Source organism: Dolichospermum sp. FACHB-1091 (assembly GCF_014697585.1).
In the GTDB taxonomy this organism is placed as follows: domain Bacteria; phylum Cyanobacteriota; class Cyanobacteriia; order Cyanobacteriales; family Nostocaceae; genus Dolichospermum.
Genome location: NZ_JACJSB010000007.1, coordinates 115343 through 169147 on the forward strand (window position 1 = coordinate 115343; position 53805 = coordinate 169147).

52 protein-coding genes and 2 tRNA genes (1 of these 54 running past the window's edge) are annotated in these 53805 nt (G+C 38.4%); 32 read left to right on the top strand and 22 right to left on the bottom strand.

Features of this window, described 5'->3' with window-relative positions; all coding sequences use genetic code 11:
• Positions 1-100, bottom strand: partial view of a Uma2 family endonuclease gene (locus H6G25_RS06535; RefSeq protein WP_242034897.1) — the start only. 518 nt of this gene lie to the left of the window's left edge; only the first 100 of its 618 coding nucleotides appear in the window; the start codon lies at positions 98-100; the stop codon falls past the left edge of the window.
• A gap of 154 nt (positions 101-254) precedes the next feature.
• Between H6G25_RS06535 and H6G25_RS06540 the strand changes: the two genes are divergently transcribed.
• The 5 genes from H6G25_RS06540 (at position 255) to H6G25_RS06560 (ending at position 5294) form a co-directional block, all read left to right on the top strand.
• On the top strand, positions 255-1172 hold the full coding sequence (locus tag H6G25_RS06540; protein WP_242034898.1) for a WYL domain-containing transcriptional regulator: 918 nt from the start codon (positions 255-257) through the stop codon (positions 1170-1172).
• A gap of 339 nt (positions 1173-1511) precedes the next feature.
• Entirely contained in the window at positions 1512-2888 is a 1377-nt protein-coding gene (gene gor, locus H6G25_RS06545) for a glutathione-disulfide reductase (RefSeq protein ID WP_190391783.1), read from the top strand.
• A gap of 282 nt (positions 2889-3170) precedes the next feature.
• A complete protein-coding gene (locus H6G25_RS06550) occupies positions 3171-3401 on the top strand; it encodes a DNA cytosine methyltransferase (RefSeq protein ID WP_190391784.1) in 231 nt (76 codons plus the stop codon).
• An 80-nt stretch (positions 3402-3481) separates the two neighbouring features.
• Complete coding sequence (locus tag H6G25_RS06555; protein WP_190391785.1) at positions 3482-4114, top strand: YqiA/YcfP family alpha/beta fold hydrolase; 633 nt, start codon at positions 3482-3484, stop codon at positions 4112-4114.
• A 37-nt stretch (positions 4115-4151) separates the two neighbouring features.
• Positions 4152-5294, top strand: a complete 1143-nt coding sequence (locus H6G25_RS06560) for a histidinol-phosphate transaminase (protein WP_190391786.1) — start codon at positions 4152-4154, stop codon at positions 5292-5294.
• Here the strand turns inward: H6G25_RS06560 and H6G25_RS06565 are convergent.
• Positions 5286-5891, bottom strand: coding sequence for a GNAT family N-acetyltransferase (locus tag H6G25_RS06565; protein ID WP_190391787.1), 606 nt, complete (start codon positions 5889-5891; stop codon positions 5286-5288). The genes H6G25_RS06560 and H6G25_RS06565 overlap by 9 nt on opposite strands.
• Positions 5892-6274: 383 nt before the next feature.
• Here H6G25_RS06565 and H6G25_RS06570 point away from each other — a divergent pair.
• Both H6G25_RS06570 and H6G25_RS06575 read left to right on the top strand, forming a co-directional pair.
• Positions 6275-6345: transfer RNA gene (locus H6G25_RS06570), tRNA-Gly, on the top strand.
• 1180 nt (positions 6346-7525) lie between these two features.
• Entirely contained in the window at positions 7526-7903 is a 378-nt protein-coding gene (locus H6G25_RS06575; RefSeq protein WP_190391788.1) for a Mo-dependent nitrogenase C-terminal domain-containing protein, read from the top strand.
• An 82-nt stretch (positions 7904-7985) separates the two neighbouring features.
• Here H6G25_RS06575 and H6G25_RS06580 read toward each other — a convergent pair whose 3' ends face one another.
• Positions 7986-9821, bottom strand: a complete 1836-nt coding sequence (locus H6G25_RS06580; protein ID WP_190391826.1) for a caspase family protein — start codon at positions 9819-9821, stop codon at positions 7986-7988.
• A 290-nt stretch (positions 9822-10111) separates the two neighbouring features.
• Between H6G25_RS06580 and rpmF the strand changes: the two genes are divergently transcribed.
• Entirely contained in the window at positions 10112-10288 is a 177-nt protein-coding gene (rpmF, locus tag H6G25_RS06585) for a 50S ribosomal protein L32 (protein ID WP_190391827.1), read from the top strand.
• A gap of 278 nt (positions 10289-10566) precedes the next feature.
• On the opposite strand, the gene H6G25_RS06590 is transcribed toward rpmF, so the two are convergent.
• The 7 genes from H6G25_RS06590 to H6G25_RS06620 all read right to left on the bottom strand — a co-directional run bounded on the left by H6G25_RS06590 (position 10567) and on the right by H6G25_RS06620 (position 17639).
• Complete coding sequence (locus H6G25_RS06590) at positions 10567-11952, bottom strand: aldehyde dehydrogenase (protein WP_190391789.1); 1386 nt, start codon at positions 11950-11952, stop codon at positions 10567-10569.
• A gap of 95 nt (positions 11953-12047) precedes the next feature.
• Entirely contained in the window at positions 12048-13019 is a 972-nt protein-coding gene (locus tag H6G25_RS06595; protein ID WP_190391790.1) for a transposase, read from the bottom strand.
• A gap of 3 nt (positions 13020-13022) precedes the next feature.
• On the bottom strand, positions 13023-14729 hold the full coding sequence (gene ureC, locus H6G25_RS06600) for an urease subunit alpha (RefSeq protein ID WP_190391791.1): 1707 nt from the start codon (positions 14727-14729) through the stop codon (positions 13023-13025).
• Positions 14730-14771: 42 nt separating this feature from the next.
• Entirely contained in the window at positions 14772-15077 is a 306-nt protein-coding gene (locus tag H6G25_RS06605) for an urease subunit beta (protein ID WP_190391792.1), read from the bottom strand.
• Positions 15078-15095: 18 nt separating this feature from the next.
• The gene (locus tag H6G25_RS06610; protein ID WP_190391793.1) at positions 15096-16421 is read right to left on the bottom strand and encodes an AAA family ATPase; all 1326 of its coding nucleotides are present in this window, start codon (positions 16419-16421) and stop codon (positions 15096-15098) included.
• Positions 16422-16465: 44 nt separating this feature from the next.
• On the bottom strand, positions 16466-16768 hold the full coding sequence (ureA, locus tag H6G25_RS06615; protein WP_028090420.1) for an urease subunit gamma: 303 nt from the start codon (positions 16766-16768) through the stop codon (positions 16466-16468).
• Between the two features lie 31 nt (positions 16769-16799).
• Entirely contained in the window at positions 16800-17639 is an 840-nt protein-coding gene (locus H6G25_RS06620) for an urease accessory protein UreD (protein WP_190391794.1), read from the bottom strand.
• A 316-nt stretch (positions 17640-17955) separates the two neighbouring features.
• Between H6G25_RS06620 and H6G25_RS06625 the strand changes: the two genes are divergently transcribed.
• The gene (locus H6G25_RS06625) at positions 17956-18828 is read left to right on the top strand and encodes a ParA family protein (RefSeq protein ID WP_190391795.1); all 873 of its coding nucleotides are present in this window, start codon (positions 17956-17958) and stop codon (positions 18826-18828) included.
• A 179-nt stretch (positions 18829-19007) separates the two neighbouring features.
• On the opposite strand, the gene H6G25_RS06630 is transcribed toward H6G25_RS06625, so the two are convergent.
• Positions 19008-19685 carry a response regulator transcription factor gene (locus tag H6G25_RS06630; protein WP_190391796.1) on the bottom strand — a complete coding sequence of 226 codons (678 nt, stop codon included), beginning with the start codon at positions 19683-19685 and terminating at the stop codon, positions 19008-19010.
• Positions 19686-20756: 1071 nt separating this feature from the next.
• Between H6G25_RS06630 and groES the strand changes: the two genes are divergently transcribed.
• Positions 20757-21068 (top strand): co-chaperone GroES, encoded by a 312-nt coding sequence (groES, locus tag H6G25_RS06635; RefSeq protein WP_028082734.1) that lies wholly within the window; start codon positions 20757-20759, stop codon positions 21066-21068.
• A 98-nt stretch (positions 21069-21166) separates the two neighbouring features.
• Positions 21167-22804, top strand: coding sequence for a chaperonin GroEL (gene groL, locus H6G25_RS06640; RefSeq protein WP_028088633.1), 1638 nt, complete (start codon positions 21167-21169; stop codon positions 22802-22804).
• 242 nt (positions 22805-23046) lie between these two features.
• On the opposite strand, the gene H6G25_RS06645 is transcribed toward groL, so the two are convergent.
• Entirely contained in the window at positions 23047-23589 is a 543-nt protein-coding gene (locus H6G25_RS06645; RefSeq protein WP_190388186.1) for a hypothetical protein, read from the bottom strand.
• Between the two features lie 19 nt (positions 23590-23608).
• Positions 23609-24058 carry a hypothetical protein gene (locus H6G25_RS06650; protein ID WP_190388187.1) on the bottom strand — a complete coding sequence of 150 codons (450 nt, stop codon included), beginning with the start codon at positions 24056-24058 and terminating at the stop codon, positions 23609-23611.
• Positions 24059-24236: 178 nt separating this feature from the next.
• Between H6G25_RS06650 and H6G25_RS06655 the strand changes: the two genes are divergently transcribed.
• The 3 genes from H6G25_RS06655 (at position 24237) to H6G25_RS06665 (ending at position 26897) form a co-directional block, all read left to right on the top strand.
• On the top strand, positions 24237-24530 hold the full coding sequence (locus H6G25_RS06655) for a hypothetical protein (protein ID WP_028088634.1): 294 nt from the start codon (positions 24237-24239) through the stop codon (positions 24528-24530).
• Positions 24531-24935, top strand: a complete 405-nt coding sequence (locus H6G25_RS06660) for a type II toxin-antitoxin system VapC family toxin (RefSeq protein ID WP_190391797.1) — start codon at positions 24531-24533, stop codon at positions 24933-24935.
• Positions 24936-25751: 816 nt separating this feature from the next.
• Entirely contained in the window at positions 25752-26897 is a 1146-nt protein-coding gene (locus H6G25_RS06665) for a SpoIID/LytB domain-containing protein (RefSeq protein ID WP_190391798.1), read from the top strand.
• 139 nt (positions 26898-27036) lie between these two features.
• On the opposite strand, the gene H6G25_RS06670 is transcribed toward H6G25_RS06665, so the two are convergent.
• Positions 27037-28293: a hypothetical protein gene (locus H6G25_RS06670; protein ID WP_190391799.1), complete on the bottom strand. Its 1257-nt coding sequence runs from the start codon at positions 28291-28293 to the stop codon at positions 27037-27039.
• A 195-nt stretch (positions 28294-28488) separates the two neighbouring features.
• Between H6G25_RS06670 and H6G25_RS06675 the strand changes: the two genes are divergently transcribed.
• From H6G25_RS06675 to H6G25_RS06685, 3 genes are all read left to right on the top strand, one after another.
• Complete coding sequence (locus H6G25_RS06675) at positions 28489-28965, top strand: hypothetical protein (RefSeq protein WP_190391800.1); 477 nt, start codon at positions 28489-28491, stop codon at positions 28963-28965.
• Between the two features lie 121 nt (positions 28966-29086).
• Positions 29087-29356 carry a 30S ribosomal protein S15 gene (rpsO, locus tag H6G25_RS06680; protein ID WP_028082300.1) on the top strand — a complete coding sequence of 90 codons (270 nt, stop codon included), beginning with the start codon at positions 29087-29089 and terminating at the stop codon, positions 29354-29356.
• A gap of 12 nt (positions 29357-29368) precedes the next feature.
• Positions 29369-29839 carry a PAM68 family protein gene (locus H6G25_RS06685; RefSeq protein WP_190391801.1) on the top strand — a complete coding sequence of 157 codons (471 nt, stop codon included), beginning with the start codon at positions 29369-29371 and terminating at the stop codon, positions 29837-29839.
• Positions 29840-30292: 453 nt separating this feature from the next.
• Here the strand turns inward: H6G25_RS06685 and H6G25_RS06690 are convergent, their stop codons facing one another.
• The 3 genes from H6G25_RS06690 to mtnA form a co-directional block, all read right to left on the bottom strand.
• The gene (locus H6G25_RS06690) at positions 30293-31210 is read right to left on the bottom strand and encodes an NAD(+) kinase (RefSeq protein WP_190391802.1); all 918 of its coding nucleotides are present in this window, start codon (positions 31208-31210) and stop codon (positions 30293-30295) included.
• Between the two features lie 162 nt (positions 31211-31372).
• Positions 31373-32374, bottom strand: a complete 1002-nt coding sequence (locus H6G25_RS06695; RefSeq protein ID WP_190391803.1) for an SDR family oxidoreductase — start codon at positions 32372-32374, stop codon at positions 31373-31375.
• Between the two features lie 342 nt (positions 32375-32716).
• On the bottom strand, positions 32717-33793 hold the full coding sequence (gene mtnA, locus H6G25_RS06700; protein WP_190391828.1) for an S-methyl-5-thioribose-1-phosphate isomerase: 1077 nt from the start codon (positions 33791-33793) through the stop codon (positions 32717-32719).
• 278 nt (positions 33794-34071) lie between these two features.
• On the opposite strand from mtnA, the gene H6G25_RS06705 reads away from it, so the two are divergent.
• The 7 genes from H6G25_RS06705 to H6G25_RS06735 all read left to right on the top strand — a co-directional run bounded on the left by H6G25_RS06705 (position 34072) and on the right by H6G25_RS06735 (position 39824).
• Entirely contained in the window at positions 34072-35256 is a 1185-nt protein-coding gene (locus H6G25_RS06705) for a DUF58 domain-containing protein (protein ID WP_190391804.1), read from the top strand.
• A gap of 41 nt (positions 35257-35297) precedes the next feature.
• Entirely contained in the window at positions 35298-35663 is a 366-nt protein-coding gene (locus H6G25_RS06710; protein ID WP_190391805.1) for a ferredoxin thioredoxin reductase catalytic beta subunit, read from the top strand.
• Positions 35660-36052 (top strand): DUF309 domain-containing protein, encoded by a 393-nt coding sequence (locus tag H6G25_RS06715; RefSeq protein WP_190391806.1) that lies wholly within the window; start codon positions 35660-35662, stop codon positions 36050-36052. The genes H6G25_RS06710 and H6G25_RS06715 overlap by 4 nt, the downstream gene beginning before the upstream one ends.
• 494 nt (positions 36053-36546) lie before the next feature.
• Positions 36547-37041, top strand: a complete 495-nt coding sequence (locus H6G25_RS06720) for an LptA/OstA family protein (RefSeq protein WP_190391807.1) — start codon at positions 36547-36549, stop codon at positions 37039-37041.
• Positions 37042-37068: 27 nt separating this feature from the next.
• Positions 37069-37797: an LPS export ABC transporter ATP-binding protein gene (lptB, locus tag H6G25_RS06725; protein WP_190391808.1), complete on the top strand. Its 729-nt coding sequence runs from the start codon at positions 37069-37071 to the stop codon at positions 37795-37797.
• 295 nt (positions 37798-38092) lie between these two features.
• Positions 38093-39208 carry an LptF/LptG family permease gene (locus tag H6G25_RS06730; protein ID WP_190391809.1) on the top strand — a complete coding sequence of 372 codons (1116 nt, stop codon included), beginning with the start codon at positions 38093-38095 and terminating at the stop codon, positions 39206-39208.
• Between the two features lie 175 nt (positions 39209-39383).
• Complete coding sequence (locus H6G25_RS06735; protein WP_190391810.1) at positions 39384-39824, top strand: hypothetical protein; 441 nt, start codon at positions 39384-39386, stop codon at positions 39822-39824.
• Here the strand turns inward: H6G25_RS06735 and H6G25_RS06740 are convergent.
• Positions 39821-40264 carry a ketosteroid isomerase family protein gene (locus tag H6G25_RS06740; RefSeq protein WP_190391811.1) on the bottom strand — a complete coding sequence of 148 codons (444 nt, stop codon included), beginning with the start codon at positions 40262-40264 and terminating at the stop codon, positions 39821-39823. The two genes, H6G25_RS06735 and H6G25_RS06740, sit on opposite strands and share 4 nt — an antisense overlap.
• 515 nt (positions 40265-40779) lie before the next feature.
• A complete protein-coding gene (locus tag H6G25_RS06745; RefSeq protein ID WP_190391812.1) occupies positions 40780-41295 on the bottom strand; it encodes an orange carotenoid protein N-terminal domain-containing protein in 516 nt (171 codons plus the stop codon).
• A 208-nt stretch (positions 41296-41503) separates the two neighbouring features.
• On the opposite strand from H6G25_RS06745, the gene queG reads away from it, so the two are divergent.
• Together queG and H6G25_RS06755 are read left to right on the top strand one after the other, a co-directional pair.
• Positions 41504-42478 (top strand): tRNA epoxyqueuosine(34) reductase QueG, encoded by a 975-nt coding sequence (gene queG, locus H6G25_RS06750; RefSeq protein ID WP_190391813.1) that lies wholly within the window; start codon positions 41504-41506, stop codon positions 42476-42478.
• Complete coding sequence (locus H6G25_RS06755) at positions 42453-43100, top strand: HAD-IA family hydrolase (protein ID WP_190391814.1); 648 nt, start codon at positions 42453-42455, stop codon at positions 43098-43100. The genes queG and H6G25_RS06755 overlap by 26 nt, the downstream gene beginning before the upstream one ends.
• Positions 43101-43198: 98 nt before the next feature.
• Here H6G25_RS06755 and recA read toward each other — a convergent pair whose 3' ends face one another.
• A complete protein-coding gene (gene recA / locus H6G25_RS06760) occupies positions 43199-44272 on the bottom strand; it encodes a recombinase RecA (protein ID WP_028090272.1) in 1074 nt (357 codons plus the stop codon).
• A gap of 248 nt (positions 44273-44520) precedes the next feature.
• Between recA and H6G25_RS06765 the strand changes: the two genes are divergently transcribed.
• The 3 genes from H6G25_RS06765 to pyrE all read left to right on the top strand — a co-directional run bounded on the left by H6G25_RS06765 (position 44521) and on the right by pyrE (position 45927).
• On the top strand, positions 44521-44886 hold the full coding sequence (locus H6G25_RS06765) for a DUF1818 family protein (RefSeq protein ID WP_190391815.1): 366 nt from the start codon (positions 44521-44523) through the stop codon (positions 44884-44886).
• 122 nt (positions 44887-45008) lie between these two features.
• Positions 45009-45082: transfer RNA gene (locus tag H6G25_RS06770), tRNA-Pro, on the top strand.
• Positions 45083-45300: 218 nt separating this feature from the next.
• Complete coding sequence (gene pyrE, locus H6G25_RS06775) at positions 45301-45927, top strand: orotate phosphoribosyltransferase (protein ID WP_190391816.1); 627 nt, start codon at positions 45301-45303, stop codon at positions 45925-45927.
• A 44-nt stretch (positions 45928-45971) separates the two neighbouring features.
• Here pyrE and H6G25_RS06780 read toward each other — a convergent pair whose 3' ends face one another.
• Both H6G25_RS06780 and H6G25_RS06785 read right to left on the bottom strand, forming a co-directional pair.
• A complete protein-coding gene (locus tag H6G25_RS06780; protein WP_190391817.1) occupies positions 45972-47273 on the bottom strand; it encodes a tetratricopeptide repeat protein in 1302 nt (433 codons plus the stop codon).
• 257 nt (positions 47274-47530) lie between these two features.
• Positions 47531-49216 carry an ABC-F family ATP-binding cassette domain-containing protein gene (locus H6G25_RS06785; protein ID WP_190391818.1) on the bottom strand — a complete coding sequence of 562 codons (1686 nt, stop codon included), beginning with the start codon at positions 49214-49216 and terminating at the stop codon, positions 47531-47533.
• A 685-nt stretch (positions 49217-49901) separates the two neighbouring features.
• On the opposite strand from H6G25_RS06785, the gene H6G25_RS06790 reads away from it, so the two are divergent.
• The 3 genes from H6G25_RS06790 to H6G25_RS06800 are packed head-to-tail and all read left to right on the top strand — an operon-like array spanning position 49902 to position 53654.
• Positions 49902-52097: a cation:proton antiporter gene (locus H6G25_RS06790; RefSeq protein WP_190391819.1), complete on the top strand. Its 2196-nt coding sequence runs from the start codon at positions 49902-49904 to the stop codon at positions 52095-52097.
• A 53-nt stretch (positions 52098-52150) separates the two neighbouring features.
• Positions 52151-52885 (top strand): AMIN domain-containing protein, encoded by a 735-nt coding sequence (locus tag H6G25_RS06795; RefSeq protein WP_190391820.1) that lies wholly within the window; start codon positions 52151-52153, stop codon positions 52883-52885.
• 40 nt (positions 52886-52925) lie between these two features.
• Positions 52926-53654: a Bax inhibitor-1 family protein gene (locus H6G25_RS06800; protein WP_190391821.1), complete on the top strand. Its 729-nt coding sequence runs from the start codon at positions 52926-52928 to the stop codon at positions 53652-53654.
• Positions 53655-53805: the final 151 nt, after the last annotated feature.

The window sequence follows — 53805 nt, forward strand, 5'->3', positions numbered from 1 at the left end:
CCAAAAACTGCTCATGGGAAATTTTCAATTTTATTGTAGTAGGAATATTGAGCATAACTGTTGAATAAATATTAGTTTTTACATTAGTTTGTGCCATCATTCCCTCCTAATTCTTTTTGTATTAGTTACAAATTAACATTGAAAACACAGAATTAATCCTATTAATCCTACAGTTAGGCGATCGCTTGCATATTCTCATTTATAGACATAAAATACCAGTTAAAATCTCATCTCAACCTCATAAATCTAATCAAATGGAGTTCCCACTAGAGATATTAAAACTACTAGCAGAAAAACCCTTAAAAAAATCAGAGTTAATGGTAGCATTAAGCGATCGCGGTTTTGCAGATTGTGACTTATCCCAGAAAATCACTCGCACCATCAAGAAACTAAAAGACTGCGGTTTTCAAATTACATCAGCGCCTAATCGTCCCTATCAATTAATTACCTCAATATTTCCTACAATATTATCAACAGAACAAAGACAAGCATTAGCAATGGCCTCTGAGTTATTAGCGAGTATGGGGTTTTCTTCAGAAGCAGGACACATTTACCAAATTGCTAACTTTCGGGAACAACCCAAATCTCCCACTGTAACCACAGATTTTCACCCCCCCACAGATTATAGTGAAGATAAGATAAATCAAATTGTGCATCAGTTACAGCAAAGATTTCAGCAAAAACGCCGCTTTGTGGTTTGGTATCGCAGCACAAAAGGTAAAGAAACACTCTGGGATTTAGATAAGTCCGAACTGAGATTACATAACGGTGTTCTCTATTTATTTGCTTTAGTTCCCGATTTTCAGAGTTATCACTTAGAAACCAGACCCAATGCTGAACAGAATATCACTTTGAGAGTGGACAGGATTAGTAGAGTTGGTGGAATTTCCCAGATACCCTGGACTTATAGTAAATTTCCTACTCTAGAGATTATCTACCGTCTTAAAGGAGATTTAGCGAGTTATAGACCCCGCAGACCCCATGAAATAGTTATTTCCTCACTAGAAACTACAGAACATGTTGATATTTCAACTCAGGAAGACTGTATATTTTGGTTCCGTCAAAGAATGCTACAGTACGGTGCTAGTGCTAGGATTTTAAATCCTGATTGGTTAGTAAAACAAGTCAAGGATACCTTAAAAGAAGCCCATAATAATTACTGTGCTGAATAACACTCTCCTATCAAACTGGGATTAAAAGCAGCTAACAGGACTTACAGCGATGTTTATGTAATTATAGCCTTTTTCGGGCTGGTGAGGTACAGTAGCAACAATGGATAAACTACTGATAAATATAATTTGCTAAATTTGTACTTCATTAAATTAAAAAACACTATATTCGTCAATAGTCAGTAATTCATGATCATTAATCAGTAGTTATTAATAACATTTAATTGTTAATTGTTTACATTACATTATTAATAAGTTATAATACATTGTCAATTGTTTAGAATACACTGTTAATAAGTTATAATACATTGTTAATTGTTTGGCTAAAAGAGGTAGAGAATTATGAGCTTTAATTATGATCTGTTTGTCATTGGTGCTGGTTCAGGTGGTTTAGCTGCTTCTAAACGCGCAGCTAGTTATGGTGCAAAAGTAGCAATTGCTGAATATGATTTAGTTGGTGGTACTTGTGTAATTCGCGGTTGTGTACCTAAAAAACTTATGGTGTATGGTTCTCATTTTCCTGCTCAATTTCAAGAAGCAGCAGGTTATGGTTGGACAGTAGGAGATGTAAAATTTGATTGGGAACATTTTATTACATCTATAGATAATGAAGTTAACAGACTTTCAAAACTACACATCAGTTTTTTAGAAAAAGCTGGTGTAAAATTAATTTCTGGTCGTGCTACCTTTATAGATCCTCATACAGTTGAAGTTAACGGTAACAAATATACAGCAGATAAAATTTTAATTGCTGTCGGTGGTCGTCCTATAAAACCAGAAATACCAGGTATAGAACACGCTATTACCTCTAATGAGATTTTTCACTTGAAAACTCAACCAAAACATATCGCTATTATTGGCGCTGGTTACATTGGGAGTGAATTTGCTTGTATTATGCGCGGTTTAGGTTCAGAAGTGACGCAAATTATTCGTAAAGAACAGATTTTAAATGGTTTTGACCAAGATATTCGCACCAGTATCCAAGAAGGAATGACAAATCATGGTATTCGCATTATTCAAAATACCGAAGTCACAGCCATAGAAAAAGTGACAGAGGGGTTAAAATTAACCTTATCTGGAGAAAATCAAGAACCAATTATTGCTGATGTATTTTTAGTAGCAACCGGTCGTAGTCCCAATATTGAAGGACTAGGTTTAGAAAATGCTCAACTTGACTGTGTTCCCAGTTCAGAAGCAGGACCTGGATACAGTATTTCCAATGCTATAGCCGTAAATGAGTATAGTCAAACTTGTCAACCTCATATCTTCGCTGTTGGTGATGTTACGGACAGACTAAATTTAACTCCGGTTGCTATTGGTGAAGGACGCGCTTTTGCTGATAGTGAATTTGGTGATAACCGTCGGGAATTTAGTCATGAAACCGTGGCCACAGCGGTATTTACCACTCCAGAAGCCGCTACAGTGGGTTTAACAGAATCTCAAGCTAGGGAAAAGTATGGTGATGATATTAAAATCTATCGTACCAGTTTCCGCCCAATGTATTACACTTTAGCGGGTAAGCAAGAAAAAACCATGATGAAATTAATTGTAGATAATCAAACTGATAAGATTTTAGGCGCTCACATGGTGGGAGACAATGCAGCAGAGATTATTCAAGGTGTAGCTATAGCTGTTAAAATGGGTGCAACTAAGGCTGATTTTGATGCTACCGTGGGTATTCACCCCTCCGCAGCAGAGGAATTTGTCACTATGAGATAGTATTTGTTGTCTATTTTGTAGGGTGCGTTACGCTATCGCTAACGCACCGTTTAATCAAGTACCCAAAGCTTCAACCTAAATCTTCTGTAGCGTTGACAATAGAGAACTAGAGTTATGACTACAATCGCTGAATATTATTTTAATCGGGTAAGTCTGGTTTATTTGAGTTTATTTTATAAATATACTAATCTTTAGTGGGTTGGGAACGGATGTTTATGAACGAACCACAGAGAACACAGAGGACGCGGAGGTGGAGAAAAAGAGGTATTCACACGCTAGATCATGATAAAATTTATAGCTTTATTTAGTGGTACGGGTGCGTTTAGATTAGCAATTGAAAGGATTTGTCCTAATTATAATCTTCCCTGGGAATGTGTTTTTGGTAGTGATATTGATTTAGATACTCAAAAAATCTATTTAGAAAACTTTGGAGAAATACCTACGGGAGATATTACAAAAGTTGATGAAAATGATATTCCTGACCATGATATATTATTAGCTTGTTTTCCTTAATTAACTGGTAATGCGATCGCTATTTCCTGTGTTTATACTGTGATAGATTCTGTAATTAATGCCATAAAAACTACCTAATTATGAATTATCTCTATCTTCACGGTTTCGCTTCTGGTCCTAAATCCAAAAAAGCCCAAGATATTCAACAAAGATTATCACAACTCCAAATATCAATGTCTATTCCTGACTTAAATAGAGGTGGATTTTCTGATTTAACTATAACTCGACAAATTCAACAAGTTACTAATAATTTTCCTCCAGATTCTCAACCTGTCACCCTGATTGGTTCTAGTTTAGGAGGTTTGATATCTGCTCACATAGCACAAGAATATTTACAAGTAAAACGACTAATTTTATTAGCACCAGCTTTCGGTTTTTTATCCCATTGGTTACCAAAATTAGGAACAGGATTAAAATTATGGGAATTAACAAAATATATGATGATTTACCATTATGGCTATCAAGAATTACTCCCTCTACATTATAATTTTGTTAAGGATGCTCACCAATATTCAGAAGATTTATTACAACGTCCCCTCCCGACCTTGATTTTACATGGTAAATATGATAAAGTAATCCCTGTGGAGGTTAGTCGCTCTTTTTCTAATTCCCGTTCTTGGGTAGAATTAAAAGAGTTCAATAGTGATCACGCTTTAGGGAATGTTAGTCAAGAAATCTGGCAAGAAATTTCTCTATTTTGTCAGCTATTATGAACAATAAAAGTTAATTAAGACCTTTTTACTATTACCAATGCAAAATCTCAAATTTATTCGCTCTGATTTATCCCAACTTAATGCTTACAAACCTCACCCCGGAAGTGATAGCACTGAACCAGTTAATATCCAATTTGACAGATTAGATACTAATGAAAGTCCTTTAGATCTACCACCAGAAATCAAAGAAAAATTAGCTTTTATTTATCAACAAATTATCGAAACTAATCGTTATCCAGATGGTGGTCATGAATCTCTGAAAAATGCTATATCTGAATATGTTAATGAATCAGCAAATCTGTCAAATTCAACTTTCACTGCTGCTAATATCTCCGTTGGTAACGGTTCTGATGAATTAATTAGATCCCTATTAATTGCGACTTGTTTAAGAGGAGAAGGTTCTATCTTAGTCGCTAATCCCACTTTCTCAATGTATGCAATTTTAGCCCAAACTTTGGGAATTTCTGTGGTGACAATTGGGAGAAATCAACACAATTTTGAAACTGATTTAGAAGCTGCAAAATCTGCAATTATACAAACCCAAAATCCCCCCATTCGCGTCGTTTTTGTCGTCCACCCCAATTCCCCTACAGCTAATTGCTTAACAGCAGCGGAAATAACATGGTTAAAAAGTTTACCAGAAGAAATTTTAGTAGTCATTGACGAAGCTTACTTTGAATTTAGCCAAACTACTCTAGCAGCAGAATTATTACAACATCCTCACTGGATAATATTACGTACTTTTTCTAAAGCTTTCCGTCTTGCAGCCATGCGTGTAGGGTATTGTATCGCACATCCACAAGCGATCGCTATTTTAGAAAAAGTCCGTCTTCCTTACAATCTTCCTAGTTTTTCCATTGCTTCCGCTCTCATGGCTTTGGAAAATCGGCAACTTTTATTACAGTTAATTCCCCAAACCCTGAATGAAAGAACCAAACTAATTACAGCTTTATCAGCACACTCAATCTTAGAAATTACACCCAGCAGAACTAACTTTATTTACTTGCGTGTTAAACCTGGCTATCAGGACGCAGAAAATCACGTTTTAACGAATCTCAACCAAAAGCTTAGAAGTCAAGGTACATTAATTAGACTTCTACCCAACGGGTTAAGAATCACCATTGGTACACCCGCAGAGAACAATCGCACAATAGAACGGATACAAGCAGCTTTATCGTAGATGTAGATGTTTATGTAGCAAGATCTCCCGCGAGCGATTAAGTAAAAGCGCGTTCCAAAGAGACTCGACTTTATACACCCGATATGCTAACTTACAATAAAGCTGACGAGCTTGATGATTATTTTCCAAGACATGGAGATATAGGTCTTGAAATCCCCATTCTTGGGAAATTTGCTCACAGTGAATTAGCAAGCTAGAAGCCACACCCAATCTCCGGTAATTGGGGTGAACTGCTAAATTAGATAAGTAAGGAAAACATTTGCTGATACCATACCAAGAATTACTGGTTCTCACACCCATTTCTATAGTTCCCATGATTTCAGGATCTTTAGTGGTAGTATCAACAGCAACCAAACAAACATGATGATGTGTGGGAAACTGGAGACGATACCTTAAATCTTCGTAAACGCCCAAACGAAATAAAGGGAAAGCCCAACCCCATAAACCCTTTTGGGAGTGAAAACTTTCAGCGACAATTTGGGCGATACTCATCACATCATCAGGTGTAGCTACACGAATTTGAAGTAGTCCAACAGATAGATTACCAGTTTTTGAGCTTAATTGGGGGTGGGGAGGGTGAAAAAACCAGGATTTCAAAGCTAGTTAGGGATTAATTTGATTTATACTCTAAACTGTTGCCAGTTATACTGAAATGCCATTTTAATTATATCTAACTTTTAAATTAAAATGATACCAAGGGTTATAAGCAAGCAATTAATCAGATATTCGCACCAGAGAGTTTTCTTGCTGATAATAATCAAGATGGATAAAAACCAGATTTAAGCAATTTATTTTAAATACAGCAGATTGTAAATCAATGAGGTACATAGTCTAAGTTCAAAGACAGACACTAAAGTAGTTTTACTCCTGACTCCTCAATTCTGCTGCATTGGCCTCAAACTCAAAATTGATCCAATAAATTCCCAATAAATGCTTGCGGTTTTATAAAATCCATGTTATATTGATAAAGTTAGAAATTTGCGGGTGTAGTTTAGTGGTAAAACTTTAGCCTTCCAAGCTAATAATGCGGGTTCGATTCCCGCCACCCGCTTTGCTTACTTATACAAGAGATTGTCACACAATTAACCCAAATTAATTAAGGGAATAAGAAAGTCAGGTTAGCCAAAATAGCCTTACCTTTACCTTTCTCGTTTATATCTCACGACCTTGAGCCAAACTTCTAACCAAACTTGATCATCTACAAATTCAGTAGATTCAAGATTCCCCTATCGCTGGGATTTAGGTCTAAAGATAGAGTTAGACTTAGGTTAAGGGGTGTAAGAATTAGGGCTATGGTGTCGTCGAGAAAGAAAGCAAAGAGGATACCACAGGGAAGCTCAGAACTATCAATAAGCCTAGAGGACTACAGGTAAACATCAAGAACAATATCACTGCTTTGCGGAAAAATTTAGCATAATATTGGTGTCTATGCCTGAATTTACCTATTTAAGAGTATTTTCCTGCATCGTCATTATTGATAATAATTACTATAGGATTCCCATTTGATTTCTGATAGCTTGCATGGCTAAGTAGGTGAAGGAAAAAAAACGGAAAAAAACCGAAATATGTAACGAAAAGTAAAGTTGCTCGAAACCTCTTTTCTGTTCCCTGTTCTCCGTTCCCTCTTCCCTCGCCATAACGACAATTTTTAACGCCAACCTACTTACGCCATACAAAATTACAGCGATTTCCAATCATATAAGGTACATCCTAGCCCCTTCCTCGCACCCCCCTCAATCTCCCCGCAGCGGGGGGAAGAAAAGGATAAACTTTTGTTATTGGAGGGGGTTGGGGGTGGGGTTCTTGTTCCAGGTTTGATGACAATTTGCTGTAAATAGGTTGTCTATGGCTATGGGATGAAATTCGTAACGCACCATGATCAAGAATTTGGTGCGTTACGCTATCGCTAACACACCCTACCTATCTTTTTAAGAATCAAACCGGATTCCTAGATATTAAGTTGTGTTACAATTAAGATAAGTCACACCCAAAGGCAGATGTGTTAACTAAGATCTTAACTGTGTCGATTTGTCCATAAGATTGAATAAGTGGGATACTCGTTGGGAAATTGCAATTTGGGTGATGTGTTAACAGGTAGATTTAAATAAAGGAAGCAGTATATGGGATTTTTGACAAAATTCCCGTCATAATGCTGTTTTTCGACTCAGTTGCTTGCCATATTCTATATTCATCAGTAAGGTGAATACCCTAATAAGAAGAGAATAATTACCATGAAGGTATCTAAAAATACCAACAAAAATATTTTTTTATCAAGTTGGATTTCTTTGAATCAAACAGACGCGGATGAAACTCATCTGATTCCTTTACATGATGTTGCATCTAAGCCTGTTTGGGGATTTTTACGTCCTTTGCGAAATTGGGTAGATAGCATCCAAGTAAGCGATCGCCAATTAGCTCACCGTTTATGTCAATTAATTCCGGCTCAGTGTCCATTTGAGCGCGATGTTAAGCTATTTGGTAGAACCCTGTTTCATATTCCGCCAATGTGTAAACTCAATCCTTTGTATGAAGAAGTGGTAGGGTTGCGATTTAGAGCGATGTGCTATCTAGCTGATACTTGTGGTGAGGATATTTCAAAGTATTGCTAATAGGTAATAGGTGATTCACGTTTTACAACTGACAACTGACCACTGACAACTGACAACTGACCACTGACCACTGACCACTGAACTAATTCTTTTGAAGTTGCCATTTTTGTATAGCATCCTGAGCATCTTCATAAGGGATTGCACCTATAGGAACTAAAGCAGCGGTGGCGATAGCGCTGTGAAAATCTCCTTGATTAGCCCTGATTTTGGCTAGATCTAAGATTTTTTCACTCCACTGGTTAATTGATGTTTGAGCGATATCAAAACCGGGTTGTCCCCGTTGTATTTTTTTAGCAACTTCAATGGCACGATTATAGGTAGATGCTTGTTCAGGAATAATTAATGCTGTGGCTGCATCTAAGAGAGCTTTATTGCTCACATACTGCTTGGCTTCGGTTTGCCATTTTTTAATGACAGTTTGGGCTTGGGAATAAAGCGGCTCTTTTTTAGTAATTAACTGCGCCGTTGCTATAGCGTTCTCATATTTTCTTTGTTGGGCCTGTGCTTGTGCCAACTCTAAAATCATCTGACACCAAACTTGAATATTTTCCTGTGCTTCTTCGTATAATTGTGTATTTGATTTAACTTTTTTGGCTTGGGCGATCGCCATAATCAAATCTCCTGGTTGAGTGGGAACAAGAGACATTTTTTCTAACTCTAAAATAGCTTGATTCCGTTTTTTAGAGTCCGTATTCAAGCTAATTTGGGCTGCAATGGGGTTTTGGGTAGTGGGTGATATCTGGGGAAATTGAGTTTTGCTGGAGGTATTGTTAAATACTGTTTTTGATAAATTTTTAAACCGGAAACTCTCATGGTGGCGGAGCAAAAATGTAGCGATTAAAGCTACTATCACCATATTGCCACCACCCCAGATGATAAATTGTTGCCATAAAGGCATCTCTGACCGGCTTGAGGCTTGGTCTTTGGCTATGGTAATAGGGGGAGGGATAAATCTACCCTCCCAATGGGATGCTGAGTCTGTTGCTAGGGGGTGATTGTTTTCAACAATTGACTCGGAAACTGATTCGGTTGGTATTTTGTTTAAGGTAGTTGCTACCGAGGCATTTTCTGTCCACCCAGCTTGATCTATGGTGGTACTAGAGTCACTATTTTCCAGAGGGGGTGCTGTTCTGGTGACAGCAAAACTGGCTTCTGGGAAAATTATGGCTTCGGAGTTTCGATCTAATGCCAAGATGGGCAAAATAGCTGGTTTTTGAGTAGGAATAACGGTGATAGGATTTTGGACAGGCCGCCAGTGGTATTGACAGAGTTTGGGTGTAAGATAACTCAGATAACTGGCTAAATCGCTGAAGTCGTATCCTTTCCCCGATCCCAAAGCTTCTAATAATGCTGCTGTGAAGAAACCGTGACCTAATTCTGTACTTTCATGGGAAAATTCTTCTGGTTGACAGGAAATAATCGCCCCCATTTGTAATTGGGCGGCCAGTTCGATAATTTCTTGGCCTACAGGTGCATCTGCTTGTGTCCCAAAAGCCCGGTTAATATCGAAGATCAGTAAGACCTTGATGCCGGTAAATTCTAGACTTTGCATGAGCGATCGCACTTCTATACCCGTTTCAGCAACTTGTTCGGGATCACCGCCAACGGGCATTAAATAGTCTTGTTCTTTGTAGTTAACACCATAGCCACTAAAAAATAACCATAAATAGTCTTCTGACTGCCAAAATGTAGCCGCCAATTCTTGTAGTAACGACAGAATATTTTCCTTGGTGGGGTATGAGGATTTATCTCCTATGGGGGGGGAAGTGTTTGTCATTAATAAGCAGTTTTCAGGGGGAAAACCTGCCTGTGTCACTAAAAAGTCTTTAATTGCCTCAGCATCCGATTCAGCGCAACCAAGAGGTTGAAATAATTGATATTGATTAATGCCAATGGCGATCGCCCAGTAATTTACCATCCCATCTTTATCGGCTATTGTTGGACTGAGATTGCTGTTAGCACCATACAAAGCTAACTTATGTTTTATTATTTAGGTAATTTTAACTCATTTTTGACATAAGTTATTTTTTACACTATAAAAATACTCATAAAAATACACCTAAGTAGGTGAACGCAAAAAAACCGACATAAGTAACGAAAAGTAAAGTTGCCTAAAACCTGTTCCCTGTTCCCTTATTTCTATAGTGCCTGATGTGAATTTTATCGCTTAGAATAGGAAGGTTGTCAAGAATTACAATATCCGCTGTCATGGCTGTTCCTAAGAAGAAAACATCAAAATCTAAACGAGATAAACGCCGCGCTACCTGGAGACACAAGGCTGCTGTTGAAGCCCAAAAAGCCATCTCCCTCGGTAAATCCATTTTGAGTGGCCGTTCTAAATTCGTCTATCCAACGGACGAGGAAGAAGAAACTGAAGAATCTTAAAGCATAATTCCGTAATCTCTCATAGGGACTTGCGATAAATTTATACTCGTAACGGCTGAGATTTGCATTTTTACCAGATTAGGAAAAATCTAGATTTGTAGGGGTTTAGCACAGCTAAAACCCTATCTGTAAAATCAAATAATTCAGCCATTTTGAGTATAGATGAAGATTGATAAAAAATCCTCAAGTTAAATACAGAATTGCCCTAGGATTTTCCTAAAAATTCACCCTAATTCCCGAAATCTATGGTTTTTAGGGTAAATGCGGTTTATTTGCCCTTAAATGCCAATAATTTGTTTCAACAGCGATAATTTACCTTTATAGGGTGCGTATCGCCAATTTATATCCCAAGGCAGGAAGTTTTGTAAAACGCTTTTGTAATGGGAAAAAGTATTGAAACCCGCTTTACCGTGATAGCTACCCATCCCACTATCACCCACACCCCCAAACGGTAGAGACGAAACAGCAACCTGCATTATTGTATCCTGAATACATACCCCACCTGATGATGTTTCCTGTAAAATGCGTTTTTGCAAGTCTTTATTTTCGGAAAATAAATATAAAGCTAGGGGTTTTGGTCTGGAGTTAATTAGGGTAATGGCTTCGTTAATATCTGTATATTCAATGATAGGCAAAATTGGACCAAAAATCTCTTCTTGCATTACCTGATCTTCTAAAGAAACATTTTCTAATAAGGTGGGAGCAATATAAAGTTCTTCTGGTTTAGTTTCTCCACCAATAATAATTTTACCAGATTGAAGTAAATTAACTAATCTCTCAAAATGTTTTTGATGAATAATTCTGGCATAATCAGGACTGGTAGCGGGATTTTCCCCATAAAATTCCTTGAGACATTTTTGTAAAGCATTGACTAAATCTGGTTTGATTCTTTTATCTACTAACAGATAATCAGGTGCAATACAAGTTTGTCCAGCGTTAATAAATTTTCCCCAAGTAATGCGTTTAGCGGTATGTTCTAAATTAATGTCATGATCAACAATACAAGGACTTTTTCCCCCTAATTCCAAAGTAACTGGAGTCAGATGTTTTGCAGCAGCCTCCATGACAATTTTACCAATGGCTGTACCACCAGTAAAAAAGATGTGATCAAATTTTTGGGCTAGTAACTGTTGACTGGTTTCTACTGCTCCTTGAATGACGGTAATATATTCAGGAGGAAAGTATTTTTGAATCAGTTTGCTGATTAAATCAGAAGTATGGGGTGCGAGTTCTGAAGGTTTAATGATCGTACAATTTCCCGCAGCGATCGCACCAACTAAAGGTGATATGATTAATTGAAAGGGATAATTCCAAGGACCAATAATTAATACTACTCCCAATGGTTCTGGACATATCTTAGCGGAATAGGGGAATAAGTCCAGAGGAACGGCTGCTTTTCGGGGTTTTGTCCAGTTATTGATATGTTTGAGGGCATAATCAATTTCTTTATTAACACCGATTTCTGTCGCGTAACTTTCAAATTCTGGTTTATGTAAATCCGCTTTTAATGCTTGGATAATTCCCTCTTTATTCTCAATTACTAATTGTTTGAGGATTTTTAATTGAGAAATCCGAAAAGCTACATCTTTAGTTTTACCTGTTTGGAAAAACTGCCTTTGTTTGCTGATAATATCCAGGGGTTTTGATAATTCGGTAGTAAGCATTTTTTGTTGATAACTAGGTGATAAAATTCGGAAATTCTAGAAAAATTATTATTAATGCAGATGTTTTTTACTGCATTAATAACAACATTTAAACTCTATGGTAATAATTGCTCAAACTCAGCCAGTGAAGGAATAGAAATCGCTCTTTTATGCAGTGTTTTCAAAACAGATGAATCATTGATCTTATTCACTGCATTAATAATAGTTATTGGTACTTGACCAAATCTTGTTTCTAAGACTTCAATCACGCTATCTTGACTACTTTGAATGACTCCTAACTGACGACCTTCTTGCAGACCTTCCTCAATTCCTTCTTGTTTAGCTAATCTTTCAATACTGGTTACATAGCGCATTTTTCTAGCCTCTTCGTAACTTTTGATTTCTGTTTTAAAACTAATTGCCAATTCTTCAGGTAAGACCATTATCCAATCAATAAACCGGAATAATTGTCTAATATCTTGCCGACTCAAACCACTTTCTAAGAGGATTCTGACTAAACTTAGTTTCCATTGTAGTCTATCTTCAGGACTGCGTTTAGTCGCTTTACTCTTTAAATGTGCCATCACAACGATAGCAAAAGGGTTTTTACTTGTTTCTAGACTTGACCAAGATGGTTCATAATCTAATAATTTAGCAATAGGAAACTCTAGACTAACTCTACACCCTCCTAATTGATAATTATAACTAGATGGTCGCCAATTTGGGTCTTCATCGGCTAAAACGGCCAAACTAATTACGCGCTTTTTATGACGGTCAAACAAGCGGTAATTATATGTATACATCCGTTCAGTAAATTTGCTGTCGTATTGTCCCTGTACTTCCAGATGAACTAATACCCAAGCTTCTTCCCCATTCAATAACCAAACTTTAGCAACTTTATCAACCAATCGTTTACCAATTTCTGCATCTGGTTCTAGTTGATGTAGTTCTTTATCTAAAAATTGATAGGGACGATTCCAGTCTATTTCTGCATAAGCTAAGGGAAAAAAGAACTCTAAAAAACTGGGGAAATATAGTTCAATTATTTCTTTCCAAGGACTATCGTAATCGGTAGATTGTTCAGTCATAAATTAAAACAGAAAGTATCTTTGTGCCATGGGTAAAACTGTCGCCGGTTCACAGGTTAATAATTCACCGTCTGCGCGAACTTGATATGTTTCAGAATCTACTTCCATAAGAGGTAAAGCATCATTTAATTTCATATCCTTTTTAGTTAATTGACGAGTTCCCGAAACAGCAATTGCTAACTTTTTCAATCCTAATTGTTGGGGAATTTCTCTTTCTAAAGCTACTTGAGACACAAAAGTTAATGATGTCCCATTTCTCGCACCAGCAAAACTGCCAAACATGGGACGCATATAAACAGGTTGGGGTGTAGGAATACTAGCATTAGCATCACCCATTTGTGACCAAGCAATCATACCGCCTTTAATGACAATTTCCGGTTTGACACCAAAAAAAGCAGGTTTCCACAAACATAAATCCGCTAATTTTCCCGCTTCTACAGACCCCACATATTCAGAAATTCCATGGGTGATTGCTGGATTTATAGTGTATTTAGCTACATATCTTTTTGCTCGAAAATTGTCTGCATTGCCATCATTACCAAGGCTTCCGCGTTGCAGTTTCATTTTATGGGCTGTTTGCCAAGTTCTAATTATTACCTCACCAACGCGCCCCATCGCTTGGGAATCGGAAGCAATCATACTAAACGCGCCTAAATCGTGCAGAATATCCTCAGCAGCAATAGTTTCTCTACGGATACGGGACTCAGCAAAAGATACATCTTCAGGAATAGCGGGATCAAGATGATGACACACCATTAACATATCTAAGTGTTCATCTAGGGTATTAACGGTGTAAGGACGGGTAGGGTTGGTAGAAGAGGGTAAAACGTTACTTTGTCCGCAAACCTTAATAATATCCGGTGCGTGTCCTCCTCCAGCCCCCTCCGTGTGGTAGGTGTGAATAGCACGATGTTTAAAAGCCGCAATTGTATCTTCGACAAAGCCAGCTTCGTTTAAAGTATCGGTATGGATTGCTACTTGTATATCATATTCATCAGCCGCAGTTAAACAAGTATCAATAGTTGCAGGATTCGTTCCCCAGTCCTCATGGAGTTTTAACCCCATCACCCCGGCTTCGATTTGTTCTATCAGTCCTTGGGGTTGACTAGTATTACCTTTTCCTAAAAATCCCAAATTAACAGGAAAAGCGTCCGCCGCTTGCAACATTCTGTAAATATTCCAGGGTCCTGGAGTACAAGTTGTGGCATTTGTTCCCGTAGCTGGTCCTGTGCCTCCACCGATCATGGTAGTAATACCTGATGCAATGGCTACATCAATTTGTTGGGGACAGATAAAATGGATATGGGTATCAATTCCTCCCGCAGTCAGAATCATTCCTTCACCGGCTAAAGCCTCCGTTCCCGGTCCAATAATGATATCTATATTATCTTGAATATAGGGATTTCCGGCTTTACCAATTTTGTAAATTTTACCATTTTTAATCCCAATATCTGCCTTGACAATACCCCACCAATCGAGAATTAAAGCATTAGTAATCACTAAATCTACCGCACCATCACTATTAGAAATTGGGGATTGTCCCATACCATCTCTAATCACTTTTCCGCCGCCAAATTTGACTTCATCTCCATAATTTGTGAAATCTTTTTCTACTTCGATAAATAATTCTGTGTCTGCTAATCTAATTCTGTCTCCTACTGTTGGTCCGTAGGTTTCGGCGTAGGCTTGGCGGTTCATTTTATATGACATATTTTTATCCTTTTTTGATCACGTTTCCGGTGCAGAGAGAATTTACAGATTTCCGTTAATTTTGTTATTAAAGCCGTAGATTTGGCGGCTACCGACTAGGGGAATTAATGTGATTTCTTTTTCGTCTCCCGGTTCAAATCTGACTGCTGTACCTGCGGGAATATCTAATCTCATTCCTCGCGCTTTTTCTCTATCAAAATGTAGAAAACTATTAACTTCGTAAAAATGAAAATGTGAACCGATTTGAATTGGTCTATCTCCTGTATTTGCTACTATTAATTTAGTAGTTGGACGATTTGCATTTAATTCTATTTCACCAGTAGGGGTAATAATTTCTCCGGGGATCATAATCTGATTTCTCCTAAGTTACAAATTTTCTAAGAATTGGACAAATGGTTTCAAAGCTTGAGGACATAGTTCGGCTATATCTTGATATCTTGCATTTGCTAATATTTTTGGTGCATCTACAGATTCTTTATAGCTTTTACCATATTTTTTGAATATTTCCTCTACTATTTTTTTAGATGGAAGTCTCTCTAATTCATCACTACGGTGTAATTGTTCTATTTCATCTGCACCAAAATCATTAAGCATATCAATTAAAACTTGAGACTCCCCAGGTTTAATAAATTTTGCTTCTCCATTTTCTTTTCTGAGTACAGCAATTTGCGAAATATCAAACTGTGTCAGAAAATAAGATGAGTGAGTTGCTAATAAAATTTGAGTGCGTTCAGAGGCTTTTTCAAATAAAGCAGCCAAAACAGGTAATGTGCGAGGATGAACACCTTGATCTGGTTCATCAATACAAATTAAAGATGGTGGATTTGGGTGTACACATAAACAAATCCAGCAAATTAAACGCAAAATTCCATCGGATAAATCAGCTAAACTTAATTCTTGATCAATTCCTGATTCTTGCCAAAAAGCGATCACTTCTCCTGGTCCACCACGTGCTTTTACTGTCAATCCTTTAAAACCAGGAATTACAGAACGTAAATGTTGTTGTAATTCATCAAATGCTGGACGATGTTCAGTCATTAAAGAAAAAAGAACTGAACTCAAATTACCTGCATCTTCATGTAAAATTGGTTCTTGTTCAATGGGAACTGATTGACGAATTTTCTGATTTGCTATGTTAAAGGAACTATAAAATCTCCATTCACGAATATACTCACGTAAGTCATATAAAGCTTCTAATGATGGATTTTTCATTGTGCTTAAAGCAAGCTGATTAGACCTTTTTAATGCTATTTTTTGCTGGGTAAATTTTTTTGTATCCTGGTTTTGAACTACTCCTTTATTACCTCGAATATCCATATATATGTATGGATTTTTGTATTTATCATTAAATGGTTTAGATGATTCTACTCTTTCATAGGAAACTTGAGTTCGACCAACCGGACCCATAAGTTCCCCTAAATATCTAATACCAATTGGACGACCAGTATCAATTTCTATATCCCATTCAAATTTAGCTAGTCCTGGAATATGAAAAATCTGCTGACCAATAGAACCAGAAATAATTTCTGCAGGGATATCATAATAAAGACTATCTCGTAAAAATTTGAGAAATTCAAATAAACTTGATTTCCCAGCACCATTAGCACCAACAATAATTTCTAGTGGTTGTAACTGTGCTTGAAAATTTTTGAAAGGCCGATAACCTTTAATATTGATTGATGTTAATCTCATATTATTGTTTCCTAGATTTGTACTTTCTCCTATTTTAATCTTTTCTAACGAATGGGATTATGTACAGTTACTAACTTAGTTCCGTCAGGGAAAGTGGCTTCTACCTGAACATCATGAATCATTTCTGGGACACCTTCCATAACATCATCTCGTGTTAATAAAGTCGTGCCATAACTCATCAAATTGGCCACAGTTTGACCATCTCTTGCACCTTCTAAAATAGCAGCAGAAATAAAAGCCACTGCTTCAGGATAATTCAATTTTAAACCTCTATTTTTCCTTCTCTCCGCGACTAAAGCAGCGGTAAAAATTAATAATTTATCTTTTTCCTGGGGTGTAAGCTGCATTTTTGTTTCCTCTGTACCTGAAGTGGTTGGTTTAAATTTGCCATACTCTAGGAATACAATTACCACGATTTTGATAATTTATTCGTAAATTTTGCCAAATATTTGTAAACCAATTTCTCACTTCTGATATAGAATTACCACGATAGCGACATAAAAATCCTTGTTGTAAGCGAGTTACTCCAGAAAAATTATTTTCCATGATTAAAGAACGGGCTTTGTCAATCATTTCTCCAGAAACGGAATTTCCTACCCAAATTAAAGTCCCCACAACTGGGTTTCCTGCTAATCCGTGGGGACTGTAAAATACTTCTTCATTACCAGGGATAATTTGTCTATCAATCCATAATGGTATATCATTTTGCCATATTTCTGTGTGCGATCGCATCTCTCCCTCTAAAAATTTCTCACCTCTAGCACTGCGTCCAAATCGCATAATTTCCCAGCCTAAATAATTGGCATTTTTACCTAATTCTACCCGCAAATCTTGGCGATAAATTGCCCCATTAAATAAAATATTTTCTTGGGGTAAATATTCTAAATGACTATGATCATTAACTTGGATATTGACAATTTGTCTTGCTGGTAAGCCCTGACTACGATATATTTTACTTGCGGCTGCGGTGGTAATTAAGGCGTTTGTCTGGGGTTGGAGGTGAATATCAGATGTCAGGCGATCGCCCCCTACAATGCCCCCAGCCGTGTGTAAAATCACTGTATGGCAAATTTCTTGTCCTTCTGGGTAAAAGGGGCGTTGTACCTTAAAAGGTGCTTGATGGTGATTGTAAATTAATTGAGTGGAATTTTCGCAATTAGCATAGACTAAATTAAGTTTTCCATGCCAACTTTTATCTATTGGACTGTTAATAATCATTGCCAGATGAAATAGATTTTATCTAATTTTGATTTTAGAGCATTTTCGATTTTTTATTAAGAAATACTTTTGTAATTACTACTTTTAAATAAATCAAGGTAGTATTTTAACTAAATTTTTTTTAAAAAACCACATAATTACGTATTTATATGTAGAATATTCCAGGGCAAGTAATTAATTTTGCGTAATTACTTCCTAAGTAAGATGTTGCTTCCACAGTCCATAACCACAATATGAAAAATTAACCTGTTGCCTTCACACTATTTCAGGTCAAAATATAATAGAATTTCCATAAATACAGCATCTACCAAAAAATATGACAGCTAAAGTAATTAGTGTTTGTAATCTCAAGGGTGGAGTTGGTAAAACTACCATCGTTATGGCCTTGTCAGAGTATTTAGCAGGGGATACCATGTATGGTCAACGGGTTCTTGCTATTGATCTAGACCCTCAATGTAACTTAACTACTGCCTTAATGTCTGAACAGGTCTGGGAATGGCAATATAATTATCTAGGATTGACATTACCCTTTTTATTTAAAAATGCTGACCATTTTTTAAGCGATGGTAATTATCAGAAATTTATCGTTAAAGAAGAAGTTTCTAATGTCAGAAATAAAAACTCTTTTAATTGTCTACATCTAATTCCTAGTAGTTCCAAATTATTTGAACTTCAGGAAGATTTTCCAGAAACTTCTATAGCAATTTTACGTCAACTTATCAATCCATTATTAACAGAATATGACTATATTTTAATAGATTGTCCACCCAGTATTAATAATATTATCAAAAGTGCCTTTTATGCCAGTGATTACTGTATTATACCCTGTGTTCCTAGTCGAATGTCAATTCACGGTTTAGAACTATTACTAAAACAGATTGAGAAGTTTAATCAAGATTATCAACATGACCTCAACCCCATAGGAACTTTAATTTCTCGTTATAATGGTACTGTTTCTCAAACACAGAATTTGAATTTTATTATTGTCAATCCTTTTTTCCCACCAACTTTCTCTAATAAAATCCCAGAAAGAGCGAAAATTGCGGAAAGTTTAGATTTTAGTATGCAGCTAACATATAAACAAAAATATGGTGATATCCACGATGTAATGGTAAAACTAACTAAGGAATTTATCCAAAGACTAAATCACAATTCTGCTAATCTTTTGCAAATGGCGAGTTTAGTATAAATAGCAGGTTTTAACCCTACATCTTCTCTTGTTTGTCAGGTTTTGAATATGTTGGACTCTTGCCAATTTTACATCACTCCAGAAGAATATTTAGAATTGGAAGAAAACACAACTATAAATTCTGGACTTTAGACTTTAGATAAATCATCCAAAATCTAAAATCCAAAATCTAAAATCGTTTAGGCCATTTGATTTTCAATCGCCCAACGCGCTAACTCAGTGCGGTTGTGGAGATTGGTTTTACCCAACATATTGGAAACATGGCTTTCAACAGTACGCTGACTGACATTTAATTCTTCAGCGATTTCGCGGTTAGCTAAACCCCTAGCTACAAACTGTACAACTTTCAGTTCCGTTGGGGTTAACTGAACGTCGAAAGGAACTTGGATGCGAGAAGCGTTGTCGCTTCCCTTTGTTGGGTGTTCTTTCCAACGAATAGTTTGTTTCAGCGAGGATTCTACCTGCGCTACGAGTTCTTCCGGTTCAAAGGGCTTGACCATATATACGTCCGCACCTTTGTTTAAACTCTTAACTCTCTCTGGACTTTGACCCTTAGCTGAAAGGAAAAGAACAGGAATCCAACTAGTGCGTTCGTTTTGTCGGACTTGTTCGACAAAAGTGTACCCGTCCATTTCCGGCATCATCACGTCACAGATGATCATATCTGGAACATCATGTTCTAGAATATCCAGGGCTTCTCTTCCATTTTCAGCCGTTCCGATTTCATAGCCTCGGAACTCTAAGTAATCCTTCACCAGCAAGATGAGGTTGGGGTCATCATCAATCAATAGAAGTCGTTTTTGGTCTTTCATGCTGGTTTCTTTCATAACATTGGCACTTGTCGCGCTTCGATCCATTAGGGTGTTGATATAGTTATCCTGTATGGTGGATGACTTGATTGTGTTGTCTTTTTCCCACTGAACTTACCTTGATCGCCTCTAAGTCTTAAAAGTGGTAGTCACTTTCAACATCCTAGTAGGTGGACGGAAAAAGTCTAGTAAGGATACGTATAGCAGTAGTCTTCATAATGCGCTATTATATGTCCATTTGAAAGGTACAGGCTAAAAAACCCTGATTAAATTATCGTCCTTGTGAATCACAAGTCGGTATTTTTTCAAGACGACCCTAGCTCAAAACTCACCCGCGCTTTCATTGGTCTACTGCTGCTTTACTATATCCTTCGGTGGTGAAGCCTCTATTGAGAGGTTCAACATTAACCGGGGGGGTTTTTAAAGTATGGGTTAAAAATGCAGATTTTTTCACCATACTAATTGCCAATTCACTGGTCTTGGATGACCTGATCTCATGACTTTTGGGCTTAACTGGCCATACCAGACCGCATCTAGGTAATATACCATTATCGTTCTAGAACAACAAACACGCAAGTTTTTGGCTTGAGTTGTGAAGATGCTTGATTGAGGCTGTCTGATAACTGATGGGGTTATCGTTCCCCCAATCCTGGTTAACAACATCCCCAAGTTCTAGACTAGCGGATTTGTAACAGAATTGAGCATTTATCTGTTTGTGGTTACACAAAGTCTAGAGTTTTTGTGTGAATGGGTCATGGGTAATTGGCAATTATTCCCTGTTCCCTGCTCCCTGTTCCCTGCTCCCTGGTCTCTAGTCCCTAGTAGTTTTGGGGATTAGATGGCTGTTTGTGGATCACTGTGCTGTTACTCATTGAGTAGATCCCTGATTACAGTTCTATAACAATTTCCCAAGTTTGCAAATAAATTTGTCCATATCAAAATATTCATTACTTACGCAACAAACCCTGACAACTAAAATAATTAGATATTTGCACTTAAGTACAGCCACCCTGTCCTGAGTTCGGAAACCCGTACATGAGCCGGTATTGCTATTATGTCCGATCTTTCGCTAAATTAGCACTCATGAGTCGAGAGTGCTAAGAAAGCAAGAAATTTTGTATGGCAGCTGTATCTCTAAGCGTTTCCACCGTTAAACCCCTGGGCGATCGCGTTTTCATCAAAGTGAGCGCCCCCCAAGAAAAAACCGCAGGCGGTTTGTATTTGCCCGATAATGCCCAGGAAAAACCCCAAGTAGGCGAAATCGCCGCTGTAGGACCAGGCAAGCGTAATGACGACGGTAGCCGTCAACCAATGGACATCAACATTGGCGATAAGGTGTTGTACTCCAAGTACGCCGGCACTGATATCAAACTGGGTACTGAAGAATATGTACTCCTGTCTGAAAAAGACATTCTAGCAGTCGTTAGCTAGTTAGGGATAGGTGATAGGTCAAGAGTTTTCCCTATTATCTCTTTACCATTCACCAATTTGAAGACAAATTCAATTTACTATCGGGATTTAGACTTATTATGGCAAAGCGCATTATTTACAACGAAAACGCCCGTCGCGCTCTAGAGCGTGGTATTGATATTCTGGCTGAAGCTGTAGCTGTTACCCTTGGACCTAAGGGTCGTAACGTGGTTCTAGAAAAGAAATTCGGCGCACCACAAATTGTTAATGATGGTGTCACCATCGCTAAGGAAATTGAATTAGAAGACCACATCGAAAACACTGGCGTGGCTCTGATTCGTCAAGCTGCTTCTAAAACCAACGACGCTGCGGGTGATGGTACAACCACCGCTACCGTTTTGGCTCACGCTATCGTTAAAGAAGGTTTACGCAACGTTGCGGCTGGTGCTAATGCGATTTTATTAAAGCGCGGTATTGATAAAGCATCTGGGTTTTTAGTCGAAAAAATTGCTGAACACGCCCGCCCTGTAGAAGATTCTAAAGCGATCGCTCAAGTTGCAGCAATTTCCGCTGGTAACGATGAAGAAGTCGGTAGCATGATTGCTCAAGCTATGGACAAGGTGGGTAAAGAAGGCGTAATTTCCCTAGAAGAAGGGAAGTCTATGACCACCGAATTGGAAATCACCGAAGGGATGCGCTTTGATAAGGGTTATATTTCCCCTTACTTCGCTACCGATGCAGAGCGCATGGAAACCGTTTTTGATGAGCCTTTCATCTTGTTAACCGACAAGAAAATTGCTTTAGTCCAAGATTTAGTTCCCGTCCTCGAACAAGTAGCTCGTTCCGGCCGTCCTTTGGTAATTATCGCTGAAGACATCGAAAAAGAAGCTTTAGCAACTTTGGTAGTTAACCGTTTACGCGGTGTTCTTAACGTTGCTGCTGTGAAAGCTCCTGGTTTTGGCGATCGCCGTAAGGCTATGCTAGAAGATATCGCTGTCTTAACTGGTGGTCAACTTGTCACCGAAGACGCTGGTTTGAAACTAGATACCACTAAGCTAGAAAGCTTAGGTAAAGCCCGCCGCATCACCATCACCAAAGACAGCACCACCATTGTAGCTGAAGGTAATGAAGCTGGTGTCAAAGCTCGTTGCGAACAAATCCGTCGTCAAATGGAAGAAACTGAATCTTCCTACGACAAAGAAAAACTCCAAGAGCGTTTGGCTAAATTGTCCGGTGGTGTAGCTGTAGTTAAAGTTGGTGCTGCTACCGAAACCGAAATGAAGGACAAGAAGCTGCGCTTGGAAGACGCTATCAACGCTACCAAGGCTGCTGTAGAAGAAGGTATTGTTCCCGGTGGTGGTACAACCTTGGCTCACCTCGCTCCTCAATTGGAAGTTTGGGCTAATAGCCACCTCAAAGATGAAGAGTTGACAGGCGCTTTAATTGTCGCTCGTGCTTTACCTGCACCTCTCAAGAGAATTGCAGAAAACGCTGGTCAAAACGGCGCTGTAATTGCAGAAAGAGTCAAAGAGAAGGACTTCAATATTGGTTTCAATGCTTCTACTAACGAATTTGTAGATATGTTGGCCGCTGGTATTGTTGACCCCGCTAAAGTAACTCGTTCTGCTCTGCAAAATGCCGCTTCTATCGCTGGTATGGTGTTAACAACCGAATGTATTGTTGTTGACAAGCCAGAACCTAAAGATGGCGCTCCTGCTGCTGGCGCTGGTATGGGTGGTGGAGATTACGATTACTAAAATCTTTTCGTAGTTTTCCTAGTTTGAATAATGGCCGCTTCCGTAAGGGGGCGGCTGTTTTTTTTTGGACATCGAACCACAGAGGCACAGAGGACGCAGAGAGAAGATTTTGTTTAAGTTCAACTTACAGCTAAAAGTTCATCAAGCTTATTTTTTACAGCACTTACCGGTGTTATGAGGTACATATCTAGCGGGCAAGATGCCCGCACCACAAGAGTTTCATGATTCAGCTTTGTACTTCATCAAATCGGAAACCGCTGTAATTCTGGAGATGTCATTAATGGATTATAAACTTCCCCTTTGTAAGGTTGCCAAACATAACCAGAACTAAATGGTTGGAAACCTGGTAATGTTTCTACTTCTTCTGCAAGTGCTGTAGATAAAACTAATCCTGGAATAGATAAATTAGGTAAATCTTCTATTAGTTCACTATAGGTTCTAAATTCATCAACTTCTACACCAACTAAAGCATAACGAAAGCTAGAATCAAACTTTAGAGCTTCATAGAATAACAAACCTAACTCTGTCATTAAATAAGCACTTTCAGGGCTATATATTCCCACTTCGCTAACATTATCTGAGTAAACCCGTTCAGGGTAAACCCGACACCACCAATTGTTTTCTATATCTTGAAAAATGTCTGTGCGACACGTGCGAAACACATAAGTACTACGATTTATGAGTACCCATTGATATCCTCTTATTTCCCCAAAATATTGAGCAAATTCCTTAGCACTGCTTTCATCAGAGCCACACTCTGCTGATAAACTAAATATCCATGCCATACCTACCTCCTGTTTAGTTCTAATCAATTCTTTCCCAATCATCTTGGGTGTTTGCCAAGGCTAATTCGTACCTTTCTAGTGACATTGTAACTCTTGGCGAAATGCTAACGTGGGTTGGGCTATCCTGAACAGCTTGTAAATCTCCAGTGATGTTACTGTCATCAATTTGCCACAGGGGATCTTTTCCATATCCACCAAATTTAGCAGGTTTGCGAGGTGCTGGTAAACCTTCAATGGACAGAGAAACGGACATTCCCCCTGTATTTACAATGGCAACATCAACAAGCTCACCTTGAAACTCACGCTCTGACTCTGGTAATAAATAGCCTTGCTCATCTAGACTATCTACGGGCATTCGCTTGATATTTATATCAATATCACCCAGTCTAACTCCTAATAGTCTGGCACTTCGACCGATTTTGGGCTTGCCATCTTCGTCTGTCATGCCGCGATAGTAGAGTTTTACCATTAACTAATATTACTATATTGGGACAGAATGAATATTATCATGTCATTTCAGTGATTTTCCATTCTCTTAGCTATCCGATAACTATTTTTTGTTAATTCCTACTTTTTCAGGGATATTGTAGCTGCTATAATAGGACTCAGGTTGTCCAACAACGATATTATTTTGAAGAGGTTTAACTATGACTCAAATTATTAATCATCAATCTAATTATCAAAAATTACCCGAAATTGTCAGAACTTTAATTGACAATAATCCTCTTTATCAAGAAAACTTAGATAGAGAGAAAATGATTGAAGTGATTAATCGTAATTTTGATCCTATTGCTGTCCCTGATGTTAATAATATCTCTCAGGGGGAATTAACGAAACGGATTAAAAGTATTTTATCTTTACATTTAGTTTCAGGAATGTTAAATGATTTGACTCCAGAGCAAATGCAAATTTTTGATGAATCTGTAAAACGTGGGGGTTAAATGGGTTATTTACTAGATACGAATATTGTTTCAGCCTCACTAAAACAGAATATTGAAGTGGCATTGAAAATTACAGAAATACGTCGTCAAGGTGAATTTATCGGTATTAGTGGCATAACTTATTATGAAATTCAAAGAGGACTTTTAAGAAGTAATGCGACTAAGAAGTTGGGTTGGTTTCAACAATTTTGTCAAGATTATCCTATTTTGTTTTTAGATGATCTGAGAATATTTGAAAAAGCATCCGAAATTCATGCTGATTTAACAAACAGAGGTAAAATTATTCAGGACGCAGATATTTTGATAGCTGCTACTGCTATTATTCATAATTTAGTTTTAGTTTCTCACGATTCTGATTTAACTAGAGTTAAAGATTTGCAGTTAGAAAATTGGTTAATTTCTTAGTTAATTTTTGCATTTAGACTAGACAATGTCTTAAAGGCGATTTTTATAATGTCTGTTATTATAATGATAATCTTCAAAACGATATTTTTAAAGATATACCAAAAGAAGATTTTTTAGTAGAAATCAAGAATATAGAATATAGTGAGCAATATATAATACTGCATTTTCAGTATTTTGCGGAATTGGTATGTAAAGGTTTTTTATATTCTGAATATAATCAAGCTTTATTAGAATTATCTACCAACTCTATACTAAGTGAAATAGTCAATGATGCCATTAACATTATTATTCATGAAATAGTATATGGCAAGAATCAGCACAGGATATAGCATATTTTGAAGAGTTTACTTCTTTTTTAACTGAAATTGGTATTATTGAATGGCGCGAAAGAGATAAACGCTATAAATTTGCGGATATTTATGTATATGGTTTTGAAATTATTCGTCAAGGTGCAGTATAGAAATATTCTGAATACTAAATTGTCACAACTTTAATTAAAAATAATCTAACTTTGAAGGCAATCATCTGTTTAATTTTTCGTGAATCAAATTTTTGAAAAGACATGATCAGAAATCCGATTCATGTAATTTTTCCGAAGCGCGGACGGTTTTTTCGTGCAGGTATCTTGCCCGCTACAGGTGTACCTCACTCAAACAAAATTCGCTGTGTTTTACAGCAGTTTTTAACCCCTGTATTATGAACTATTTTGGTCTCTTTTTTACCTAAGTCTCGATAGTTCAATCTTGCTAGTGCCAACCTCCTGTCTTCGAGAATTGTTGTACTAGAATAGTAAACGCTTATGATGAAAAAATTAGAATGAAATCTCAACTGTTATTAGGCACATTTTTTTCTCAACTTAAAGGTAGACATTGGTGGATAGGTATACTGCTCTGGTTTGTCTTACTTGCTCCTGCCCAAGCGTCTGTAATTCTGCGTGTGGCAATTGCCAGAGAAGTTAAACAGGTAAAAGTCGGTGCTTCCACAACCGCTATTGTGAAAGATAGTAGGGGTAAGACACTAGGAGAATTACCAGGAATGAGACCCTTTGCTGCTCAAGCGGTTGCCGGGGGCATTGCCTTAGACAGATGGCAATCAGGGTTATTTTGGATTGAACCGGCAAATAAGGGATTTGTTTATATTGGCGATCGCTGGTTTCGTGGTAGAACCCTAGTAGTACCCACAGGTAACGGCTTAACTGCTGTGAACTGGGTAGATTTAGAAGAATATCTCTACAGCGTCATTGGTGGAGAAATGAATTCTAGCTGGCCGGAGGAAGCCCTCAAAGCCCAAGCCATTGCAGCCCGTACCTATGCCCTTTATGAGCGCGAAAGACAACGGAGAAATCCCGTTTACGATTTAGGAGCTAGTCCAGATCGTTGGCAAATTTATAAAGGTGTAAGCAGTGAATCTCCCAGAACCTACAACGCAGCAGACCAGACAGCAGGTAAGATATTAACTTACAATAATCAAATTATTCTCTCTGTTTTTCATGCTTGTTCCGGTGGACACACTGAAAACGTCGAAGATGTCTGGAGTACCAAAAAACCTTATTTGCGTGCTGTTCCCGATTTTGATCAAAAAATCAAAGAATGTAACTGGACAAAGACCTTCACTCCTGGAGAAATTAGTACCAGAATTTCCGGTATTGGTAATGTCAAAGAGATGATTATCGAAAATGTTTCACCTTTTAGAAGTGTCAAAACTCTGAAAATCATCGGTGATAAAGGCACTAAAATTCTCCAAGGTGAAGAAGTGAGAACCGCACTAAAAATTAAAAGTACGCGGTTCATTGTGAATAAAGACGCAAATGGTAGTTTTATTCTCCAAGGATTAGGTTTTGGTCATGGTTTAGGAATGAGTCAATGGGGAGCTTATGAATTAGCAAAACGTGGTGCAAACCATCTACAAATTTTAGGATATTACTATCGAGGTGTAGCCTTGACACCCATTCAAGCAAAATAGCAGTTGTCAGTTGTCAGTTGTCAGTTGTCAGTTGTCAGTTGTCAGTTGTCAGTTGTCAGTTGTCAGTTGTCAGTTGTCAGTTGTCAGTTGTCAGTTGTCAGTTGTCAGTTGTCAGTTGTCAGTTGTCAGTTGTCAGTTGTCAGTTGTCACCTATTTGCTTATTCTTAAATTCCTGTTCTAGTAAATCTGTTTCTGTAGAATAAACAGAATCTTCTTTACTAATGACTTTTTCCGTTGCAAACTCACGAGCAAAAGCTATCTTTTTCTGTAAAGAAGTATCCGCATCGGCTAATAATCTAGCTCGTTCTTGACGTTGAAAATTGCGAGTAGAAACCTGATCATTGCGTCGTTTAATCCAAAAATACCGGATTAAAGGAATAGCTAAAAACCCTGTACCATAGACCAATAAAAGTCCATAAATACCTTGAGTAAAAGCCACTAATCCGCCAATTTGAGCCGCAATTGTGCCATCTCTCAATAAATTTCCCAAAATCAAAGCCCCAATAAAATTCACTCCTCCTAAACCCGCACTGAGGAGAATTTGTCCAGAACTAGCTGCACTAAACTTCCAAGAAAATTCATGGAGGTATTCAGATATTGAACGCCGCTGTTTTTTACTGGCTTTTACCTGTAATTCTGGGAAATAATATACCATTTGACCATCTGAACTTACCTGGGGAAATCCATTAAATCTTACCAGCACAGGCAACATATAATCCTCATATTCTTGTTGATATTTTTCGCCAATATCATCTAAATAAGGAGCAATTTGTTCTGCTACTACCGCACCTTGATTATTACTAATCACCGCCCCAATGTCTTCCCAGCGGCGTTCTTCCAAATTAGCGTTAGGATCACCATCACCAAAGAGAAATGAAAACACCGCTTCAAAAAAATTCATTTCACTATTTTCGCCCTTTTCTCTCCGTCGTTCTTGGTAATTATCACCATAATTTGGGCTAAAATACCAGAATAAATCAGGGAAAAAGAAGAAATTATTACTTCTAGAACTACTACGATTATCATCATCCCGATCTGAATTAGCATTCATGATTATAGTGATAGTCACAAGAATCAGAACGATAGAAGCAACTAAAAAAATGCCAAAGGAAATCCGAATTAGGTAAAATAGCACAGACCAGATTTTTTTCCACCATTCTTGTAACCGTATTTGCAAGTATTTATTGCGTAAAATATCTCGAAAGTTGCGGGGAAATTGGTAAACAACATCACCTGATTCTGCAACCTGTAAATGTCCCCCAGCGTCAGCAGCAAGGGCTAATAAACTTTGATTGACTTCAGCTATATTTAATCCTATCTGGGTGGCCACATCACCAACTGTAACTCGGTAGCCCAGTTGTTCCACAGAACGCATAATGGCGGGATTGGGAGTCATAAACTTGCTATATTATTATATTTGGGTTTACCTTTATTTCAGTATAATTGAACTAATATTTCTTGTCTTTGCGGTTCTTAATTGCAATAATACCTTATATTGGTTTTCTGCGTTTATCCGCGCTCATCATCTTTCATCTGCGGTTAATTCATTATTCCGTAACTATCACCAATTAGCCAAATTTATAATACATACATGGTTCAGTACAGTCTCGCTCAAAGTCCAGAAATTATCCTGATTGTTCCTGGTAAAGATTCCGCTAAAGCCCGTGACAAAGCAATGGATCAGCTAATGGAACTTATGGAAGCGGGAGAATTACCAACGGAATTAGAAGCAGGATTTGGTCCACAACAGTTAATTGAAGTAAAAGAACCAACGACAGATACTTCTAATCGTGAAGATGAAATTACCCAAGCGGTTCAAGTTCTGAGTAATTTAGCCTCACTGAAATTAAAAGTCCAAGAATCACGCACCGAAGCCTTAGAAATTCGTCAAGCCATTGATGTGCTATTTTCCGATAAATCCGTCACCGAGGAAGAAATTACTCATATTAAGGAAGGTTTTAAGGTTTTGAAAAATTTTGCTCAAGCTAATCTCCGTTATCAGGAAGCCAGAGGAAAAGCAGAACAAGCTAGACAAATTTTAGATCAAGCCCTTAAATCACCAGAGTAAGCGGTAATGGTTGATTGGTACATTCCTGACTCCTGATCAGGAATTTGCCACAGGAATGGATGGGTGTGATATTATGGGAAACTGCTACACAAATTTACAAACAATAAAGACCTAATCTATCATGGCTCTGACGCAACAGCGCAAACAAGAAATCATTTCTGGCTACCAAGTTCATGAAACCGACACTGGTTCGGCTGATGTTCAAGTAGCAATGCTCACTGACCGGATTAACCAACTCAGTAAACATTTGCAAGTTAACAAGAAAGACCATTCCTCCCGCAGAGGATTATTGAAGATGATTGGTCAAAGAAAGCGTCTTTTAGCCTACATCCAAGCAGGTAGCCGGGAAAAATATCAAGCCTTAATTACTCGTCTCGGTATTCGCGGTTAGGAACTAATTCTTATGGCTGCTGAAGAATCGGAACGTAGTCCTTTACCTTTTGAACCAAACAAAAAGCGTCCAAAACCCGATAAGGCTATAAAGCAACCCATCCTCAAAACTCCAGAAACCGAGAACAAACCGCAACAGCAACGTCGTTATTCTAAACAAGAAATGGCGATTCCTGAAGTAGTCAGCCAGCGGATGATTCGCCGAGTGGCTGCTTTTTGCGGTATTCCCACATTTTTAGGTATTGCTAGTTTGGTAATTAGTTATCTGCTAGTTACCCTGGCTGATATCCAACTTCCCCCTATCGCCGTTTTATTGGTGAATATGGGATTATTTGGTTTAGGCGTGTTGGGAATTACTTATGGTGTTCTTTCTGCTTCTTGGGACGAGGAAAGACCGGGAAATATTATCGGTTTGGATGAATTTAGCACTAACTGGGGAAGGATGACCGAAGTTTGGCGTGATACTCGAAAAAAGGACGTTTGAGAAGCAGCGTAATATTATATTCATATTCGCTGAATACTTTTAAAATATCCTCTCAGCGTCTTCCATATCTGTTGATCAATTAATTTTGCTTTTTCCTCATCTCAGGTGACAATAATTTTATTTTGGGACTTCCAATTGAAAAAATATCCCACCTGTAGGGTGCGTTAGCGACAGCATAACGCACCATTTTAACTCACCATAGCCGAAATCGTTAAAGATATCAGCTTTTGGTTGGTATATATGCCCTGTGTAAGGTATAGCATAAGTTAGAAATAATTGGCAAATTAATAACTAGTTATGAACCTCTTCCAAAGTTAATGGTTTGGTTTTAAATAAGATTTGAACCATAATTTACCTACCCTGTTCAGTTTTCATGATTCGACACTAGTTAAAAGTGCTGCTGGGTAGTAGTTGGTGATAAATCACCAAAAATACACTAACTATCCAGCGACATTAAGGTAATTCTACTGAAGAAGGTTTAGCAATATGTGGTAAACCCCAACCTAGTTTTTCTCTAAGAACACGGAAAAATTCTGGTGGCTGTAGACGAATGAATCGCGCACTATAAAGCGATCGCTCTAAATAAACCCGATCTTCTGCCAAAATATAACATCCTCCATTGCCATCTACCACCATCACCAGCCGGGGAATGTTCACCGGATAGATATTAACCGGTTCACTATCGGGAAATACCAAAGCCCTAGAGGCTAGGGAATGGGGACAAATAGGTACTAACTGTAAAACGGGGACACCAGCAGTAATTACCGGACCACCCGCGCTTAATGAATAGGCTGTAGAACCAGTGGGGGTAGAAACAATAATACCATCTGCTGCAATATCCACTGGTGAATGTCGCCCTACTGCAATTTCAAAATGGCACATACAGGTTAAAGGTTCTCGATGTAACACCATTTCATTTAAGCATAGGGCTTCCCATATCACTGTATCTCCCCGGAGAACCTTAACGGTGAGCATGACCCTATCTTCAACCTGATATGCACCCGCCATTACCTGTTCTATGGCTTGGGGCAATTGGTTGAGATAAGTTTCCGTCAAAAATCCCATGTGACCCGTATTAACCGTCAGCATGGGGATACCAGAGGGGGCGACTAGGCGTGATGCTGCTAACACCGTACCATCTCCCCCCAACACCACTGCAAATTTCATATCTGAGTCAAAGCCAGGGGGCGTAAGACCTTCGATAGGTGTGTGAAAGACAGGGCTATCCGGTTGGGAATAGCCCAATATACCACCGATACTCGCAGTGATGTAAACATCCCAACCAGCAGCAGTAAGCTTGTCTTTTAGTTGAATAGCGACACTACTCGCTATCGGTTTCACGTCGTTATAGATAATGCCTGCTTTCGGCACACTCAAATATCCAAGTTTAAGGGATGACTTTTCTGTATCTAATGGTTACACATTTTTGACCAATATAACCATTAGCCTCACATTTGTTGAAAAAGTCTTTTCGTTAGGGATAGAAATTACGAATCACCCCGTCAGAAAGAGATCCAAAATCCACAATCCCATTTATTGACTATTGGCTTTGGAAGATTGTTTAAAGGGAGTCTTTTTACTTTTAAGCTTTTTGATTTTAGCTTTCTCGTAATCTAACTCTTTTAGCTTCTTCATAATCCGGCTGAAGTATTCTTGTAGGTAAACTTCCAGGGTGGTAGTTTGTTCTTTGTCCAACCCAAAGACAGTATATACTTCGTCCATCGCTTCTGCATTTAAAGCTTTTCCGCTAGCTAAAACCTCTGTAAAAGCTAATCTATCCGCAACATTCCATCCCCACTGAAAAAAGCGGAGGAAATTTTGGACAGTCCGTAGTAAAGCTAGAGGCATTCGTGTAACTTTTGCGTCTCTATCAGATAAGTTTTCACAAAGATTAATAATTTCCTCAGCACTCCAAGCGCGAGTTCCCACCACAGGGAAAGACTGCTTTTCTGTTTCTGGCACACTCAAAGCACGAATAGCAAATTTAGCAATATCCTGAGTATCCATGTAGGCGATTGGTGAAGACTTACCTGTTACCCATACTGGTTGTTTTTCTAAAATAGGTATACCATATTGACCAATTAACCCTTGCATAAAACCAGCCAAACGTAAAATTGTATAGTTTAAGCCAGATTCTGCTAAAAACACTTCTGTACAGCGCTTAATTTCCATCAGCGGAACATTGGGGTATTGATCAGCATCTAAAATCGAAAAAAAGATAAACCTTTCCACACCAGCGGCTTTAGCAGCTTGAATTAATGCTACTTTCCCATCCCAGTCTACCTCTTTAATAGTTAGAGAATCTGTAGGACGAGATGTGGCGGCATCAATAACTGCGGTTACACCGGTCAACGCTTCTGCAAGACTTTGAGAATTACACAAGTTACCGCGTACCAGTTCAGCGCCCCATTCTTTAAGAAACGCTGCTTTTTTAGGACTGCGAACTAAACAGCGGACTTTGTATCCTTCATCAATTGCGCGACGGGCTACTTGTCTTCCCAATGTGCCAGTTGCACCGACTATTAATAATGTCATGGGGTTGGTTATATATTTTAATGTTTATGAAAAGAATCTTAACAGAACTTTGTAAATAAAACTTTACAAATTTTCCCGTAAGGGTAAAGGTGAAGGCATACTTAAAGGTGAGCCATAGGCAAAACCGCACCCTTAGCCCATCCAGTACTAAAAGTTTATCCGACTGGATTCCCAGTAAATCCTTAAAGACTACCTTCCGCACCCTAAACTGTCACATAATGAAAATTGGTCTTTTAGAGATTTGAGATTGGCGAACTGCTTATAGCAGCACTTCGCTATCACCATCCAAAATTTCCAAATTTTTGTATCAAAATTATCATTCTAGGTGTTCAAGATCCAAAATTACCGATCATGACATCTGGGTGCGGAATGTGGGTTAAACAGTGTTTTTTTTCCAGCATTTAATAAATCACCTGGAGAAAAAGCACCATTTTCTGTAATAATCGCTGTAATTAAATCCGCAGGTGTGACATCAAAAGCCGGGTTATAAAATTCTACTCCTGGAGGGGTGAGAATAGTTTCACCTATTTGATATATTTCCCCTGGGTGACGTTCTTCAATGGGAATTTGAGTACCATTAGCTATTTGAAAATCTACGGTGGATAAAGGTGCAGCGACAAAGAAAGGGATATGATGGGATTTGGCGACAATAGCTAAACTGTAAGTTCCGATTTTATTAGCAGTGTCACCATTAGCAGCTATTCTATCAGCGCCTACAACTACAGCATCTATTAAACCTTGTTTCATGCAGTGGGCGGCCATATTATCGGTAATTACTGTGACTGGAATCCCTTCTTGTACACATTCCCAAGCGGTGAGTTTTGCCCCTTGCAAGCGGGGACGGGTTTCATCTGCAAATACTCTAGCTAAACGTCCTTGTTTCCAAGCGGAACGGACTACACCTAAAGCTGTACCATATCCAGCCGTGGCTAAAGCACCTGCGTTACAATGGGTGAGGATAATTAGTTTTTCTGGGGTTTGTGGTAACGCGCCTAAACCATGATCGCCTATAGCTTGACAAGTTTGTAAGTCTTCGGCATTGATATTTTTAGCTGTTTCTAAAAGAGTTTCTTGAATTTCTGCAACTGTTCCCAAAGTTTCATAAGCCGTTTGCATCATTCTACCAATTGCCCAAAATAAATTTACCGCAGTGGGACGGGTAGAACGCAATAAATTGGCCACTTTCTCTAGTTTAGCTAAAAACTCCTGGCGATCGCTGGTTTCAATTTCTCTAGCCCCTAAATACATTCCATAAGCAGCAGCCACTCCAATTGCTGGCGCACCTCTAACAATCATAGTGGTAATAGCTTCGGCCATATCTTGACTGCGGTGAATTTCCACCACTGTATATTCATTGGGTAGGCGAGTTTGATCAATCAGTGATACTGAATTATTATGCCAAGTAACGGGATAAACCATGTTATCAGTTGTTGGTTGTAGGGGTTTAGTTAGGTGGACGGTTAACCATATATACACAGGTAAAATTTACCTGAGTGGGTTGTAAAGTCTGAATTTTTATCTATTTCGCTGAGGCGGACTTTGTTTGTATAGCCGCGACTTCCAGTCACCAGGGCTTCTAGAATCTTATGTATTATGCCAGTTGCACGTCGTCCTCATATAACAATCCTTAATCATTATTAAACAAATTTATCGCCTATTACTATTGCCTTTTCTACAAATTAAGTTAAAAAAGAAAGATGAAAATTACCAAAAAAATCAGCTATTGGCTGGAAACCCACGCTTGTGCGCCTGCTTATAGCGGTTGGGTGTTAGTGGGAATCTCTATATGTTATTTAGGTGCGGGTATTAATACCATGGCTGGCTGGCTATATGTTATCAGTGGAGTCAGTTTCGCGCTTTTGGCAATATCAGCTTTTATGTCTGTGCGATCGCTTGTGGGTATAATTGTTAAACGTCGTTCTATTGCACCAGTAACCGCTGGTGATGATCTAAAAATTGAGATCGAAGTTCATAATCATAGACAACAACCAGTAAGTTTATTACAAGTCAGGGACATAATCCCTTATGTTTTAGGTCAGCCAGTCCAGCAAAGTATTGAAGTTATTCAACCACAGGATAGTTACCGCTGGATATATTATCTTCCTACCCAACAGCGGGGGGTTTACCGCTGGCACAGAGTAGAATTAGCAACAGGTGCGCCTTGGGGTTTATTTTGGTGTCGTCGTCAGCGACAATGTGAAGCTATGGCAATAGTTTATCCTACCGTCTTATCCCTCAACAATTGCCCTTTAATTGATGAAATCGGACAAGACGATAGCCACCGGGGAGATCCTCGTGGTAGACCATTACAAACTGCTACAACGGGATTAGTGCGATCGCTACGTCCTTATCGCCTTGGTGATCCGACCCGATTAATTCATTGGCGGACTAGCGCCCGTTATGGAGAATTACGAGTGCGGGAATTGGAAGTTATTACTGCTGGACAGGAAATTATTATTGCCATAGATAGTTCCTTCCAATGGGAACAGGAGTTATTTGAACAAGCGGTAATTACTGCTGCTTCTTTGTATTTCTATGCCCAGAAACAAAAACTGCAAGTGCAACTCTGGACAGCAGCTACAGGTTTAATTAAAGGAGATATCCCAGTTCTAGAAACCTTAGCGGCCACCAACCCCCTGGAAAAAAACAGCATACCACCAGATCATAGTCCCTTAATTTGGCTGACACAAAACTCCTTTACCACATCCTCTTTACCCTTTTTACCCTTTGGTAGTCGTTGGGTACTCTGGCAAAATCCAGATTCACTCGCAGAAACCGTCATTAATCGAGAATATCCTGGTATTATTATTCAAAACGAACAAGAACTACAACCTCAATTACAAAAAGCTCTGAGTTTGTTTGAAAGTGATTTCTCTCACTGACCGTGATGTACAATGCAAAGAAACATTAAAATTTATCAGCAATGACTACACCACAAGTAAATTTAAAATCTAGTGATAAAAGCCTAGAAGCAATGCGGAATTTTTCCGAACAATACGCCAAACGGACGGGAACATTCTTCTGTTCTGAACTTTCCGTTACCGCAGTTGTTATTGAAGGGCTGGCCAAGCACAAAGACGACCTGGGAGCGCCTTTATGTCCCTGTCGCCATTATGAGGATAAAGAGGCCGAAGTTAACGCCGCTTTTTGGAACTGTCCCTGCGTACCTATGCGCGAACGTAAAGAATGTCACTGTATGCTGTTCCTCACCCCTGATAATGATTTTGTCGGTGATAAACAAGAAATATCCATGGAAACTATTAAAGAAGTTCGGGATAGTATGGGATGAATGAAACCATGCCTGATGAGTTTTGGCATGGTATAGAACAGTTCAATGCGGGAGAGTTCTATGCTTGTCATGACATTCTAGAAGCAATCTGGATCGATAGTCTCGAACCAGATAAAACTTTTTATCAAGGTATTCTCCAAATCGCTGTAGGACTCTATCATCTAGGTAATTGTAACCGACGAGGGGCGATGATCCTTTTAGGAGAAGGTAGTAATCGCCTTAGACGTTATCTACCTACCTACGGCGGTATTAATGTGGAAAAATTATTGACCCAAAGTGTAGATTTATTAACAATACTACAACAGGAAAGTTTAGAAACATTGGCAAATACTGAATTGGTAGAAAATCAAATTTGGCTTTTACCCAGCATTTCCCTGAGTCATGATTAGCGTCTAAACTATGATTTGTATGATTTGTATGACTTAATCCTTTAATCATCTCCTGTAGGGTGCGTCTTCAATAATTCGGTAATAATTAACTAATTAACAAAATTTTGGCATTTGACGCACCTAAGCAATATACCATTTGCGGTCAATTAATGTCTAAACCATGACTTGTATAAGTATGATTTAATAATTTTTTGTAAGTACATAGATACAGCAATTTCCGATGTTATGAGGTACAGATATTAATGATAAAAATCTTGTGGTGCGGGCATCTTGCCCGCTAAAATTGTACCTCATTTAGATGAAATTCACTGTATGTAAAAATCAATAACTTAGTAACAATTAACTAAGAAATTCTTGCCAGTTTTGATCAAACATTTTCAAAGGGAAACTAAAATTTAAAACCACCGTCCATTTTTGCTATAGAACTCATACCCATATTTGATTTTTATTTCTCTATTCCCTATTCCCTATCTATTCCCTATTGCCTGACTTTTATGATACCTTCTTATCAATTGCTAAAATCACAGATAAGCAGCTTAGGATTGGCTTTATTGCTGCCAATTTCCTTTGTGGGTACGGTGGCATTGTCTACCCAAATCCAACCTGCTATAGCCAAACCTGGGGGCAATCGTCCTTTGACTATCCGCTCTGATGTCCAAGAATATGACGCGAAAACCCAAGTAATTACTGCCCGTGGTAATGTGCAAATGCTGTATCCGGCTCGTCAAATTCAAGCCACTTCCGCTCAAGCACAATACTTCAACAAGGAAAGACGGATTGATTTCAGTGGCAATGTTTACATTTTACAACGGGGTACTAATAGTATTCGCGCGGAAAAAGTCACCTATTTAATTGACGAAGGTAAATTTATTGCCCTACCTCAGTCTAATCGTCAAGTAGAATCTATCTACATGATAGAGGATTCTAACCCAAGTGGAGAAACTGCTAAACCAGCCCCAAAAACTCCAGCCCTGAAACGTTCTAATTAGTATTTACCAACAGAGAACAGCCCAAGAGTGAAAATTATTTTAGAGAATATCCAGAAATCCTACAGTAAACGATTAATCGTTAATCACGTTAGCCTTTCCGTCGGTCAAGGAGAAGTTGTCGGTTTACTCGGTCCCAATGGTGCTGGAAAAACAACAACATTTTATATTGCTACAGGTTTAGAAAAACCTAATCATGGTAAAGTATGGCTAGATAATTTGGATATTACTAATTATCCCATGCACAAAAGGGCTAGATTAGGTATTGGCTATTTAGCCCAAGAACCAAGTGTATTTCGTCATCTTTCAGTACAAGAAAATATTCTCCTGGTATTTGAACAAACTCAAGTTCCTAGAAGAGAATGGGGAAAAAGACTACATATTTTATTGCGGGAGTTTCGCTTAGAAAAAGTGGCTGGTAGTAAAGGTATTCAACTTTCTGGAGGTGAACGACGACGCACAGAATTAGCTAGGGCTTTAGCCGCAGGTAAAGATGGACCAAAATTCCTCTTTTTAGATGAACCTTTTGCAGGAGTTGACCCCATTGCTGTCTCTGAAATTCAGGAAATTGTCCGCCAATTACGCGATCGAGGTATGGGTGTATTAATTACAGATCATAATGTCCGTGAAACCCTGTCCATTACAAACCGTGCTTATATCATGCGCGAAGGACAAATTCTCGCCTTTGGTCACGCTGATGAACTCTATAATAATCCTTTGGTGCGACAATACTATTTAGGTGATAATTTCTCTGTTTAAATTGTTTAAATTAATTTTTAAGCATTTCTATAGTATTTCTAGTCTCCCTCTAATGCAGGAATCATGAATTGAACGCAGATAAACGCAAATAAACGCAGATAAATCTGTACTTTGGTAGGGTAGGAAATAATATAAATTAAAATATAAAATTGCAAAATATGCCTACACCACCCCAGCTATCAAAATCTTAAACTTTGCGCCTTTGCTCCTTTATATCTTTGCGCGAAACATAATCATGATACATAAACAATTTAAACCATTCTCTCATTTCATCTCACTGTTTTCCTTTTCTATCATGGATCGCTATTTGGCGCTCCAATTACTTCCACCATTTTTATTTGGTGTTGGTGCATTTACTTCTGTAGTTTTAGCAATTGATAGCTTATTTGAATTATTACGAAAAGTTGTAGAATCTGGTTTACCACTTAACATCGCTTTAGAAGTTTTCTTATTAAAGCTACCTTATGTTATGGTTTACTCTTTTCCCATGTCCACTTTGTTAGCTACTTTAATGACTTATAGTCGTCTTTCTAGCGAAAGTGAATTAATTGCATTACGTGGCTGTGGTGTTAGTGTTTATCGCATGGTTTTAACGGCTGTAGTGTTAAGTTTTGCAGTTACGATCATGACTTATATATTTAATGAGCAAATTGCTCCAGCCGCAAATTATCGAGCCACTGTTACTCTAGAAAAAGCCCTGAAATCAGATCAACCTTCTTTTAAACAACAAAATATTTACTATCCTGAATATGGGGAAATTAAGCAACCGGACGGGAGCAAAAATAAAATACTTTCCCGTTTATTTTATGCTGATCAGTTTGATGGTAAACAAATGAAGGGTTTAACAATTATAGACCGTTCTCGCGGTGGAGTTGATCAAATTGTCGTTTCTGAATCAGCTAAATGGAACAGTAAAAAACAAGTTTGGGATTTTTATAATGGTACTATTTATTTGGTAGCGACCGATCGCTCCTATCGCAATATTTTACGATTTGAACATCAGCAATTACAACTACCCAGCACACCTTTAACTTTAGCGAAAAATAGTCGGGATTATGGGGAAATGAATATTTCACAAGCCTTAGAACAACTGGAAATCGAACGTTTGGGCGGTAATGATCAAAAAATTCGCAAGCTAGAAGTGCGAATTCAACAGAAAATCGCCTTTCCCTTTATCTGTGTAATTTTTGGCTTAGTTGGCTCAGTTATGGGTAGCATACCTCAACGCACTGGAAGAGGAACAAGTTTTGGTATTAGTGTGATTGTCATTTTCAGTTATTACCTACTATTATCCGTCTCTGGAGCTTTAGCACAGGCTGGTATTCTTTCTCCTCTAATCGGTGCATGGCTACCTAATTTATTTGGATTAGGGACAGGTTTATTTCTATTAGTGCGCGTAGCTGGCAGATAAATGTTGATGATTAAAATAATGATTAAGAAATATTAACTTAATTAATAACTTTTGCTAAATTTATTTGACATATCAGTTTAACTTATTAAATACTGTGAATATAGGGCTGCTTGCAGATGATCCCGATTATTTGGTTACTAAACATAAAAATCCCTAATTTGATAGAATTTCAACTATGGAAGCTTTATTTTGCCTATCACCCCGCTATCGTCTAGATGATGAATCACCTTGGTTAGAAGGAATTGATCCTAGTCGTCATTACTGGATTGCGGTGAATGGAGATAAAAAAGCAACAGTGTCTATCCCCGGACTCTTAGTATCTTCTATAACTGAATTTAAACAAGTTATCCGTCAGTTTCGCTCTCTCCAACCCGGTGAAATGATGAGTTTGGTGAGAATTTCCAGCGTTTCTATAATTCACTGTATTTCTCCTAACTGCTATGGTCTAGAATCAAAAATTAATGATGCTGCTGTATGGCATCTTTTTGATCAGGAAACCTTAGATAGCTTGTTAATGACAGCACATCCAGATTGGCAGTGTTCACAGTCTGATATCGAACTAGGTAGAAAATTGCTATTCCGTTCTTTAGCTCAAGCTGCTGCTGCTAAAGGCTAAGGGAGATCAATTGTATATTCTTTATCGGGTGGCCGTAAGCATAGCAAATCTTGGGGTGAGGCTAAAAGCTTGATTTTAGCTTCGATGATTTGTTTATTTTGGTTGAGAATGAATAACCACAGGACATTGACACCACACCAAGAAGTTTCCGCTTTACCTGTCACCTGAATTTGAGTATGATCATCTGGTAAATTTTCACTTATTCCTTGTTGCGGGTAGGCTTTAATATCTTGTGCTTCTTTGTCAAGATAAGTAGCGATCGCATCTTGTCCGATAATAGCAGATTCAAATGGTGGGTAAATAAGACCATCCTCCGCAAATAAAGCAGCGGTTTGTGTAAATTCCCCAGCATTTAAAGTAGTAAAGTAATTTAAAATTGTTGTTTCTGTGACTCCTGAAATCTCAATTTCTCCTGGTGGTGAGAATTTAGCAACGGTCATGTATTTACCTGTATTAATTTAGATTAGAAATAAACCACAAAGGCGCGAAGGACGCGAAGGAAGAAATACAAGATTAAAAAAAATGGGTTTAGCCTAACAAAAAAGTGATATTACGCAACTGACTATTTATGGATATTATTGTGACAGTTGCGTAACTTCTAAAATGGACAAATATTGAGGTTATGAGGATATAGAAATTTTGGCGTTGCTGAATTGGCCTATGATTTTTGGAAGTAGAGAAGTTCCATGGAACGTCTCTACAAGGATCTTGAATGTATGCAGTATCATTTTCATCCCTAAAATCAGCAACGCCGAAATTTTTAAATCCCTTGTAGGGAATTTAAAATCCAAAATCCAAAATCCAAAATCTAAAATCCAAAATCTAAGCTGAATTGGCGTATGATTTTTGGAGGTAGAGACGTTCCATGGAACGTCTCTACAAGGATCTTGAATGTATGCAGTATCATTTTTGTGGGGAATTTAAAATCCAAAATCTAAAATCCAAAATCCAAAATTTAATCAGCTAGGGGGTCTACACCCATATCTGAGACTACTTTTCGCAAAACAGTAATTTGTTGACCAAAATCTAATTCTTTTAAAGTTTCTAAAACTTGTGAACCGTCACGGGACAGTTGATAACCGGCTGGTACGGGAATAACAAAGCCTTTCACCATTAATTCTGATAATTCGTACCAGAAAGCCAACTTGGTGTTGACGCTAAGAATACCATAGGCGCGGGAAATGGGGGTATTTCTTTGAGCAGCCAAGTCGCGCATGACTTCTAACTGCTCTGGGTGAGACATTTGTTTAATTTGATTTAAAAGACCTTCTGCCAATTGTAAACGTGCCGCGCCTGTGGCTGCTGGTGTAATAGAACGACCCATTTCTGTATAGGCATACCAAAGCACTGCTAATTGATCATCTATGCTGAGGGCTTTGAATACAGCAATAGTCGCGGGGATAGCGTCGGTAGTTTTATAGTTAAAAGTTCCAGAAAATCTGGTTGAAGCTGAATCAGAAGTGAATGTCATAATTTCTCCAAGGTCTATGAATTACGTCAGGAGGTTCATCACTCTGGGTTGCTTGACCTCTTCCATCCCATATTGCATTATTTCTTAACAAATTGCAAATAAAATTTACATATATGTGTAATCAGGAATAGTAAACTAGGGGATCATAGCCTGGCCTGATGATATACTGATCATCCCCTTTGTCTTTGCTAAATTTCCCATAAGAAAAATGAATGAATGTACATCAATTAACAGCATAGTGGTCAAAGCAAAGGCCAAAGAGTTGGGATTTCATGAGGTGGGAATTGCTGCTGTGGCTGATTTAGAAGCGACAGAAATACAAAAATTGAGAGATTGGCTAAAAATGGGTTATCACGCTGATATGGAATGGATGAAAAATCCCCGGCGTGAGAACATTAGTTTAGTTATGCCGGAAGTAAGATCGCTTGTATCTGTAGCATTGAATTATTATACTCCCCATGCACGTCCCCAGGGGGATGAATATGGCAAAATTTCTCGCTATGGCTGGGGTCGGGATTATCATAGAGTCATGGACAAAAAGCTGAAGGAATTGGCCAGTTGGCTAGAATCCCTGGGTACGGATATAAAAGCGCGTTATTATGCAGATACAGGACCAATCCAAGATAAACTTTGGGCTGAAAAAGCTGGGATTGGTTGGATTGCTAAAAATGGTAATGTGATTACCAGGAAATATGGTTCTTGGGTGTTTTTAGGAGAAGTATTAACTAATCTAGAGTTGGAAAAGGATCAGCCGAGTACGCAACATTGCGGAACTTGTACTCGTTGTTTACAAGCTTGTCCTACAGGTGCAATTAGTGAACCCTTTGTAGTAGATGCTAATCGCTGCATTGCCTATCATACCATAGAGAATCGGGATCAAGAGCTACCACCAGACATTAAACCTCATTTACAAGGATGGGTAGCAGGTTGTGATATTTGTCAAGATGTTTGTCCTTGGAATCAGCGGTTTGCTCAAGTGACTGATGTAACTGATTTTCATCCCTATCCTGAAAATTTGTACCCCAAGCTGGTAGAATTGGCACAAATATCAGATGAGGAGTGGGATAAAAGATTCCCAGCATCAGCTTTGCGACGCATTAAACCAGAAATGTTACGACGTAATGCTCGCGCTAATCTTGACGTATCCAAGCATAATAATGACCCAGAAAGTAATAATTTTTGATTTTGATGGGACGATTGCTGATACAGTAGATGCTCTTGTAACTATTGCCAATCGTTTAGCTGGGGAATTTGGATATATTCCGATTAATTCCCAAGAATTAGCACTACTGAGAAACTTACCAGCCAGAGAGATTATTAAATATTCTGGTGTTTCACTATTCAAAATCCCTTTTCTTGTCAAAAAAGTAAAAGGAGAATTAAAGCATAAAATCCACGAATTGCATCTTATTAATGGAATTAAAGCCGCATTAGTAGAACTTCATGATCAAGGTTATCACCTGGGAATTATTACTTCTAACTCTCAAGAAAATGTGCATGAATTTCTCAAGTGCCATAAATTGGATAATTTGTTTGACTTTATTTATTCAGGAGTAACTATTTTTGGCAAAACCACAATTATTAATAATGTCTTGCGTCAAAAACAGTTTAAACCAGAGGCGGTGATTTATGTAGGAGATGAAACTAGAGATGTGGAATCTGCTAAAAAGGCGAATATCAAGGTAATTGCGGTCAGTTGGGGGTTTAATTCTTCTGAAGCACTAGGTAAACAAAACCCAGATTTTTTAATTCATGATCCTAGTGAATTAGTGAGTGTGATTAAAAATTGGGCTTTGATCAAGTAAATAATTTTTTTGACCTAGAGTCGTTACAGGCATTCAGAACAAGAGTTTGAGAAGATTTTTACTGTAGAGATGTTAGCAGTAACATCTCTATTTTTTGTCTATTCTTCTAAATCAATTTCTTCTTCCTCTTCAATGTCATGGGGTTGGGTGACAGAATTGGCAGAAACTACTGCACCTTTATCTAGTTTTTCCAGAACTTGTTCTTTAACTTTAGCTACAAAGTCTGGTTTTTCTTCTAAGTATTTAATGGCGTTATCTCTACCTTGGGAAATGTTTTCACCATTGTAGCTATACCAAGCACCTTTACGCAAAAGAACTCCAGTTTCTTCGGCTATGTCTACTAAACAACCTAGAGTAGAAATTCCTTTACCAAAGATAATATCAAATTCGGCAATTCTGAAAGGTGGTGCAACTTTATTTTTAGCTACTTTCACTTTTACACGGTTGCCAAATTCATCTGTACCTTTTTTCAAGGTTTGAATTCTGCGAATATCCAAGCGTACAGAAGCGTAAAATTTCAGCGCGTTACCACCCGTTGTGGTTTCTGGACTACCATAGGTGACACCGATTTTTTGCCGCAACTGGTTAATGAAAATAACTGTGCATCCAGATTTACCAATATTACCCGTTATTTTACGTAAGGCTTGGCTCATTAAGCGAGCTTGTAAACCTACGTGAATATCACCCATATCCCCTTCAATTTCAGCGCGGGGGACTAGGGCGGCTACGGAGTCAATAATGACAATATCAACCGCCGCAGAACGCACAAGTTGATCAACTATTTCTAAGGCTGATTCGCCGGTGTCTGGTTGGGAAACCAGCAAGTTTTCAATATCTACACCCAATGCGGCGGCGTAAGTTGGATCTAGGGCGTGTTCCGCGTCTACAAATGCCGCAATACCCCCATTTCTCTGGACTTCTGCCAAAGCATGGAGAGCAACGGTAGTTTTACCAGAACTTTCTGGTCCGTAAATCTCAATTATCCGTCCTTTGGGTAAACCCCCTCCCAAGGCTAAATCTAGGGTAAGCGCACCGGTAGATATTGTTTCTACCTTCATGCGGGTAGCATCACCCAGGCGCATAATTGCCCCCTTACCGAAGCTACGCTCAATTTGTCCAAGTACGATATTTAACGCTTTTTGCTTGCCAGAAGTCTCGGTATTAGCTGCCATTCTTACCTCTAAAGTATAGGATTTTTCAAAATTGCTGGGACGGGAGTTTTAATAGAACGAATATACTATCTTAACCGCAAAGTGTGCGAATAGGAACGTCAATTAAATTAAATAGCTTGGCCAAGATTTTAACGCGATCGCTACAAAATTATAGCATTTTGGATTTGAAATTTGGGATTTGGGTTAATTAACAGATTGCAACATGATCCACAATAGTAGTAGTTTTCAAATATGTAGTTTATGTAGTTATGGAACGAGTTATCAAAAGTGGTACGGGTTGGCGCTTAGGTTGGAACCCAGATGCACTAACATTCAAAGGATTAGTTGGTACGGAAGATTGGGCGATTGAATTAACAGAATCGGAATTAAATGAATTTTTTCGCCTTTTGAATCAGCTTGCAGATACTATGAAGCATCTAGCTACAGAATTAATGGAGGAAGAAAAAATTGCCTGTGAAGCGGAAAGTGATTTATTATGGATGGAGGTAGAAGGTTATCCCCAATCCTATAGTTTACGCTTTATCCTGAATACAGGACGAGGTACAGAGGGTAAATGGGAAGCTTCTGCCGTGTCTGGTTTGTTGCAAGCAATAGGAATGCTAAAAGTTTTTTGAACAAACCCTTGCTATTTTCCCTAACCTTGTGATATACTCGTCAGAGTGACTTGATTGGTTTTAGATTCACAAATTTGGCATGATCCCCACTCCAAAAGTCTAGAATCTCACGTTCATGGTCACGGGGCGTAGCGCAGCTTGGTAGCGCGCCACTTTGGGGTAGTGGAGGTCGTGGGTTCGAATCCCGCCGCTCCGATTTATGGAATCCTTAGTTATACCAGTCACTTCTACTAAATCAAAGTCCCCCTGACTGGAACAACCCAAGGAGGCGTTAAGGAATGCTTGGACTAAAGCACTAGGAGATATGTCAATCTACATTTACTTCTCAATTTTTGGGTAAATATTAATTTATGCTTAATTCGAGAACTCTGTTGAGTTTTAACTTTGGTTTCACACAACTTTTAATGGTTTGTAATGTCTTATTCTACTCACACACCTAATAACTCAGATATTTGGGCGGTTACTACTGATTTAACTATTCTTCGTCAAGGGCTACTGGATTTATTTTGTCGGCTTGCTTATCAAGAAGGTGATTTTATTCTTTCCTCTGGACAATCTAGTCCTTATTATATTAATGGTAAACAAGTCACACTCCATCCCCAAGGTGCTTTAGCTATGGCGAGGTTGTTGTTAAATATCTTACCTGAAGATGCTCAAGCTGTAGCTGGTTTAACTTTAGGGGGTGATCCTATTGTATCAGCAGTGAGTGTGGTTTCTGTTTATGAAAATAGACCAATACCAGCTTTAATTATTCGCAAGGAAGCCAAGGGACATGGTACAATGGCTTACATTGAAGGTCCGAGTTTACCCCAGGGTGCAAAAGTCGTAGTTTTAGAAGATGTGGTAACAACTGGACAATCCGCGCTTCAAGCTGTGGAGCGATTAAAGTCCGCAGGTTATACTGTAGATAGGGTAATTTCTCTGATAGATAGGCTACAAGGGGGTCGGGAGTTATATGAGTCTGCTGGGTTGCAATTTCAGGCTTTATTTACGATTCAGGATCTTAAAAAACGGTATCCAGAAGTTAAATCTACGATATAGTCACTTGGTGTTTGTTAGTCATGGTGTAGTGGGTGACGCTTTTGTTAATCCACTTCGGAAATTTTGGAAATTAGTTTGATAATCTCGTGATAATATTGTATATTTCCTGACTGTGAATAAAGATCGGCGGATTTGCGGAAATCGGTAATTGCGTTTAACTGATTCCCCAGTTGTCTATTTATATCCGCTCTCACTAAATAGGCTAGGGGACAACGTGGTTGTAAATGTATTGCTTGGTTTAAATCTGTTAATGCTGCTTTTAATTCTCCTAAAATAAAGTAACTACGACCACGATTGAACCAGTCTTCAGCTAAATTAGGATTAATGCTGATTGCTTGGGTATAATCAGATATTGCTTTTTTATAGTCCTTGAGGGCATAATGGGCATTAGCGCGATCGCTATAAAATACAGCGGATTGAGGATCTAATCGTATAGCCTCAGTAATATCACTTATTGCGCCAGCAAAGTCTTTAACTTTATAAAGAATATTTCCTCTGTGGTAATAAGCTGCTAAACAGTTAGAATCTATTGTTAATGCTTGGTTATAGTCTTTGATTGCTATTTGTATATTACCTAGTAGGTTATAAGCGTCACCTCGTTTACAATATGCTGGAGCAAATTCTGGGGTTATTGATATTAATTGAGTATAATCTGCGACTGCACCAATTAAATCCTGAATAGCTTCTCGCACTTTTCCCCGTCCATAGTAAGCTGTAGCTAAAAAAGGATTAATTTGTAAGGCTTGATTATAATCGTTAATTGCATTTTCATAATTTCCTAATTGGTGATGTGCATTAGCCCGAAAAGCATATACTATATCTAAAAGAGGATTAATTTGTAAGGCTTGATTATAATCATTAATTGCATTTTCATAATTTCCTAAATTGCTATAGACTAAACCCCGTTGATAGTAAGCTTGAATATCGTCAGGAAATATTGTTAATGCTTGATTAAAATCTTTAATTGCTTGGTGATAATTTTGGAGAAGAACATAAATTAAACCGCGATTGTAGTAAGCTGTAGGGAAATTGGGATTAATTTCTAGAGAACGATTATAATCATTAATAGCATTTTGGTATTTTTGTAAAGCATAATAACTATTACCACGATTATGGTAAGCTTGAGCAAAATTAGGATTGATATTTATCGCTTGGTTATAATCAGCAATAGCTTTTTCGTAATTACCTAAAATATGAAATATATTACCGCGATTAATATAGGCTATGGAAAAATTAGCAGATAATTCTAAAGCCGCATTAAAACTAGCAATTGCTTGTTGATAATTACCGCTATGATAATGATCTAAACCCTGTTGGTGTAAAGCATTAACAACATTTTGATTCATAAAGCAGGAGTCAGGAGTAAAACCCTTATAGATTTTACATTTTACCACAGTAGGCTCTAGGGTGGACAATGTCCACCCTAAGTATATTTCAAAATCAAATATAATTCATAATGATTGGAAATTCTAGCACAAACAGATCCCTGATTTCTTTGAGAAATCAGGGATCTGAACTTTCACCTGCATTTATCACTTTTCAATCTGGTGACCACTAGGATTTACTGTATGGGTAATTCATGAATTACCTCTACATTGGTTACTTACTTCCGTTTTGCTCCAGCTTTTGCGGCTTTTTTTGCGGCTTTTGCGGCTTCTAATGCTGCCAATTTTGCTAATTCTTTTTCTTCGGCTTTCTTATCCAGATAATAGTGATAATCCCCTAAATAAACTCGAAATTCACCATCACAAATTTCCACAATTTTGTTAGCTACTTGGGAAATAAAATAACGGTCATGGGAAACTACAAGGGCCGTACCATCATAATTTTGCAAAGCCTCTTCCATCATTTCCTTCGCTGGAATATCTAAGTGATTGGTAGGCTCATCTAAAATGATTAAATTCGCTGGACGTAATAGCATTTTTGCTAATGCTAACCTAGCTTTTTCACCTCCACTTAATGCCCCAACTTTCTTAAATACAGTATCACCAGTAAATAAGAATCTTCCTAACAGTGTGCGAACTTCTTCATTTGTCCATTCGGGAACTTCATCATGAATTGTTTCCATGACAGTTTTGTTTAGATCCAAGGCTTCTGCTTGGTTTTGTTCAAAGTAACCAGGAATAACGTTGTGATCTCCTAATTTAACAATCCCTTCTGTGGGTTTTTCCACACCCATAATCATTTTCAAAAGTGTGGATTTACCCGCACCATTAGGACCTAGAAACGCTATTCTATCTCCTCGTTCTACTAACAGATTTGCCGATAAAAATAGAATTTTATCCCCATAAATATGGGTTAAGTCCTTAATTTCTACTACTTCTCTACCGCTACGAACAGCATCAGGAAAACGGAAATGTAGGGTTCTGACTCCCCCTACAGGTGCTTCTATGCGTTCAATTTTATCTAGTTGCTTTTCTCTACTTTTCGCCTGGGTACTGCGGGTAGCACTAGCGCGGAATTTATCTACAAATGCTTGTTGTTTTTCTAGTTCTTTTTGTTGACGTTCATAAGCGTTCAACTGTGCCGATTGATTTTCAGCTTTTTGTTGTAAGTATGATGAGTAATTACCCAGGTAAGAACTAGAAACGCCCCGTTCAGTTTCCACAATTTGGTTACAAAGACGATCCAGAAATTCCCGGTCATGGGAAACTATCACCATCGGGGTAATTAAACCTCTGAGGTAATTTTCTAACCATTCGATAGTTTCTAAATCTAAGTGGTTTGTCGGCTCATCCAATAGTAACAAATCGGGTTTTTGGAGGAGAATTTTACCTAAACTCATTCGCATTTGCCAACCGCCAGAAAAAGCACTCACTAGGCGATCGCTATCTTCCAATTGAAATCCCATTTCTGGTAATATTTTACCAATACGGGAGTCTAAGTTATATCCGTCTAAAGCTTCAAATTGCCGCTGCAACCTGTCTAATTTGTGAATTAATTCATCTAACTCTTCTGGATCAGCAGTTTCCATCTCACGAGGTATGTGAGACAAAGCCAACTGCACCTCGTTAGCTTCTTTAAATACAGTCCAAAACTCCTCCCTGACTGTGCGAGTGGGATCAACCTCAAACTCTTGGTTAAGATAAGCTATATGTAAACTAGCCGGACGAATAATTTCCCCAGCGGTCGGTTCAATCTCCCCAGAGATGATTTTTAATTGGGTAGATTTTCCCGCACCATTAACACCAACTAAACCAATACGATCTCCTGGTTTGACTTCCCAGTTGATATCTTTAAGAACTTCGCCTGTAGGATAAATTTTACTGATATGTTCTAGTCGTAGCATGAAGTGTCTCTTGGGTAGGAAAAGGGGCAAAACTAAAGCCGTATTCAATCTTAACAAAAATTAACGCCATATTTATAAGTTTTTTGACTATAAAAATAAATTTTCTCCTTCAGAATCCGCGACTAATGCCAGTTTTCGTCATTTTTGAACTATATTCCCTGGCTTTATCGCCGAAATTCTAGGTGATCCTCCCAGATATGTGGTACATTTACTGGGAAATCACTATCAAAGTCCATATTTTGACTTGATTCTGGTGACTACTCACGTAACTGACAGTATTTATAACATGATCAATATCGAAAATATTATCGATAGCCGTTGTGGCCTAGCCATAAATCTGATTATTGCTTATGGGTAATTCATTAATTACCCCCGGTTTTCTGGTTTTTTGCGTAAATTGTATATGATGAACTTTTGGATTAAATAATTTCTTAATCAAGAATTATAAATCTTAGATTTTCTTGGATTTGTTTTATTATTGCTGATTGTCAAATTATTTCTGGTTTAATCGCCAAATTGATAGTTAGTTATTTTTAGCATTAACCATTAAGATGGTAAAGTAACCATGACTAACATCTCAAACCAATAAAAATGGTCTCCAGATGTTGTATCTAATCATATTGACAATATTCACAGTTATAAAAAATTCTCTGCGTCCAATCTGGTAATCGTTAGTGGAGAAACTATGCACACAGTTGTTCTCGTTCTAGTTCAAGTGCTAATTGTTATTGGACTCTCAAGACTTGTAGGACTGGGATTTAAAGCAATTAAACAACCATTAGTAATTGGTGAAATATTCGCCGGGATTATACTTGGTCCATCATTATTTGGTTTAATTGCCCCTGATCTAGCACATCATCTATTTCCATTAGAAACAATGCCTTATTTGCACGTTTTATCGCAAATAGGGCTAATATTTTTCATGTTTTTAATTGGGTTAGAATTAAATCCCAAATATCTGAGTGGTAACTTAAAAACTGCCATTCTTATTTCCAATTTCAGTATTATTGTTCCTTTTGCGTCGGCATTTGTATTATCTTTCGTACTGTATCCTTTAGTTTCCAGTAGTAACGTCAATTTTGCCCCTTTTGCTTTATTTTTAGGGGCAGCAATGTCAATTACGGCCTTTCCTGTTTTGGCGCGAATTATTACCGAAAATAACTTACAGGGAACTCGTTTAGGCACATTGGCTTTAACTTGCGCCGCAGTGGATGATGTTACAGCTTGGTGTATTTTGGCGGTAGCGATCGCCGTTGCTCGTCATGGTAGCATTGATCAACAGGCCATTCTCACTATTATTGAAAGTATTGTTTATATTGGCTTCATGTTCACAGTTGGACGTTGGTTTCTCAAACGTTTGAGTAAACATCATCGTCGGGCTGGACGCTTGAGTCAATTGGTTCTGGCTGTAATTTATATGGGAGTTGTTTCCTCCGCTTTAATTACGGAATTTATCGGTATTCATCTGATTTTTGGCGCATTCCTATTAGGCGCAGTTATGCCCAAAGATGAGGAATTAGTCAGAGAATTAGCCATCAAAACTGAAGATTTTGTCCTCATCTTTCTGTTACCAATATTTTTCGCCTACAGTGGTTTAAAAACCCAAATTGGTTTACTCAACAGTCCTAAATTATGGCTGTTGTCAGCCCTGATTTTATTAGTAGCAATTGGCGGTAAATATATTGGTGCTTATGTAGCAGCTAGGTTCAGCGGCATTGACAAACGAGAATCTTCCGCCCTGGGTTGGTTAATGAATACTCGTGGTTTAACCGAGTTAATCGTCTTGAATATCGGGTTAGAATTAAAAGTAATTACACCGTTGCTTTTCACCATGTTAGTAATTATGGCCTTGGTGACAACATTCATGACCTCACCATTACTAGAATGGACATATCCTAAACGCCTGATTAGATTAGATATTGTTGAACCAGAAGCAGAAATTCCACCAGAAACCCCACCAGAAATTAGTGAACCCTATTCATCACAATATCGGATTTTAGTCCCAGTAGCTAATCCCGACACCCAAAAAGGTTTGTTACAATTAGCAGCAGCGATCGCCATCAACAATCGACAACCCGCCGTAGTTTATCCCCTCAGTTTCATTGAACTCGAAGAAGACTATAGCTTTGAGAGTAGCCCCAACGAAGCTGATAGACTCGTCGCCGAACGTCGTCAAAAACTAGAAGAATTAATCGCTACCCTAGAACCACCAGAAACACGCTCCTATATCCATCCCATAGTTCGGATATCTAGCAATGTCGCCAGAGAAACAGCACAAATAGCCGCCAAAATTGTCATGTCAGATTTAGTTCTCGTTGGCTGGCATCGTCCCGCTTTTAGTAACAATCGTTTAGGGGGAAGAGTTGGACAAATTCTTAGCACTACACCAGTAGACGTGGCCGTATTTGTAGATAAAGGTGGAGAAACTAATGAAAGTTTATTAGTTCCCTACTCGGCTAACATTCATGACGATTTAGCCCTGATCATCGCTTTGAGAATGCTCATTAACCATGATACTTGCATTTTACAAGTTTTACAGGTATTTAAAGGACATCACACCCCAGAGGAACTAAGTTATGAACTTAACGCCATGATCGGGCAATTACCTAAGAGTGTCCGCGATCGCATTCAAATCAACACCGTCACCACCCCAGACCCAATGCGAACCGTAATTGCTGCCTCGGAAAATGTTGATTTAACTATTGTTGGTACTAGTCGTCTCTGGGGAATTGAACGTCAAACACTAGGAAGATACACAGATCAACTCGCCATTCAATGTCGTTCTTCTTTACTCATTACCCGTCGTTACAGTCAAATTACCTCACATCTGACCTCCCTGTTACCAGCAATTAATACCCAAGAAACAATTCCCAATTCCTAACTTTTGATAGTCGGTACACTGTGCTAAACATCCCAACCCCAAATAACCAAGTCATGAAAATTAGCAATAATCAAATTCTGCCAGCGATTGGGGTGAGCTTATTTGCCCTAGTTATCCTCAATCCTGGTATCAGTTTTGCCCAAGCGATCGCACAATTGGATAATTGGCAATTTAACCCCAAAACACAGCAATTAAAAATTAACCTCTCAGCTACCGTAAAACCTCAATATTTTTATCTTGCCGAACCACCACGTTTAGTTCTCGATTTACCTAATACTAAACTCGGTAAGGTTGCTACTCAAGGAGAACACTCAGGTGCAATTCAGAAAATTCGCATTTCTCAAATGAACGCAAACGTCACCCGCATAGTTCTCGATTTAGCACCAGGAACTCAGTTACAATCCAATCAAATACAACTTTTGCCCCTTTCCCCGCAAAAACCCACGCGCTGGGTCTTAAATCCTCATATTACCTTTTCTCCCGCCAAAAGTCTCTACGGGGGAACCACAGAGGGTTTGACTGGGCAACCACGGCGGGAGGGCAACCACGGGGGATTTGCCCCTACCCTCATGACCACCCTACCACCATCCACAACCTTGACAACTAACCTTGAACAACCCTTTATCACTGTACCACCTCTAAATTCTCAAAACCCGTCGTCAATACCCAGTTCACCTCTTCCCTCCGCCATGTTTCCCAAACCTTCAGTAAACAAAAGTAATTCCCCAAACAAACCTACAGAAATTCCCATTATCGAATTTGGTCAACCCCTACCCAAAAATTTATAAAATTTGTAAACATAGAAATCAGCAGTTTCAATTTTTAGATATGAGTAATACGAGTAATTTTCGTGAAGCTTTCCGTGAAGCTGGAACTCATGGAATCGTTGGACCAAATGTCATCGCTAACGCTCTCCCCTACGTCGGTGGTGGATTGGTACTAACTGCCCTGGGAACTTATGGTGGTTTAGGCATTATCCGCACTAATCCCGGACTCTTTTTTCCCACTTTCTTGGGAGCGGTAATTCTCGAATTAATTTTGTTCTTCGTTGCCCAAAATGTGGCATCAAAAGGTAACAAAGCCCTAGCGTTACCCCTCTTGGGTATTTATAGTCTATTATCTGGTTATACTCTCAGTGGCTTAGTCTTTGTAGCTTTGAAAACTCAAGGCGTAGGTATTCAAGGTATTGGTATTGCTGCTCTTAGTTGTGGCATTACCTTCATTGCTGCTCGAAAAATCGGTTCTAACCTTTCGGAAGCAGACGGTATGGCCTTAACAAAAACTATCAGTCTAGGCATTATTGCCTTATTGGTTGTTTGTCTTCTCCAATTTGTCTTTGCCTTATTTGGTGTTTACACACCCAGTTGGTTAGAAATCGGTATCTCTGGTTTAGGTGTATTTCTCTTCGCGGGAGCATCAGTAGTTGATTTCTACATCTTACCTCGCACTTACCGCAATAATGAGTATTTACCAGCAGCTTTGTCAATGTACCTCACCTACATTAACTTATTTGTTTTTATCTTACGTTTGCTTATTGCTATCAATGGTCGTGATTAAATGTAAGTAGGTAGATACGTAGGTAGAGGAAACTTAAACCGATACTTTTTCGCTAACTAATGCTAACAAATACATAAGTTGAGATTGTCTCTCAACCAAGGCGTATCAACCAATGCACGAAGATAAATTCCTCGCGCACCATTCAAATCTC

What these genes read in the sequence shown, in the direction of transcription:
- rpsO (WP_028082300.1), top strand. Translation starts at nt 29,087, where the DNA reads ATGGCTCTGACGCAACAGCGCAAACAAGAAATCATTTCTGGCTACCAA.
- H6G25_RS06780 (WP_190391817.1), bottom strand. Translation starts at nt 47,273, where the DNA reads ATGAATCAAAATGTTGTTAATGCTTTACACCAACAGGGTTTAGATCAT.
- mtnA (WP_190391828.1), bottom strand. Translation starts at nt 33,793, where the DNA reads ATGGTTTATCCCGTTACTTGGCATAATAATTCAGTATCACTGATTGAT.
- H6G25_RS06540 (WP_242034898.1), top strand. Translation starts at nt 255, where the DNA reads ATGGAGTTCCCACTAGAGATATTAAAACTACTAGCAGAAAAACCCTTA.
- H6G25_RS06670 (WP_190391799.1), bottom strand. Translation starts at nt 28,293, where the DNA reads ATGACTCCCAATCCCGCCATTATGCGTTCTGTGGAACAACTGGGCTAC.
- H6G25_RS06745 (WP_190391812.1), bottom strand. Translation starts at nt 41,295, where the DNA reads ATGACATTCACTTCTGATTCAGCTTCAACCAGATTTTCTGGAACTTTT.
- groES (WP_028082734.1), top strand. Translation starts at nt 20,757, where the DNA reads ATGGCAGCTGTATCTCTAAGCGTTTCCACCGTTAAACCCCTGGGCGAT.
- H6G25_RS06660 (WP_190391797.1), top strand. Translation starts at nt 24,531, where the DNA reads ATGGGTTATTTACTAGATACGAATATTGTTTCAGCCTCACTAAAACAG.
- H6G25_RS06620 (WP_190391794.1), bottom strand. Translation starts at nt 17,639, where the DNA reads ATGATTATTAACAGTCCAATAGATAAAAGTTGGCATGGAAAACTTAAT.
- H6G25_RS06665 (WP_190391798.1), top strand. Translation starts at nt 25,752, where the DNA reads ATGAAATCTCAACTGTTATTAGGCACATTTTTTTCTCAACTTAAAGGT.
- H6G25_RS06705 (WP_190391804.1), top strand. Translation starts at nt 34,072, where the DNA reads ATGAAAATTACCAAAAAAATCAGCTATTGGCTGGAAACCCACGCTTGT.
- H6G25_RS06800 (WP_190391821.1), top strand. Translation starts at nt 52,926, where the DNA reads ATGAGTAATACGAGTAATTTTCGTGAAGCTTTCCGTGAAGCTGGAACT.
- H6G25_RS06550 (WP_190391784.1), top strand. Translation starts at nt 3,171, where the DNA reads ATGATAAAATTTATAGCTTTATTTAGTGGTACGGGTGCGTTTAGATTA.
- H6G25_RS06575 (WP_190391788.1), top strand. Translation starts at nt 7,526, where the DNA reads ATGAAGGTATCTAAAAATACCAACAAAAATATTTTTTTATCAAGTTGG.
- H6G25_RS06730 (WP_190391809.1), top strand. Translation starts at nt 38,093, where the DNA reads ATGGATCGCTATTTGGCGCTCCAATTACTTCCACCATTTTTATTTGGT.
- H6G25_RS06695 (WP_190391803.1), bottom strand. Translation starts at nt 32,374, where the DNA reads ATGACATTATTAATAGTCGGTGCAACTGGCACATTGGGAAGACAAGTA.
- H6G25_RS06765 (WP_190391815.1), top strand. Translation starts at nt 44,521, where the DNA reads ATGGAACGAGTTATCAAAAGTGGTACGGGTTGGCGCTTAGGTTGGAAC.
- H6G25_RS06595 (WP_190391790.1), bottom strand. Translation starts at nt 13,019, where the DNA reads ATGACTGAACAATCTACCGATTACGATAGTCCTTGGAAAGAAATAATT.
- H6G25_RS06735 (WP_190391810.1), top strand. Translation starts at nt 39,384, where the DNA reads ATGGAAGCTTTATTTTGCCTATCACCCCGCTATCGTCTAGATGATGAA.
- H6G25_RS06675 (WP_190391800.1), top strand. Translation starts at nt 28,489, where the DNA reads ATGGTTCAGTACAGTCTCGCTCAAAGTCCAGAAATTATCCTGATTGTT.
- H6G25_RS06605 (WP_190391792.1), bottom strand. Translation starts at nt 15,077, where the DNA reads ATGATCCCCGGAGAAATTATTACCCCTACTGGTGAAATAGAATTAAAT.
- H6G25_RS06795 (WP_190391820.1), top strand. Translation starts at nt 52,151, where the DNA reads ATGAAAATTAGCAATAATCAAATTCTGCCAGCGATTGGGGTGAGCTTA.
- H6G25_RS06740 (WP_190391811.1), bottom strand. Translation starts at nt 40,264, where the DNA reads ATGACCGTTGCTAAATTCTCACCACCAGGAGAAATTGAGATTTCAGGA.
- H6G25_RS06610 (WP_190391793.1), bottom strand. Translation starts at nt 16,421, where the DNA reads ATGAGATTAACATCAATCAATATTAAAGGTTATCGGCCTTTCAAAAAT.
- gor (WP_190391783.1), top strand. Translation starts at nt 1,512, where the DNA reads ATGAGCTTTAATTATGATCTGTTTGTCATTGGTGCTGGTTCAGGTGGT.
- H6G25_RS06720 (WP_190391807.1), top strand. Translation starts at nt 36,547, where the DNA reads ATGATACCTTCTTATCAATTGCTAAAATCACAGATAAGCAGCTTAGGA.
- pyrE (WP_190391816.1), top strand. Translation starts at nt 45,301, where the DNA reads ATGTCTTATTCTACTCACACACCTAATAACTCAGATATTTGGGCGGTT.
- H6G25_RS06590 (WP_190391789.1), bottom strand. Translation starts at nt 11,952, where the DNA reads ATGCTTACTACCGAATTATCAAAACCCCTGGATATTATCAGCAAACAA.
- H6G25_RS06715 (WP_190391806.1), top strand. Translation starts at nt 35,660, where the DNA reads ATGAATGAAACCATGCCTGATGAGTTTTGGCATGGTATAGAACAGTTC.
- H6G25_RS06655 (WP_028088634.1), top strand. Translation starts at nt 24,237, where the DNA reads ATGACTCAAATTATTAATCATCAATCTAATTATCAAAAATTACCCGAA.
- recA (WP_028090272.1), bottom strand. Translation starts at nt 44,272, where the DNA reads ATGGCAGCTAATACCGAGACTTCTGGCAAGCAAAAAGCGTTAAATATC.
- H6G25_RS06650 (WP_190388187.1), bottom strand. Translation starts at nt 24,058, where the DNA reads ATGGTAAAACTCTACTATCGCGGCATGACAGACGAAGATGGCAAGCCC.
- H6G25_RS06685 (WP_190391801.1), top strand. Translation starts at nt 29,369, where the DNA reads ATGGCTGCTGAAGAATCGGAACGTAGTCCTTTACCTTTTGAACCAAAC.
- H6G25_RS06785 (WP_190391818.1), bottom strand. Translation starts at nt 49,216, where the DNA reads ATGCTACGACTAGAACATATCAGTAAAATTTATCCTACAGGCGAAGTT.
- H6G25_RS06555 (WP_190391785.1), top strand. Translation starts at nt 3,482, where the DNA reads ATGAATTATCTCTATCTTCACGGTTTCGCTTCTGGTCCTAAATCCAAA.
- rpmF (WP_190391827.1), top strand. Translation starts at nt 10,112, where the DNA reads ATGGCTGTTCCTAAGAAGAAAACATCAAAATCTAAACGAGATAAACGC.
- H6G25_RS06625 (WP_190391795.1), top strand. Translation starts at nt 17,956, where the DNA reads ATGACAGCTAAAGTAATTAGTGTTTGTAATCTCAAGGGTGGAGTTGGT.
- H6G25_RS06645 (WP_190388186.1), bottom strand. Translation starts at nt 23,589, where the DNA reads ATGGCATGGATATTTAGTTTATCAGCAGAGTGTGGCTCTGATGAAAGC.
- queG (WP_190391813.1), top strand. Translation starts at nt 41,504, where the DNA reads ATGAATGAATGTACATCAATTAACAGCATAGTGGTCAAAGCAAAGGCC.
- H6G25_RS06560 (WP_190391786.1), top strand. Translation starts at nt 4,152, where the DNA reads ATGCAAAATCTCAAATTTATTCGCTCTGATTTATCCCAACTTAATGCT.
- H6G25_RS06630 (WP_190391796.1), bottom strand. Translation starts at nt 19,685, where the DNA reads ATGGATCGAAGCGCGACAAGTGCCAATGTTATGAAAGAAACCAGCATG.
- groL (WP_028088633.1), top strand. Translation starts at nt 21,167, where the DNA reads ATGGCAAAGCGCATTATTTACAACGAAAACGCCCGTCGCGCTCTAGAG.
- H6G25_RS06710 (WP_190391805.1), top strand. Translation starts at nt 35,298, where the DNA reads ATGACTACACCACAAGTAAATTTAAAATCTAGTGATAAAAGCCTAGAA.
- ureA (WP_028090420.1), bottom strand. Translation starts at nt 16,768, where the DNA reads ATGCAGCTTACACCCCAGGAAAAAGATAAATTATTAATTTTTACCGCT.
- H6G25_RS06755 (WP_190391814.1), top strand. Translation starts at nt 42,453, where the DNA reads ATGACCCAGAAAGTAATAATTTTTGATTTTGATGGGACGATTGCTGAT.
- ureC (WP_190391791.1), bottom strand. Translation starts at nt 14,729, where the DNA reads ATGTCATATAAAATGAACCGCCAAGCCTACGCCGAAACCTACGGACCA.
- H6G25_RS06790 (WP_190391819.1), top strand. Translation starts at nt 49,902, where the DNA reads ATGCACACAGTTGTTCTCGTTCTAGTTCAAGTGCTAATTGTTATTGGA.
- H6G25_RS06580 (WP_190391826.1), bottom strand. Translation starts at nt 9,821, where the DNA reads ATGGTAAATTACTGGGCGATCGCCATTGGCATTAATCAATATCAATTA.